Genomic DNA, 56,184 nt, shown 5'->3' on the forward strand with positions numbered 1-56,184 from the left:
ATCGTCGCTGTCGATGCGATCTTCTGTTCCGAAGAATTCGTCGGTTTCTTGTCGCTTTTCGGCGTAGCTGACGTGCGGAAGTCCGCGATGTCGTTCGACGAGTTCCGCAGCGGTTCGGCGACGCGGTCGGCCGACCGGTCGAACCTCGGCAACCTCGACTCCGTTGCGGGTTTCGCGAAACGTCTCCCCGGCCTCGACCGCATTCATGACCGCTGCTGAGTTGTTGCGGAACTCCCGCTGCGCGATCACCTTCATAGCCCCATGTAGCCCTGAGGGCTACATGGGGCTACAGCCAGGTGTCGAGGGTGGTCGTGGTAAGGAAGTGTTCCAGATCGGCACGCCAAGGAGCCGGGGTGGTCTTCTCGGGTTCGATGGCGGTGTACTGGCCGCGGTAGAACAGCAACGGCCTTCCGGTGGTAGTGGTTTCGGACAAGGTCCGCACCCGGCCGATCACGATGTAGTGGTCACCACCGTCCACAACGCTGTCGACCTCGCACTGGATGGATGCCAGCGCGTCGTCCAGAACCGGAAGCTCCAGATCGGAGGTGTGCCAGGCGGCCCCGGCGAACTTGTCGGTTTCGCGGGAGCCGAAGCGGGCGCACAGCTCGCGCTGCTGTTCGGCGAGGACGTTCACGCAGAAACGGCCGGATTTCTCGATCGCCGCCCAAGACCGGGACGCCTTGGTGGGGCAGAACAGCACCAACGGCGGTTCCAAGGAGAGGGCGGCGAAAGATTGGCAGGCGAACCCGACCGGGGTCTGCTCGTCGCCGAAGGTGGTGATCACGGTGATGCCGGTGCAGAACTGTCCCAGCACATTCCGGAACTGCCTCGGATCGATCTCGGTTCCGTCCGAGGTCATCGTTTCGCTCGCCCTCTCGGTCATTGCTGCCGCTGCCCGACGGTGAAGTCGTGGCCCCACAGGCTCACCGCGGTGGATTCCCGTGCGATCCAGTCCTTGTCGTCCACTTCCAAGCCCTCGCAGCCGAATTCGACATCGAATCCGCCCGGTGTCTTCATGTAGAAGGAGAGCATCTTGTCGTTGACGTGCCGCCCGAGCGTCGCCGACATCTTGACCTTCTTGCGCAATGCGCGGTCCAGGCACAGGCCGACATCGTCGGCGTTCGCTACTTCCAGCATCAGGTGCACGATCCCGCTCGGCGTCGGCATCGGCAGGAACGCCAGCGAGTGGTGGCGCGGATTGCAGCCGAAGAAGCGCAGCCAGGCCGGCTCGCCATCGGCTGGTCGTCCGACCATCTGCGGTGGCAGCCGCATCGAGTCACGCAGCCGGAAGCCGAGAACATCGCGGTAGAACTCCAGGGCCGCTTTGTCGTCCTTGGTGCTGAGCACCACGTGTCCGAGCCCCTGCTCTTCGGTGACGAATCGGTGTCCGTAGGGGCTGACCACCCTGCGATGCTCCAGAGCGACGCCGTGGAACGCCTCGAGTGTGTTGCCGGAGGGGTCATCGAACCGGATCAGCTCGTAGACGCGACGATCAGCCAGTTCAGCGGCGGTGCCCTCCTTGTAGGGCACGCCCGCCGCATCCAGCCGGTCGCGAATATCCCGCAGTTCTGCCGCATTGGCGGTTTCCCAGCCCGAGATCTGTAGCCGGTCCTTCTCGCCGGAGACGACCACCAGCCGGGCCGGGAATTCGTCCATGCGCAAGTACAGTGCTTCGGGATCGGCGCCCTTGCCCTCGACCATGCCGAGGACCTTCAGCCCGTACTCCCGCCAAGCGGCCATATCGGTCGCTTCGATGCGTAGATAGCCCAGTGATCGGATTCCCATCACTTCTCCCCTGTCTTGCGGGGGTTCCCGCGCCCCGTCGGTTCGATGAGTGCTTCGCGATTGTGTCTCATCGAGCCTCCTTCGTCTTGCGGGGGTTCCCGCGCCCCGTCGGTTCGATGAGTGCTTCGCGATTGTGTCTCATCGAGCCTCCTTGACGCCCGCGAGGAAGTCGATGGCCAACCGATTGAACTCGTGGAATTTCTCCAGCTGCGCCCAGTGTCCGCATCCGCCGAAAACGTGGAGCTGGACGCGGGGAATCACCTTGGTCGCCACCAGCGCGCCGTCGAGCGGGTTGACCCGATCCTCGCGGCCCCAGATCAACAGCACCGGCTGACGCAACTTATAGGCGTCGCGCCAGAGCATGCCCTTCTCGAAGTCCGCGCCTGCGAACGACTTGCCCATCGCACGGGTCGCGGCCAACGCTTCGGGGGTGCTCGCCGAGGCGAACCGTTCGTCGATCAGCTCATCGGTGATCAGCGACTGATCGAAGACCATGATGCGCAGGAACGCCTCCAGGTTCTCCCTGGTCGGCTGATAGTTGAACGTGGAGAGAAGTTTCACGCCCTCGGTCGGATCGGGCGCGAACAGATTGGTACTCAGCCCACCCGGACCCATCAGGACCAGCTTTCCGGCCAGGTCCGGATAGTCCAGCGCGAATCGGACCGCGGTGCCACCGCCGAGCGAATTGCCCAGCAGATGTACTCGCGTGGTGATCTGTAGGTGATCGAGCAGGTCCTTCAGCGCTGAGGCGCTGTGCGCGAAATACTGCGGATGCTCGGTCGGCTTGTCCGAACGACCGAATCCCGGCTGGTCCACCGCGAGCACATGGAAATGCTCTGCCAGTACCGGGATATTGCGGGCGAAGTTCGACCACGAGGAAGCGCCTGGTCCACCGCCGTGCAACAGGACGATTGTCGGTCCGTTACCTTCGCCCGCCTCGTGATAGTGCAGCCGCAGATCCGGGCGCACCTGCGCGTATCGGGAGGTCGATTCGGCGGTGAGCGCTATGGTTGATGTCACGACCGGCTCCTACACCATGCCGTCGGTGACCGGGAGCCCGAATTCGTGCGTGCCGTACATCAGATACGCGCGCTCGGGATCATTGGCCGCGTGCACCCGGCCCGCGTGTGCGTCACGCCAGAAGCGCTGTAGTGGAGTTCCATTCGCCAGCGCGGTGGCACCGGAGCTCTCGAACAGCCTGTCGATGGCCGCGATCGAACGGCCGGTAGCGCGGACCTGGTCGCGGCGGGCCCGTACGCGCAGGTCGAACGGAATCTCCTTGCCCGCTGCCAGCAGTGCGTACTCATCGGCCACATTGCCGGACAGTTGCCGCCAGGCGGCGTCGATATCGCTGGCGGCCTCGGCGATGCGCACCTTGGCGAAGGGGTCTTCCTTGGCCTTCTCACCGGCGTATGCCGCACGTATGCGCTTGCCCTGGTGTTCGACATGTGCCTGGTACGCGCCGTAGGCCATACCGACAATCGGAGTGGAGATGGTGGTGGGATGGATAGTTCCCCAAGGCATCTTGTAGACCGGATCGGTGTTCTGTTCCAGGCCAGGCGATTTCAGCTCGCTCATGGCGCGGAAACTCAGAAATCGGTGCGCGGGCACGAAGACGTCTTGCACGACGATGGTGTTGGAGCCGGTTCCGCGTAGGCCGACTACATTCCACACGTCATCGATGCGGTAGTCGGCAGACGGGATGAGGAAGCTGCCGAAGTCGACCGGTTTGCCGTCTTTGAGCACCGGGCCGCCGACGACCACCCAGGTCGCGTGATCACACCCGGATGACCAAGCCCATGCGCCGTTGACGAGGTAGCCGCCGTCGGTGACCGTGCCCGCGCCCATCGGCGCGTAGGAGGAGGAGATACGGACCTCGTCATCCTCACCCCAAACGTCTTCCTGTGCTTGTTGTGAGAACAGTGCCAGATGCCAATTGTGTACGCCCACAATGCCCGCCACCCAACCGGTGGAACCGCATGCGCTGGCGATCTTGCGCGTGGTGTCGTAGAAGGTCACTGGATCGGCGGCGTAGCCGCCCCATTGTTTGGGCTGGAGCAGCCGGAAGAAGCCGGTCTCCTGCAACGCCTTGATGCTTTCGTCGGGGATGCGCCGCAGGTCCTCGGCCTCCTGTGCGCGTTCGCGCAATGTCGGCAACAGCGCTTCGACCCGTTCGGTCACTTCTTGCGTCATCTCGGGACCTGCTCCTGCCTGGTCGATTGATAACCGATGCTTATGTGCTTCTGCGATGGGAACCGCGCTTCTGAGATTAGAACAGGTTCCTATTTATGTCGAGAACCAACGTTCACTGTTGGTCTGGCGCGCACTCATGCAGGAAGTGATGCATACCGCTGGCATTGGAGGTGGCAATTTTGTAACGTGTTCTAGTACAGAAGGAGGAGGAATCGCGATGGCAGTTACCCCACCGCCGCCGAGCGACGGGCCCGGAGGCGGCAGCGCGCGTAACCACGGAGGGACCCGCGCGGCGGCCCATTCAGCAAAGGTCCGGGAACTGGATGTCGGTGTAGCGCCGACCCGGTATGCGCGAGGATGGCATTGCCTTGGCCTGGCCAAGTCCTTCCGGGATGGTGGTCCACATGCCGTCAACGTGTTCGGCACCAAGCTCGTCGTCTGGGCCGACAGCAGTGGTGAACTGCGGGTATTGGATGCCTACTGCAGGCATATGGGCGGCGACCTGAGCATGGGTGAGGTCAAAGGCGACGACATCGCATGCCCGTTTCACGACTGGCGTTGGTCTGGGACCAGCGGCAAGTGCACTTCGATCCCGTACGCGCGGCGAGTGCCGCCCTTGGCGCGTACCAGGAAGTGGCCCACGCTGGAGCGCAATGGTCAGTTGTTCGTCTGGCACGACTATGAAGGCAGCCAGCCTCCGCCAGAAGTCACCATCCCCTACATCAAAGGCGCTTATACCGACGCCGACGGCAACCCCAGCGAGGAGCTCGACAGCGAGTGGACCGATTGGACCTGGAACTCGCTGCTGATCGAGGGTGCCAACTGTCGTGAGATCATCGACAATGTGGTCGACATGGCCCACTTCTTCTACATCCATTTCGCCTTCCCGACCTATTTCAAGAACGTCTTCGAGGGCCATATCGCCACTCAGTTCCTGGAGACCAAAGGCAGGCCGGATGTCGGCATGGCAGCCAAATACGGTGGCGATACGCTGTTGAAGTCCGAAGCCTCGTACTATGGGCCTTCGTACATGATCAACCCGCTGCTGAACATCTACAGCGGGTACGAGGTCAACAGTGTCTTGATCAACTGCCACTACCCGGTCACCCAGGACTCTTTCGTCTTGCAATGGGGTATCACGCTGCGGAAGCCGCAGGGTGTCGAAGGCGAGACTGCCGAACGGCTGGCGGAGAAGATGACCGACGGCATCAGCATCGGCTTCCAGCAGGATGTCGAGATCTGGAAGCATAAGTCCAAGGTCGAGAACCCGCTGTTGTGCGAGGAAGACGGGCCGGTCTATCAGCTACGGCGCTGGTACGACCAGTTTTATGTCGACCTTGCTGATGTCACCGAGAAGATGACCCAGCGCTTCGAATTCGAGGTGGATACCACCAAGGCCAATGAGGCATGGGAGGCCGAGGTCGCCGAGAATTTGCGCCGCAAGCGCGAGTCCGAGGAAGCCGAGGCGGGCGTGTAATGGCAGCCACCTGGGCAAAAGCGCCCGACTTCGCCGATCAACCCGATCGGCGAGCCGAAGTGCGTGCCCAGACCGTGGTGGATAAGAAGCGGTATCTGGAGGAAGGTCTGACTCCGCTGCAGTGTCACGCTTGCGGGAGCGAGGTGCTGGTGCGTAAAAGCAGTGCGCGGCAGACATCGGTGCAGTGGACCACCGATCCCGCAGCGCGCTGCCCGGTGTTCGCGGAGCTGAGTTCACACGACCAAGGGCCGGGCCGTCCGGATACTTGTCCTCAGTTGATGCGCACGATTGCCTGGGCCGAGGAAGAGGGTGTGCTCGAAATCTCCGAATAGCAGTACTCGGGACGCGATGAGAGGGAGCTTCCACGATGATGGTGTGGCACCTGGATTGCGCGACTATGTGCCCGGTCGGTGGGCGCGCGCTGTTGGGCAGCGGTGGGCTGTTGATCGGCCGGCTGGTCGGTCACTGCTTGCTCGTCGAGTCAGAAGACGGGCTGGTGTTGGTGGACACCGGGTTCGGCATGGCCGATGTGCTCGACCGGAGCAGGCTCGGCTTCGGTACCGAGTTATTGCTGCGTCCCCGATTGCGTCCGGAGCTGACCGCGCTGCACCAGCTCCGTGCACTGGGTTACCGACGCGAGGATGTCCGGCACATCGTGCTCACCCATCTCGATCTCGATCACGCAGGTGGCCTGGCCGACTTCCCTGACGCCACTGTGCATGTCTTCGCCGACGAGTTGGCTGTGGCGACTCGGCGGGCCACCATCGCCGAGAAACTGCGCTATCAGCCACGACAGTGGACGCACAAGCCCCGCTGGCGCCCCTACGAAACCGGCGGCGACTCGTGGTTCGGTTTCACCGCGCTGCCGGTGCTCGCGAACATCCTGTTGATCCCATTGATCGGGCATACCCGTGGACACAGCGGCGTCGCGGTCCGGCAGGACGATGGGTGGCTGCTGCACTGCGGCGACGCCTACTTCCACCACCGGCAGCTGGCTTCGGCGAAGGCCAGGCCACCCCTCGAACTCGCGATCTTCGAAGCGCTCGTGAGCACGTTGGACCAGGCTCGAGTGGAGAACTTGGAGCGGCTGCGGACCTTACGCGCCGAACACGGGGACCAGGTGCGGATATTCTGCGCACACGATCCGTATGAGCTGGCCGAATTCCGCACCGCGCTATCGCGCTGAGTACGGCCCCGCACTATCGCGGCACTATCGCGCTGAATGCGATCAGTCCAGCCGGAAGTCCGCAAAGTCGAATCCCGGTGAGACTACGCAACTGACCAGTACGTAATCCGCTCCCACGGGACGAGCCGCCTGGCTGACACCGCCCGGCACCATGGCCTGTGGTACTTGCCCCCGCTCCAGATCGGGGCCGAGGATCACTTCCTCGTCGCCGATGCTCAATGCCAGTGGTCCGCCGCGATGCCAGAGCCATAGCTCGTCGAAGCGGAGCGTGTGTGGAGCGGATCGTTCGCCGGGCAGCAGCAGGAAATAGGCCGCTGTCGCGCTCGCGCGCGGTCCATCGCATCCCGCTGGAGTGAGTTCGACAGGGCTGCACCAGGTCTGGCGGTACCAGCCGCCCTCGGGATGTGGCACCAGATCGAGTGCGGCGGCAAGCGGCGGTCGGCTGTCTGTCATCGTTCGATGATGCCCGCTTCTCTGGCTTTTCGCCGGGCATTCTCGATGTGCCGGAGCATTCTCTCGGGGTGGGGTACGGCCCAGAGGGCCGCACCGGTGTCGATGTCGAGCCGACCGACGTGGGTCGAGCCGACCGACGTGCTCGTTCGCGGGTGGCCGGTGTCGACGTGGCCTATGCGGATCAGCTGAACGGTGAGCGTGGCCGTTCCTGGAGTCGGCCGTCCAGGTAGATATCGACCTTCTCGTTGTAGAAGCAGATCAGCCCGGCGACCTTCTGGCTCTCGGGCAGCGGGGTGCGGTAACCCCATGCGTGGTCGGGATGCTGTTTGTCACCGATCTGAATGGTCCAGTAATCCGCGGTGCCCTTGTACGGGCAACTGGTGTGAGTGTCCGAAGGGCGGAGCAGATCCATTCGAACGTCGGTCATCGGCAGGTAGTACCGTGCGGGCAAGCCGGTTTCGAAAAGGATGTGTGGCGCGTGCGAGTCGGCGACGGTGACGCCGTCGATCTCCACGCGTATGTGTCGCGAGCTGGCCAGAATGTCGACGCGGGAGTAGGGGTCGCGCGGGTGGACATAGATCGGCTCGTCTTCCTCGAACCATTCGTCCATCGCGGTCCATTCCAGCCTGACCAGGTCACGTAACTCGGTGATCGGTGAGTCGTGGTATCGCAGCGCCGCTCCGGCTGCTGTGGTGTCGTCGGCCACGACGTCGTAGCCGGTCGCATCGCCGCGGCTGGGGGAATGCTGGATGTTTCCGTTCGGTTCGAGTTTCACGTGCAGATCCGCGACCGGCAGATAGTAGGTCGGGTAATACGGGTTCTCCCACACGAGCACTGGCCTGACCGTATCGGCCACCAGATGTCCGCCCAGATAGACCCGTACGCGCTTCTGACTGGTCTCGACACTGACGTGGCCCCGCCTCGCTTCGGTCATACCTATCGACCGTACTCTCGCTGTCCGGTTCCGGGGACGAGTTTCGCGCTAGCAGGCTCGGGGCACCGCGCCGATGCCACCGGATGCGGAATCGGCTGGTCATCGCCCTAGGTGATGGCCCTTGCTTCTTCTTCGACGCTGTGTGGTGCGGGATCGTGCTCGTCGATGTGGGCGAGGGCCGCTCGGCCGAGTAACAGGGCAATCACGGAGGCCGCGGTACATGCGGCGCCGACCCAGAACGGCAGGGCGATGGCGTGTTCGCCCAGCTTTCCGGCGAGATAGGGGGCGGCGGCGGCGCCGGAGAACCGGACGAAGCTGTAGGCCGCCGCCGCGGTGGATCGTTCCACCGGCGCCGAGATCATCACGGCCTCGGTGATCAGCGTATTGTTCACGCCGAGGAACAGGCCGGCCAGGACGGTGCCGACGATCAGCATCGGTTTGTGCTCGGCGAACACGGCCATCATCGCCAGATCCGCCGCGAACAGACTCAGGGAAAGTCCGATCATCGGCAGGGAACCGAACCGGCGCTGTAGCCGGGGAGCCAGAAACACCGAAGCGATCGCGAGCAGCACGCCCCAGCCGCAGAAGATGAAGCCGATCGCGTAGGTGCCCATGTCCAGGGGAAACGGCGTATATGCGAGCAGGGTGAAAAAGCCGAAGTTGTACAACAGGGCGGTGATGCTCACGATCAGTAGCCCGCGGTGCCGTAATGCTCGGAACGGTGAGACGATCGAGGTGCGCCGTGGGGGTCTCGGGCTTTCCGGCAGCAGGACGACAACACTGACCAGTGCGACGGTCAGCAGTACTGAGACGCCGAAAAATGGTCCACGCCAGCTGATTCCGCCCAGCATGCCGCCGACCAGCGGTCCGGTGGCGATACCGATGCCCAGTGCCGCCTCGTACAGGATGATCGCGTGGGCCACGCCGCCACTGGCCGCACTGACAATGGTGGCCAGCGCGGTGGCGATGAACAACGCGTTGCCGAGACCCCAGCCCGCGCGGAAGCCTACGATCTGCCCGACCGTATCGGACATGCCTGCCAGCGCTGCGAACACAATGATGATCGCTAATCCGGCCTGCAGTGTCGCTTTGGCGCCGAAGCGGCTGGACACTACCCCGGTGATCAGCATGGCCACACCCATCACCATCATATAGCTGGTGAACAGCAGCGATACTTCCGCCGGTGAGGCGTGTAATTGTTCGCCGATCGGTTTGAGAATGGGATCGACCAATCCGATGCCCATGAAAGCAATCACGCTGGCAAATGCCACTGCCCACACGGCCTTTGGTTGATTGGTGCTTTTCGTAACCCAAGTCGCAATGCTCATCAGTGTTTCCTCGGGTTCTGAGCACGTTGTCCCGCAGCTGCTTTCAGGGCGTCCAGCAGGTCGTGTAATTCGGAGTCCAGTCGCGTCAAGCGTTCAGTGTCGAAGTCGGGCAGTCGATTGCCGATCGCGGCAGCCAGGGCCTGGCGGTACTGGGTCAGACGGGCGTGTCCGACCGGGGTGAGTTCGATGATGACGCCCCGGGAGTCCGCGTGGTCCTTGCGCCGGGACGCGAATCCTTCCGCGACCAGCCTGCCTGCCAGCACCGTCGCCGAGGGCTGGGAGCATCGGTCGATCCTGGCGAACTCGCTGATCCGCACCGCACCGTGTTCGTCGAGCACCGCCAGTGCCCGCGCCATCGCGCGTGGCAGATCATCGCCGCTGATCACCCCGGCGAGTCGAGTGATTCTGCCTGCGGTAACGAGGAGATCGACGACGATGTCATCTCTTGCGTTCATCCGATCCCTCCGTCTAATTAACTTGTTGCATAGGTCAACTATATATTATAGTAGCGTACGTACCCTCGGTTCCGGTACTGCATCCGGCGATACCGGTCGCGTGGCCGAGGAGGAGATCCGAGGCGGGGGAGGGCTGTGCCCCCTCGGGGCTTGTGCCCTATGTGCGGTATGTGGCGATGCGACTTTCGAATTTAACGATTCCCTGACGATCAAATGCATGTTGTGCGGATAATATGAATTAAGAAGTTCGAATTTTTCTATCTGTACTTCCTCTCCTGTCGGCCTGAAAAATCTTTTCCTGCCCTATATCTCGGATAACGGGAGAATGGTATACCCGTGAGAGTTCGTATCGTTCGATGATAAAGAAAAGCGGATGATTACGAGATAAAGAATTCGAGCGAATGAAACCGGAAGGGAGGTGGCCGTATCCACATAAAATTGTTTCGCGAACCGGTCAGGAAGCCGGCCACCGCGTATTGTCCCTGAGGCCGGTATTGCCGATCAGTTCTGGGCACTGGGTATGCCGGTCTCAGGAACAAGAATCGGCACGCTGAGGATGCAGCGTGCCGTGTGTGGAACTGGGAGGACGAGGTTCTGGCGTTATCTGCCCCAGAAGCCGAGTCCATGGTGGAGGTCGGTGTTGATCTCTCAGATGTCTGGACTCAGCGTGGATAAGTCACGTCGTCCGGGACGATGCCCGCGACTAGCCCGTTAGAGACGGCGTGAGATACCCAGCTCTTGGCTTTCTGCTTTGCCTGCCGGGTTCGCCGATCTTGCCTCCGGTTCTGCGCGAGCAGCCTTTGTCGCGGCCTCATATCGACTGGGTGACCGGTCGTCGGGGGGTGCCGAATAATTGTGTGTCCGCGTGCGCGCGTTTGAAGAACAACTGTGCGTCGTGCTCCCAGGTGATCGCGATGCCCCCGTGCAACTGGACAGTCTCGGCCGCGATGGTATCGAGCGCGGCAGAGCAGTGGGCACGGGCAACCCAGACATCCTCGGCAGCCGAAGGACTATTCGTCGCTACGGCCGCAGTGGCCGCGACGGATGCGGATCGGGCTGATTCCAGCAGCACGTACATGTCCGCCATACGGTGTTTGAGCGCTTGGAAGCTACCGATAGCCCGGCCGAACTGCACCCTGGTCTTGGCGTAATCCACGGTCATCTCCAGGCAACGGTCGGCAGCGCCGACTTGTTCGGCAGCCAGAGCGGCCCACGCGATCTGGCGGAGCCTGGTGTGGGTCGCCGTTGGATCCGCAGAGCCGAGACGACGTGCAGACACTGCGGCGAAGACTACCTCGGCGAGGTGACGGGTAGGATCCATGGTCGGCGCGGAGCGCCGGGTGACGCCGATTACCGTGGGATCGACTTCGAAAAGACCGGTCGGCGTGACAACGAGGAGAGTGTCGGCAGACATCCCGTCGAGAACATAGTGCGCGGTCCCGTTGAGCACACCGTCTGTTTCTCGCACACCCGGCTCGTCCCAGCCGCTCTCGCTCGCCCAGCACACCGCTATCGTCTTGGTGCCCTCGGCTACCTCGGGCAGCAGTCGTGTGCATGCCTCGGTATCACCCGATAGCAGTACGGCTTGCCCGCCGAGTACAGCGGAGCCGAGCATCGGCACTCCGGCGAGTGTGCGGCCCAACTCACCTACTACCAGAAGCGATTCCACCAGGCTCGCATCGAAGCCACCGTATTCCGTCGGGATGGCCAGAGCACCGACACCGATTTGCTCACACAACAGCCGCCATAGCGCCGGGTCGTAGCCGAGCTCGGTGTTCATCGCCGCGCGCACTGCGGCGGAACTGGCATGTTTGGTCAGCAACGCCCGAACCGAGGCGAGGAATTCTCGGTGCTCAGCGGTGCTCATACTTTGTCTCCCTCGGGGGTCCCTGTGGCTTCGTTCCGCAGTGCGTTGGCGATCCGGGAGCGATGTAGGACTGGGGTTCCCCATGCTGAACGCAGTGCGGTCACCTTGGTCAACCACAGCGAAAGGTCGTACTCGGCGGTATAGCCGATCGCGCCGTGCACCTGAAGTGCGGTACGAGCTGCGCGATAAGCCGCGTCACCACAGGCGACCACGGCGGCCGAGACATCGCGGTCCCGCGTGGGCTCGGTCATGGTCAGTGCAGCGCGGTAGAGCAGCGGCTCGGCCAGATCCAGTGCGATGAGCACGTCGGCGAGTTTCTGTTTCACGGCCTGGAACTCGCCGATCGGTCTGCCGAATTGTTTGCGCTGTTTGGTGTATTCGGTGGATGCGTGCAGCAGGGCACGGCCCGCACCGAGTAGCTGGGCCGCGCAGGCCAGCGCGCCGGTGTCGAATCCAGTGGCCGCTGCTTCGCGTAGGTGTTCGCCCTCGGCGATGGTGTCGCCCTCGGCGATGGTGAACAACCGACGGGCGGGGTCGATCGAGAGCACCTGATCGGTACGGTGCCCGGTGTGCAGAAGCGTGCCGTCTACCAAGAGCGCCACCTCGGCGGTGTCGGCATCCAGCGCGACGCTGCTGTGGCCGGGCGCCGCGAAGGCGATCGTGCCGAGTGCGGCACCTCCCGCGAAGCCAGGCAGCCACCGTGCGGCCAAGCCGGGATCCGGAAGTGCCTGTAGCAGAGCTGGAATCGCGGCAGCAGTCTCTATCAGCGGTCCCGGAACGGCAGCCCGGCCGATTTCCTGGAAGGCTACGATCAGGTCGATCGGTTCGGCACCGATACCACCGTGTTCCTCCGCGACGGCCAGCCCGAGCACACCGGTCCCGGCCAGCTGCCGGATCAGTGCTCGCCCCGGACCAGGATCGCCCGAGGCCCACGCGCGTACGGCGGTGGGAGTGTGGTAGGCATCGAGGAGCTTGCGCAGGCTGGCGCCGAAATCGAGCTGTTCGGAGCTGAGCGCGAATCTCATCGGCTGCTTCCTCTCGGTAGTCCGAGCAGCCGCTCGGCGATGATATTGCGCTGGATCTCATTGGTACCCGCGTAGATCGGGCCGGATAGCGCGAACAGATATCCGTCGGTCCATGGCCCACAGCGTTCGGCTGTCGCGTCGAGCACATCGAGCGCGGTCTCGTGCATGGCGATGTCGAGTTCGGACCAGAACACCTTGGTGACAGAGGATTCCGCGCCGAGCTTGCCGCCCTCATCGAGCCGGGTGACTGTGCCGAGGGTATGCAACCGATACGCTTCGCTGCCAATCCAGGCATCCACCACCGCGTCGCGCTGTGTGGTGTTGTTCGGGTCGCCTACCCGCAGCCATAGATCGATCAGCCGCTGTGCGGTGGCGCTGAACCGGCCCGGGCTACGAAGCGACAGACCGCGTTCGTTGCTGGAGGTGCTCATCGCCACGCGCCAGCCCGCGCCAGGCGCGCCGATAACATCACGGTCGGGTACGAACACATCGTCGAGGAAGATCTCAGCGAAACCCGGCTCGCCGTCCAGCTGTGGAATCGGGCGCACCGATACGCCATCGGCGGTCAGCGGGAACATCACGTAGGTGAGGCCCTTGTGCCGTTCGGCCTCGGGATCGCTGCGGAACAGCCCGAACGCCCAGTCGGCGAAGGCGGCGCGCGAACTCCAGGTCTTCTGGCCGTTCAGCAGCCAGCCGCCGGTAGCGCGCCGGGCACTGGAGCGGATGCCGGCCAGATCGCTGCCCGCCTCCGGCTCCGACCATGCCTGCGCCCAGATGTCATCGCCGCGAGCCATCCGTGGCATGATCCGCGCCAACTGTTCCGGTGTGCCGTGTTCGAAGAGCGTCGGAGCCAGCAGGAAGATGCCGTTCTGGCTGACCCGCCCCGGTGCCCCTGCCGCATAGTACTCCTGCTCGAACAGCACCCATTCCAGCAGCGAGGCGTTGCGACCACCGAACTCCTCTGGCCAGGCGACCGCCGAGAGCCTGGCGTCGGCCAAAGTGTGCTCCCACGCTCGATGTGCCTCGAATCCTGCTTTCGTGTCCATCGAAGGCAACGGTCGCGCGGGTGTGTTCGCGGCGAGGAATTCGCGGACCTCCCGCTGGAATTCCTGAGTCGCCTGGTCGAGATCAAGCTCCACTACGTCGTTCCGTTCTGTCCGGTGCTGCTCGCGGAAGTCTTCATCGACTTGGCGTTCATGCCGCCCAGCGAGTCGGTGCCGACCTCCGCATTGTGCGCGTGTGCGAAGTGGTGCAGACCGAAGACCGAATCCATACCCGACCGCATGCCCATCAGGTCCTCAGCCTGGTTGACCGCTTTCTTGGTCAGGGCGAGGCCGAACTGCGGCATGGTGGCGATCTTTTCGGCGAGTGTCATGGTCTCGGTCTCGAGTTCGGCGCGCGGCACCACTCGGTTGACCATGCCCCATTCCTTGGCCTGGGCGGCACCGAACCGGTCGCCGGTGAAAAGGAATTCCTTGGCCGCGCGCGGACCGAGAACCCAGGGGTGGGCAAAATATTCGACCCCTGGAATGCCCATACGGACAACGGGATCGGAGAAGAACGCATCATCGGAGGCGATGATCAGGTCACATACCCAGGCCAGCATAAGTCCGCCCGCGATACAAGCGCCCTGCACCATGGCGATGGTGGGCTTGGGAATCTCCCGCCAGCGCCGGCACATGCCGAGGTAGACCTCCAGCTCCCTGGCGAAGCGCTGATCGCCGCCGGCCCGATCGACGTGATCCCACCACAACGTGGCCTTGTTCTGATACCGCACGTGGTGATCGCGTCCAGGGGTGCCGATGTCGTGCCCGGCACTGAAGTGTTTCCCGTTGCCCGCCAAGACGATCACACCGACCTCGGGGTCTGCCACGGCACGCTCGAAGGCGGCGTCGAGCGCGTAGGTCATCACCGAGTTCTGCGCGTTGCGATATTCCGGCCGGTTCATCGCGACGATCGCGACGCGTTCACGTCGCTCGTAGGTGACCACCTCACCCTCGGGCTCTTCCCCGACGGTGTTTGCCGGTTCCGACATCACGATTTCTCCTTACGTAGTTGACGCTTGAGCACTTTCCCGGCGGAGCTATAAGGCAGTTGATCGCGGAATTCGACGAACCGTGGCACTTTGAAGTTGGCCAGCATGGTGGTGGCATGGGAGAGTACTTGCTCTTCGGTGAGTGTCGCACCTGCCCTGCGCACTACATACGCCTTACCTACTTCGCCCATCCTGGCATCGGGCACGCCGATGACAGCCGACTCGGCCACGCCGTCCAGTCGAGCCAGCACTTGCTCGATCTCAGCTGGATAAACATTGAAGCCGCCGCAGATGTACATGTCCTTGAGCCGGTCGGTGATCTTCAGATACCCCCGTTCGTCGACCGTGCCGATGTCTCCGGTGTGTAGCCAGCCGTCGGCGTCGACAGCCTCGGCGGTGCTGTCCGGGTCGTCCAGATAGCCGAGCATCACATTCGGTCCACGGAGCAAGACCTCACCTGCCTCGCTGAGTCGCAGCTCGAAGTCCGCGATCGGTCTGCCGCAGGTGTTCGCGATGGTTTCGGCGTCGTCCTCGGCATGGCACATGGTCCCGAATCCTGCGGCTTCGGACAGGCCGTAAGCAGTGATGACGATGTCGAAAGTGAGCTCAGAGCGCATTCGCTCGATCAATACCACCGGCACAGTCGCGGCGCCGGTGACGGCCACCCGCAGGGTGCTCAGGTCGAACGCTTCACGGTCGGGGAAGTCCAGGATCGTTTGATAGATGGTCGGCGGGCCGGGTAACACCGTGATCTTTTCCGTGCCGATCCGCCGCATCGTCTCCGGTACATCGAAGGTTGCCTGTGGGATGATCGTGGCTCCGGTGACCAGGCAGGCGAGAATGCCCGCTTTGTAGCCGAAGTTATGGAAGAACGGGCTCACCACCAGATACCGGTCGTCGCCGCGCAAGGTGGCGCATTCCGCCCAAGCCCGCACCACCGCGAGTGCTTGCTGGTGTGCGATCAGGGTGCCCTTGCTGCGCCCGGTAGTGCCGGAGGTGAACAGGATGTCGGAAATGTCGCCGGGGCCTACCGCCGCGGCGCGTTCCTCGGCTTCGGCCACCGGGACCGACGCGGCGATGCTCGGGAGTTCCGACCAGTCCAGCGCAGTGGCATCGGTGTTCACCGATCCTGGTTCTACTGGAATGACCACTATCGTTTCGATGGCAAGAACAGCTGTGGCAGCGCGCAATTCGGCGAGACGATCGCGGCCGAGGAAATTTCCGGCGATGAACAGCGCCCGCGCGTGCACTCGATCGAGCACATCGACGGCCTCCTCGGCGACGTAGCGGGTGTTCAACGGCACCAGCGCGGCGCCGGCATAGTGCGCGGCGAGTGCGGCGATCACCCAATGGTGCGTATTGGGAGCCCACATGGCCACCCGGTCACCCGCGCGCACGCCGCGTGCGATGAGCGCCCGCGCTACCTCCTGGACGGCGTCGAGTAGCTGGGTCCAGTCCAGCCGGACCGCGCCGTCCGCGATCGCTGGGGCAGCGTCAAAGGTCCGAGCGGCGTGGTGCAGTGCCATCGGTGTCGTCTGAGCAGGGGTTGTCACGGTTGTCCTTACCGTCCGCGAGCCACTTATGCGCACACTCTACAAAGCAAGTGCTTGGTAGGTTATCCTACCGGCGTGGGTGCGATCCATACCTCAGAATCCGATACTGCCGAGCCGAACGGGCGGTTTTCCGCCACATCGGACGCGCGCTTCGCCGCCGAGGTGCGTGAGTGGCTGGCGGAGAACCTCAACGGGGAATTCCGTGTGCTGCGTGGTCTCGGTGGTCCAGGGCGTGAACACGAGGCATTCGACGAGCGCTTGGCCTGGGATCGGCACTTGGCCGCCGCGGGATGGACCTGCTTGGGCTGGCCCAAGGAATACGGGGGCCATGAAGCCACAGTACGCCAGCAAGTGATCTTCCATGAGGAGTACGCCAAGGCCAATGCCCCCGCGCGGGTCTCTCATGTTGGTGAGGAACTGCTGGGCCCGACCCTGCTGGCTTTCGGTACCGAGGCGCAGAAGGAGAGATTTCTACCCGGTATCCGCACCGTCTCCGAATTGTGGTGCCAGGGATACTCCGAGCCCGGCGCAGGTTCGGACCTGGCCGCCATCGCCACTGAGGCGCACCTGGATGGCGACGAGTGGTCGATCAACGGGCAGAAAATCTGGACCTCGTTGGCGCATGTGGCGGACTGGTGCTTCGCCATCGTACGCACCGAGCGCGGCTCTACCAGGCACAAAGGTCTTTCCTACCTGCTGGTTCCGATGAAACAGCCGGGAATCGACGTGCGCCCGATCATCCAGCTGACAGGTACCTCGGAGTTCAACGAGGTCTTCTTCGACAACGCCCGTACTGCGGCCGACTTGGTGGTCGGCGAACCAGGCGACGGCTGGCGCATTGCCATGGGCACGCTTACCTTCGAGCGCGGTATCTCCACCCTAGGGCAGCAGATCCAGTTCGCCCGCGAACTGGCCGATATCGAGGCGCTGGCCCGCCGCAGCGGAGCAGCCGATGATCCACTGATCGCCGAGCGGATCGACCAGGCATGGATCGGCCTGCGAGTGCTGCGTGCACACGCTATGCGCACGATGGAGGGCGCGGGAAGGAGCGATCAGACCCGGAGCGGGCAGCGAGGCGTTGACGACGGTGGCCAGGCGTCGGTGGCGAAACTGCTGTGGGCAAACTGGCATCGCGGACTCGGTGAACTGGCGATGGCGGTGCTCGGCGCTCGCGGACTGGTGGCAGGCGAAAACGATCTCACCGAATGGCAGCGGTTGTATCTGTTCACCCGTGCCGACACCATCTACGGAGGTTCAAACGAAGTGCAGCGCAATATCATCGCCGAGCGGGTGCTCGGCCTGCCACGTGAGGCACGCCCGTGACCGGGCCGTTGTCGGTTGTCCCTGAACCCGTCTCCGGGCATAGCCTGCTGGCCGGACGCACTGCGGTGATCACCGCTGCCGCGGGCACAGGTATCGGCTCCGCTACCGCGCGCAGACTGCTAGCCGAGGGCGCGGACGTGGTGGTTTCCGACTGGCATGAACGGCGTCTGACCCAGTCGGTGACCGAGCTCGCCGAAGAGTTCCCGAACCGGCGGGTTACCTCGATCCCGTGCGACGTGCAGCACACCGAGCAAGTGAACGAGCTGGTGCGCGGTGCGGCCGAGGCTCTCGGCCGGATCGATATCATGGTGAACAACGCCGGGCTCGGTGGAGAAACGCCTGTGGTCGATATGACCGATGAGCAGTGGGACCGGGTTCTGGACATCACCCTCAACGGCACCTTCCGCTGCACTAGAGCCGTGCTCAGCTACTTTCGCGAGGCGGGCCATGGTGGCGTGATTGTGAACAACGCGAGTGTGCTCGGTTGGCGAGCGCAGCACGGCCAGGCGCACTATGCCGCGGCCAAGGCCGGTGTGATGGCGCTGACCAGGTGCAGTGCCATCGAGGCTGCCGAGCTCGGGGTCCGGATCAACGCAGTGGCTCCTAGCATTGCCAGGCACGCTTTTCTGGACAAGGTCAGCTCCACCGAATTACTGGACCGGTTGTCCGAGCGAGAAGCGTTCGGCCGCGCGGCGCAGCCCTGGGAGGTCGCCGCCACGATCGCGATGCTGGCCAGTGACTACACCACTTATCTGACCGGTGAGGTGGTCTCGGTGAGTAGTCAACACGCCTGAGCCGCTGAGGATTCCGCGGTTTCGTTCGTGATCTCCCAGTGTGCTGGAGTGGCGAGCGCGTCCAGCGATAGTTGAGCATCTGCTTGTCCGGCGTCTCCGCCGCGTTCTGCGCACCGCGACGTGATCACCTGCCCATATCGGGCGTCCTGCCTGCGGTAAGGGGCTGATCAGGGAGAAAGAGCGAGCAAGAGGGTGGGGGGATATGCCATGCTGGATGAGATCTGATACGCGCTCTCCAAAGGGGGCGATGGTTATGGGTCCGGATCGCTTGCCCGTACGCGAGCAATTGGAACTCGAATTGGTGCGCGCGGTGGTGTTGGCCAGGCGGCGGTTGGACAGCCTGGCGCGCTCTGCGCTCGCACTCGGTGCCGAACTCATGGAATACACCTCTGAGCATGCTGTCGCGCGGGCTGCCACCCGCATTCTCCAGCAGTACTCCGTCGACGAGGACGAACTCGTTCGTGACCCACGCGATGCGCTGCATGCCGATCTGACGCGCGATCCTGGCGGATGCGGTGGTGAGTCCGAAAGCCCCGACAGCGAAGAGGAAAAGCGGAGACAGCGCCGGACAGCTCTGCTCTGTGAGGTCCGTACGGATTTACTCGAGGTCCTTTCGAGATGTCAAAAGCTCCAATTCGACCGATCTACCTTTGTGAGCGAGATCGCCCGTGGGCTGTGTGCCGCCACTGACAAACTGGTGATCGATGCCGATATGGACACCTATCACGCTTGGCAGCGTGGCATGTTGCTCGGGTTGAGTGAGGTGTCGGTGCCCAACGGTCCGCCGCAGGTGATGGCCACAGTGGATGCGGGGCCAGACCGAGACCCGCTCACCGTGGAATGGGATAGCTGTGAACGCCGTCTCGCGCTCGTCGCGCGGATGACCCGGGCGGGCATTTCGCCCCTGGTGATCTGTGATCGACTACTCGCCGATCTTTCGATTTCCTCCCCGCTGCGCTATTCGGTGCGGTAAGAACGCCTATCGACCAAGCAAATGCTTGGTTGTAGTATAGGGCAGGTGACCGCACTAGATGCCTCGAAGTCAGCACGTCGCAGCGAGCTGCTCGCCTTGGCGGCCGAATTATTCGCAGAGCAGGGCTTGCGCGCCACCACAGTGCGTGACATCGCCGACGCGGCAGGCATCCTCTCGGGGAGCTTGTACCACCATTTCGATTCCAAGGAGTCGATGGTCGACGAGATCCTGCGGGGCTTCCTGGACGATCTGTTCGGTCGTTATCGCGAGATCGTCGCCTCCGGCGTGAGTTCGCGAGCCACCTTGGAAGCCTTGGTGGTCGCGTCCTATGAGTCGTTCGACCGTTGGCATGCCGCGGTGGCGATCTATCAGGCCGAGGCCAAGCAGCTGCGTACCGTGGAGCGGTTCGGTTACATCGCCGACTACAACCGTGAATTCCGGGAATTCTGGCACCGGGTGTTGGCCGACGGCGTCCAGGACGGCAGTTTCCGGCCGGAACTCGATGTCGAACTGGCCTACCGGTTCCTCCGCGACACGGTGTGGGTCGCGGTGCGCTGGTACCGACCTGGCGGCCCCATCACCGTAGCCAATCTTGCCAAGCAGTACCTGACCATCGTGCTCGACGGACTCACCGTCCCAGGGCACAACACGTAGGAGTTCTTACATGTCAGCACCTTCCACGTCCCGTCGTCCGTATGCCCCGCTGCGGGACGCCTACGTGATCGATGCGGTACGCACCCCAGTCGGTAAGCGTGGCGGTGCACTGGCGGGGGTACATCCGGCCGATCTGGGTGCGACCGTACTGCGTGGACTATTGGACCGCAGCCCGATCGACCCCTGCCTCGTGGACGATGTCATCGTGGGCTGCGTCGACAATATCGGTCCGCAGGCGGGTAATATCGGCCGCACCATGTGGCTGACCGCGGGCTACCCCGAGGAGGTCCCCGGTGTCACGGTGGACCGGCAGTGTGGATCCAGCCAACAGGCCATCAATTTCGGCGCGCAGGCCATTATGAGCGGTACCGCCGAAATGATCGTCGCGGCAGGCGTGCAGAACATGAGCGCTATCCCGATCTCCGCGGCCATGCTCGCGGGCAAAGAGTACGGCTTCGACTCACCGTTTGTCGGCGCGCAGGGGTGGGACCACCGCTACGGCACCGGTGAGGTGTCGCAGTTCCGTGGCGCGCAGATAATCGCGGAGAAGTGGGGTATCAGCCGCGAGGATATGGAGCGTTGGGCGTTGCGTAGCCACGAACGGGCCCGTGATGCAGGAAAGAATGGCCGCTTCGACAACGAGATCGTGCCGGTTGGTGACTTCTGGATCGATCAGGGGCCGAGAGAGACCAGCCTGGAGAAGATGGCCGCACTACCCGCGTTAGCCGAGGGCAGTTCGCTCACCGCCGCCGTGGCCAGCCAGATCTCCGACGGGGCGAGCGCGACCCTGCTCGCTTCGGAATGGGCGGTGCAGGAGTACGGTTTGACGCCGCGCGCGCGCATTCACCATGTGAGCGCGCGTGGCGCTGATCCGATTGTCATGCTCAGTGCACCGATTCCGGCGACCAAGTGGGCTCTGGCCAAATCCGGCCTCACCATCGAGGATATCGACGTCGTCGAGATCAACGAGGCCTTCGCATCGGTGGTGCTGGCCTGGTTGAAAGAGACCGGTACCGACCCGGATCGGGTGAATGCCAACGGCGGCGCGATCGCGCTCGGCCATCCGCTCGGCGCCACCGGCGCAAAGCTTTTCGCGACATTGCTCAACGAGTTGGAGCGGGTCGAAGGACGGTACGGTTTGCTGACCATCTGCGAGGGCGGCGGCACCGCCAACGTAACCATTATCGAGCGCCTGCCGCGCTGATCCAGGCCGAATGGCGCGTCGCGACTTCGCGTCGACCGCCGTCGTTACCGGGCGGGCACCTCTGGTCCGCCTTTGGATGAGCGGAGTGACATGGCGGCACCAGAGCTCTGTTCGGCCGCCATTCGACTACCGTCGACAACCGGAGCCAGACTTCGGGTGGCCGGATTACGCTCTTGACGAGTTCGACTCCTCGGCAAGAGCGGCGAGCGAATCGATCTGCGCGACCGCTTCGGTGATCATTCGATCGATGAGTTCTTTGCAGGTGGGCAGGTCATCGATGATTCCGGTGACCTGCCCCGCGGCGAGCACACCTGCCTGGGTGTTGCCCTCGACCAGCCCGGCGCGCAGCAGCATCGGAGTATTGGCGGCCATGACTACCTGGGACCAGCTGAGGTCTTTGGTTTTTCGCATGGCGAGGCCATCGCGGATCATGGTGGACCACTTCATACCGGTCATACTTTTGAACCGGGCCGCGTTGCCTACCGCCGCGGTGAGCCCACGCCAGCGCCCAGCGTGCTCCAGGCGCTGTACCAGCTCGGTGTTCAGCACACGATGCGGCATACCGTCGACCTTGACCGACACCACCGTGTCCTGGAGCTGTCTGCGCAGGTACTCTTGCTTGACAGTATCGGGAACCGTGCTCTCTTCAGTGAGCAGGAACCGGGTGCCCATCGCGACACCTGCCGCACCGTAGGCCAGGGCTGCGGCCAAGCCGCGGCCGTCGAAGAATCCACCCGCCGCGACCACAGGGATATCCACCGCGTCCAGCACCGATGGCAGCAGCAGGGTAGTAGCTACCGGGCCGGTGTGTCCGCCGCCCTCACCACCCTGCACGATCACCGCGTCTGCGCCCCAGGACGCCACCTTGCGGGCGTGCTTGGCAGCGCCGATCGATGGAATGACTACTACACCAGCGTCTTTCAGCTTCGCGATGAGCTCCTGTTTGGGTGCGAGCGCGAAGGAGGCGACTGCTACTTTCTCCCGGATCAGCAGATCGATCCGTTCGGGAGCGTCGGCGGCATCGGCGCGGATATTCACACCGAACGGTTTTGTAGTGTGTGCCTTGGTCTTCGCGATGGCTGCCTCGAGTTCGGCGAAAGTCATCGTAGCGGAGGCGAGGATGCCGAGACCGCCGGCTTCGGCAGTGGCCGAGACCAGGCTCGGACCCGCTACCCAGCCCATGCCGGTTTGCACGATCGGATGTTCGACGCCGACCAGTTCGGTCAGTGCGGTGTGCAGGCGGGGGCTCATGCCGCGTCCGTTTCCAGTGTGAGCGGGCTCTGTGTGGTCATGCCGCACTGCCGCAGCGTGACTCGAACACTCATGATGGGACCTCGTTTTCACGAATATTCTTGGGGTCGAGTACCTCTCGAATAAGTTGCAGCTGCTCAGCGGTGGGTAGTGGTGTCTGCTCTGCCTCGGCGAGATCAGCGATTTCGAAGGAGGTGTTCTCAGCGACTTCCTCGACGGTGACGCCGGGGTGCAGACTGCGGGCGCGCATGGTGTGGTCGGGACCTTCGAAATCGAAGACGCCCAAGTTGGTCACCACGCGGTGCAGGTGCAGGAAGCGGTAGGCCGGCTCGGCAGGGTCTACTTTGTCGTAACCCACACCGGAGACGATATCGACTCGGTCGGTGAAAACGCGTCTGCTATGCCGCGCGACCCAATAACTGGTCGCGTGATTGATCGTATTGCCAGGTGCGCCACGTACCCCGAACATCTGTCGGGTCGGCTGCTGCAGTGGGCCGAACGCCGAGAGGTTCTGGTTACCGAAGCGATCGATCTGGTTGGCGCCCATCACTACGTGCCTACGACCGGAGGCCACCACGTCGAAGACCTTCCGGAACGGGATCCAACCCTCGATCGGTGCTTTGCCGCCTAACGGGGGAGTATCAGCGAGCAGCAATGCCTCGCCGTCGGACAGCAACAGGTCTGGTTCGGTGGTGAGCTTGGCCAGCCGTGCGCCGAGTAGCGCCATCGGAGACATCGGGCTGGCCATGATTTCCCCTGAGCCGTGGAAGATCTCCGCGCAGGCGACCGCGCACACTTCGGCGCGGGTAATGGTCTCGGTGCTGGTCATCACGCCTCCTGTGTTGTGCGGGGGTTCCCGCGCCCCGTCGGCGTGTTGAGTGCTTCGCGATTGTCTCTCATCACGCCTCCTGTGCGAATCGCTGTACGGCGGCCTGATACTGCTCTTCGGAGCCGGACAGGTAGGTATCGATGAATCGCTGCCACGCTTCGGGCGTCTTCGCGGATTCGGCATAGTGCCTCTGGAATTTCTCGTCCCGGTCGTAGCTGTCCGCGGCCAGAGTGAAGTGCGCGCCGTTGGGCGCCTCCACCACACCGTCGACCATCATGCGGTTGAGCAGCAGTGCTTGCAGTGGAACGGTTTTCACTAGTTCCTCGGTTTCCACCACACGTTCCACCGAGACATAGCGTCGTTGTGCGGCCAGGCAGAACAGATCGTCGAAGTACGGGTCGACGCCGGTATAGGCCGCATTGCCGTGTGAGTCGCCCAGATTCAGATGCACCAGTGCCGCGTCGAGATGCAGCGCGGGCATGGCGACCAAGGTCTCTGCCGTGCAGTCCGGCCCAGGGTAAGGGGATTCGATTGTCTTCAGCTCACCTGCCCAGAAGTTCATGACATCTGAGCCGAGCCCGGCGCGGATCGGCAGGAACGGCAGCCGCGCCGCAGCCGCCTCCAACCCGCACTTGAGCATGCCTTCGTCCATCTCGCGGGCGATCAGCGTGCCAGTGGTGCGGGCCTTGGCGAACCACGGATCGTAGAACGGAGGCGAATCGAGCGAGACGAAGCCGTAGTACGCCTTGCGCACCTTTCCTGCCGAGCACAGCAGTCCTAGGTCCGGACCTCCGTAGCCGACTATCGTCAGATCCGTGAGGTCGGAACGAAGGATGGCCCGCACCAATGCCATCGGTTTGCGTCGCGACCCCCAGCCGCCGATGCCGATGGTCATCCCACTGCGCAGTTCGCCGACAACATCGTCGAGTGACATCCGCTTGTCTCGCATGGCGTTCCTCCTTATCGACCGGACTTGCGCGCCGCGAGGTCATCGTCGAACCGGGCGCGAATCTCGTCGGCGACGCCGGCGAGGTTGAGTTCGAAGGTGAATCCTTGCTCGTACCGGTAGCTGCGTTGCACGTCCTGCGTATCGATGCCGTTGAGCGCCCGTTTCGCCGCGCGGATCACCCGTCCGTCCTTGGCTGCGATGTTCTTGGCCAGCTCCAATGCCGCCGCGTCGAGTTCGGCGCGCGGCACCACTTGGTAGACCGAGCCGTAGTGGTGTAACTGCTGTGCGGTAATGGTGCTCGCGGTGTAGAACAGCGCACGCATCAGATGCTGAGGCACTAACCGCGCAAGATGAGTCGCCGCGCCGAGCGCGCCACGGTCGACCTCGGGCAGGCCGAATGTGGCGTCATCGGAAGCGATCACGACATCCGCGTTGCCGACCAGCCCGATGCCGCCGCCTAGGCAGTAGCCATGCACTGCGGCGATCACCGGCACTTGGCACTCGTAGACTGCGCCGAATGCTTCGAAGCAGCCGTGGTTGGCGTCGATCAGGGCTTGATGGCCGGGCTTGCTCTGTATCTCTTTGATGTCTACGCCTGCGTTGAAGCCACGGTTGGCCGCACGCAGCACCACCACTCTGGTGTCCGGATCACGACCAGCTGCGCGTATCTCGTCGGCAATGGCCAACCAGCCATCGGACGGGATGGCATTGACCGGCGGGTAGTCGACCGTGATCACGGTGATGCCGCTTGATTCGGAGTGACGGTTGATCCCCATCGCAAGTCCCATCGTATGTACCGGTGTGGGTGGTTCGGCGAGCATTGGCAAAGCAAGCAGTTGCTTGGTAGATTAGCACGGTGGCACTCGAAATCGATCTGGCCGGCCGCGTCGTTTTGGTGACCGGTGGTGTGCGCGGTGTCGGCGCTGGCGTGAGCAGGGCGTTTCTTACCGCGGGTGCGACCGTTGTCGCGTGCGCGCGGCGCTCGGCTGATGTTCCGGTCGAGGTCGACGGACATGCTGTCGACTATCTGCCGTGCGATGTCAGGGATGCGGACGCGGTAGGCGCGCTGATCGCGACAATCACCGAGCGCTACGGACGGTTGGACCATCTGGTCAACAACGCGGGCGGTGCTCCTTTCGCGCTGGCCGCCGAAGCCAGCAAGAACTTCCACGCCAAGATCATCGAGCTGAACTTGCTCGCTCCCCTGCTGGTGGCGCAGGCCGCGAACGCGGTGATGCAGCGACAGGCCGAGGGGGGCTCGATTGTCAACATTTCCAGCGTCAGCGGGCACCGCCCGTCGCCGGGTACTGCCGCTTACGGTGCGGCCAAGGCCGGTGTGGACAGCCTCACCGCATCACTCGCGGTCGAGTGGGCGCCGAAGGTGCGGGTCAATTCGCTGGCGGTCGGTCCGGTCGACACCGAGCTGAGTCGACTGCATTACGGAGATCAGGCCGGTATCGACGCAGTGGGCCGGACCATTCCGCTCGGTCGGCTGGCCTGCCCGGACGACGTCGGCCGCTGCGCGGTTTTCCTGGCCTCGCCGTTGGCCGCCTATGCCAGCGGCGCGACGCTGCTGGTACACGGCGGTGGCGAGCGGCCGGCCTTTTTAGCTGCCGCCACGGCGCAACATCAGTCCTGAATAACCCGGACATACACGAGAGGGACACAGGTATGGACACCGAGCAGATCTGCGCCGGACGCGTCGTCATCGTCACCGGTGCCGGCCGGGGTATCGGACGGGCGCATGCCCTCGCCTTCGCCGCGGCGGGTGCCCGAGTGGTGGTCAATGACCTCGGTTCGGCATTGGATGGTCTGGCTACCGCGGAGACTCCGGCCGACCAGGTGGTCGCGGAGATCAGGGCGCTCGGTGGCGAGGCTGTGGCCAATGGTGCGGATGTCGCGGAATGGGCCGGGGCGCGTAGTCTCGTACGTCAGGCGGTGGATACGTTCGGCAGGCTGGATGTGCTGGTCAACAACGCGGGTTTTGTGCGTGATCGTATGCTGGTCAACCTGAGTGAAGACGAGTGGGATGCGGTGATCCGGGTGCATCTCAAAGGTCACTTCGCCATGATGCGGCACGCTATCGAGTACTGGCGTGCGGAATCCAAGGCAGGTCGTCCGGTCGACGGCAGGATCATCAACACCAGCTCTGGCGCGGGTCTGCAGGGCAGCGTAGGGCAGGGCAATTACGGTGCGGCCAAGGCGGGCATCGCAGGACTCACCCTGACCGCTGCCGCCGAATTCGCCCGCTACGGCGTTACGGTCAACGCGATCGCGCCTGCCGCGCGGACCAGGATGACCGAGACGGTATTCGCGGAGACGATGGCCAAGCCGGAGGACGGTTTCGACATAATGGCACCGGAAAACGTGTCGCCACTTGTCGTGTGGCTCGGCAGCGCGCAGTCCGCAGCGGTTACCGGACGGATGTTCGAGGTCGAGGGTGGCAAGGTCGCGGTGGCCGATGGCTGGCGGCACGGGGTCGCTGTCGACCGCGGCGCTCGCTGGAATCCGGCCGAACTCGGGCCCGTAGTGGCCGACTTGATCGCCAAAGCGACTCCGTCGGAGCCGGTCTACGGTGTTTGATCAGCGCTGTCGGCGATCCGCACCCTATAAGAATCGCATCCTATAAGGACCACACCCTACAAGGACCACACCCTACAAGGACACTGCACAGCCGCCGCGCGTGTTCGTCGGGCCGACGATGTCAGGACTCATGACCGAGTCCTGACATCCTTAGCTCGGGGTGCGTATGGCTGGGCTCATCGGGACTCGTGCGGTCTGAGCCCATTTCCTTCCGCGGCAGCGGGCTAGCCGAGCAGTGCGGACATAACACGCGGTGTTCGGCTGATGCGGACGGTGAGTAGGAAGATCTCAGCTGATACGAAGAGGTCCGGGTTGTCGCCGGGGGCATAGGGCGGAGCCGCTTCGGAGCCTTCCAGAGCTGATCGACTTCGGGTGAATGCGATCAGTATCGATAAGCAATATTGCGAGACCAGTTTCCTATTCGAATCAATCGGTTATTCAAACCAACCGGTTTGCAAGAAAACTGGTAGAGTACGAACTCTAGCCCCCGTACTCGTGCCGAAAGATGCTATGTGCGTAGATTTTCTCAACAACGCCGCATGCCGACTTAGTTGCCTCGTCATTTCTTCGGACATGCCGACCCGGTGCTGCGACCTTTGCGCTATACAGCACAGCACGGTGCGACCCGTGGGGTCGCACCGTGCTGTGCTGTATAGCGGGAGAACCTACTCGGTGCCGTCTGGAGGAATTTCTGGTAATCCTTCACTGGCCCGTAACTTCTCCGCCATGGAGGTGAGCAGGTTCTGCGATTCTTCGGATAGGTCGAATGCTCTGCTTGATAGCCTCCGTAGCCCGTAGCCCGTAGCCCTGCAACTGGGACAGTAGCTCCAGATCATGATCGATCTTGGCGGCATAGATGTCGTTGAAGAAGTAGTCCGGCTTGACCTTGAAGAACTTCGCCAACGCGGACACTGTCTCATCGGATGGGTTTGTCCGCTGTCCCGACCGCAACTGCGATAGGTACGGTTTCGAGATCGGATGCCCGGAGGCGGTCAGCGCCGCCGCCACCTCCGCGTTGGTGTGCGGCTTACGCCCAGGGGGATGCACGGTTTCGAACAGCTTGTTCAGCCGCGCCGCGAAATCAGCCATTGTGAGCCGCCCAATTCCCTTCGCTGTACTAACAGTCGTTATCTCGGATACGTATCATTGATATTAGCGGCTCAGTAACTGAAAACCTACGCTTGATTCCAGATTTCCTTGAAGCTTCTAGGTCGGATCATGGCGAAGCCGCTGGGGCGCTTGCGTTTGCGGGGTACCCCAACGGCTCTCGAGAATGAGCGATATGACTGGATTCTAGCCCGTCGTCGCGGTCTTGTAGCAGAAGATGTCGTTAGCCGCAAGGTAACTGACATCTTCCTGGTGGAGCTGTTCATGTGCGCGTGTGGCGTATGACACTTTTTTCCTTGTGGGGAATGAAACTTCAACTAACCCAGTGGGAATGGTTGAAGCATTTACAAGCGTTCGATGATAGTTCCTGTCGCAAGTGCGCCACCGGCGCACATGAGTACCATCGCGGTGCTGCGGTCGGAGCGTTCCAGTTCGTGCAAAGCTGTTGTGATCAGGCGTGATCCAGTGGAGCCTACGGGGTGTCCGAGTGCGATCGCGCCGCCGTTGACATTGACCCGATCCAGATCTGGCCGGTGTATGGAGGCCCAAGAGAGCGGAACCGAGGCGAACGCCTCGTTGATCTCGAAAAGATCGATATCGCCGACAGACATCCCGGAGCGCTCCAGTAGTCGGGTGCACGCCTGCACGGGGCCGTCGAGGTGGAACTCGGGTTCGGCGCCGACTACCGCCTGAGTAACGATTCGCGCTCTCGGTGTCAAACCAGCTCGCTGTGCCGCCTTTTCGTCCATCAGCAGGACTGCTGCGGCGCCGTCAGAGATCTGCGAGGACGACCCCGCGGTGTGTACGCCGCCCTCCAGGACCGGCTTCAGCTTGGCCAGACTTTCCACTGTAGTCGCGCGCAGCCCCTGATCCTTTGTCACATCTAGCTTTTCGCCGGTGAGATTGCCTTCCTTGTCGACTGCGGGCGCGCTGATGGTGAGCACTTCGCGATCGAAACGGCCTTCATCCCACGCCTGTGCAGCCAGGCGCTGTGAGCGTGTGCCGAACTCGTCCACATCAGCACGAGTGATACCGCGCCGCTTGGCAATTCGTTCCGCTGCCTCGAACTGGTTGGGCAGATCGATATTCCACGAGGCGGGTCTACGCGGTCCGGCGTTCTCGCCGACGTTGGCGCCCAGTGGGACTCGGCTCATCGCCTCCACGCCGCAGGCCATGCCGATCTCGATCGCGTCCGCTGCGATCAAGCCGGCGATCAGGTGGTTGGCCTGCTGTGCCGAGCCGCATTGTGTGTCGATGGTGGTAGCTCCGACCTGCCATGGCAGGCCTGCGTGCAGCCAGGCCACCCTGGTGACATTGTTGGACTGCTCGCCCGCCTGCGTGACACAGCCACCGATAACCTGCTCGACGTGCGCGGGGTCCAGATGTGCGCGTTCGAGCAGTCCGCGTTGGGTCAGGCCGAGCAATTCGGCCGCGTGCAGGCCGGACAGCCAGCCGCCCCGCTTGCCGATCGGGGTTCGCGCGGCCTCGACGATTACCGGTGTGCCCATGTCCAACCTCTCCTCGCGGGACGGAAAACTGAAACGAGTTCATGACACGAGTGGAGGTGGAATCGGATCGGTTTCTTTCCACATTCTCGCACCTGTGCTTGAATGATTATAGAACGTGTTTCAGTTTCTCGAAGGAGACATCTGGTGGTAGACACTGGGAATGCCCGGCCGAATCTGCCGGACGGATTCGACGTCACGGATCCAGACATCTACGCCGAGCGCCTTCCGGTCGAGGAGTTCGCAGAACTGCGCCGGACCGCGCCGATCTGGTGGAACCCACAGCCACCTGAAGTCGGCGGCTTCCACGATGACGGCTTCTGGGTGCTCACCAAGCATGCTGATATCAAGGAGGTGTCGCGGCGCGATGATGTGTTCTCCAGCTATGCGAACACCGCCATCCCGCGATTCAGCGACATCATCACCCGCGAGCAGATCGAGCTGCAGCGCGTCGTCCTGTTGAATATGGACGCGCCCGAGCACACCAAACTGCGCAAGATTGTCTCACGTGGGTTCACGCCACGGGCGATAAACGGGCTGCGCGCCGAGCTCTCGGCCCGCGCCGAGGGCATCGTGAAGGCGGCGGCCGAGTCGGGCTCCGGTGATTTCGTCACCCAGGTCGCGTGTGAATTACCGTTGCAGGCCATCGCCGCACTGATCGGCGTCCCCCAGGAAGACCGGATGAAGCTCTTCAACTGGTCCAACGAGATGACCGGCTATGACGACCCGGAGAACACCGCCGATCCGGTCGCAGCCTCTGCAGAGATCCTGGGTTACGCCTACCAGATGGCGGCTGATCGTAAGCAGTGCCCGGCTGACGATATCGTGACCACGCTGATCGAGGCCGATATCGACGGTGACAAGCTCACCGAAGAAGAGTTCGGCTTCTTCGTGATCATGCTCGCCGTCGCGGGCAACGAGACTACGCGCAACGCCATCACCCAAGGCATGATGGCGTTCCTGGAGAACCCCGACCAGTGGGAACTGTTCAAGAAGGAACGCCCTGCCACGGCCGCTGATGAGATCATCCGCTGGGCTACCCCGGTCACCTCGTTCCAGCGGACCGCGCTGGAGGATTTCGAACTCAGCGGCGTGCAGATCAAGAAGGGGCAGCGGGTGGTCATGCTCTACCGCTCGGCCAACTTCGACGAAGAGGTCTTCGACCATCCGGAGAAGTTCGACATCATGCGCGCGGACAACCCGCATCTGGCCTTCGGCGGCACCGGCGAGCACTACTGCATCGGGGCGAATCTGGCCAAGCTGGAAGTCGACTTGATCTTCAACGCTATCGCCGACCACTTGCCCGACATCACCAAGGTCGGCGACCCGAAGCGTCTTCGCTCGGGTTGGCTCAACGGGATCAAGGAGTTCCCGGTCGACTACAAGGCCTGTCCGGTCGCGCACTGAGACAGCGAAAAGGTCCTCGTATCGTGGGAGACGCGAGGACCTTTTCCGTGTGCGGGGATGGCGGCGGACTGTTCAGTCGGCTGGCCGTGCTGTCGCCATGGCACGATCGATCTCCCAGAACGCGCGCAGGGCGGCGATCTTGCCATTGCTGTCCACTCGGTAAGTGAACACACCGTCAGTGTCGATCCGATGACCGCCGACGGTGCTGCGGATGGTGCCGGTGAAGGCGACCTCGTCGCCGCAGGCGAACGAGTCGTCGAATAGGAACTCGATCAGATCGGTCGCGGCGATGGCTTTGTCCCAGAATGCGGCGATAGCCTCCCTGCCATGATGCCCTTTACCATCCGGGTCGAAGCCCGAGGGGCCGATAGGGTCTTCTATGCTGGCGTTTTCGGTGAACAATGCGACCCACGCCTGCTTGTCCCGCGCGCGAACCGCGGCCTGCGAGGCCAGACCAGCGGCCCTGGCCGGATGTTCGGCTGTTGTTGTCATACCCGGCTCCCTCGTCGATCAGTGGGTGGCCGTCACTGTGTGGCCGCGATGGGCTCGGCCACGTATTGCTCCGCGAATTTGCATAGAGAGTCCTGTTTGGCGGCGAGTGCACCGTCGAAGCCGATGCCGTCGGCCAGCCAGGGCACCACGATCGCGTCGGTAACGCCGGCATCGGCGAGATCCTGATATCCGGCCCGGCCGAAGCGGTCGACGCATACTGCCTGGATCTCGAATGGTTCTTCAGCCCGGCCGAGCTCGGCACGCAGCGTATCGAGCCTCCAGATGGTGCGCCGCAGCTCTTCGTAGGTCATCATGGCCGAGGTCCAGCCGTCGCCCACTCGTGCGGCGCGGCGGAGCGCCGGGTCAGTGTGCCCGCCGATATAGAACGGCACCGGTTCGCTTGGCGCCGGGCTGATCTGCAATGGTTCGAAGTCGAAGAACTCGCCGTGGTATTCGACCATTCCACCGGCCAAGACCAACTTGATGACTTCGATCATTTCGTCTACCCGAGCGCCGCGCCGGGCAAACGGCACACCGCACCACTCGAACTCTTCCGGTGCCCAGCCGATGCCGACGCCGAACCCGAAGCGGTTGCCGGACAGGTTGGCGACTGAGCCAACCTGCCGGGCTAGCAGCAGCGGGTTGCGTGACCCCAGCTTCAGCACATTCGTGTAGAAGCGGATCCGGCTGGTGACGGCCGCCATGGCGGCCGCCCCGATGAGCGGATCGACCCACGGTGTGTCCGGCCCCCAGAACCTGCTGCCGTCGGAGGTGTAGGGATATTTCGCGGTGGCCGACTTCATGTAGAACAGCGAGTCAGGCAGCGCGATCGACGAAAAACCGCACTCTTCAGCGGTTTTCGCAAGCTCCGGTAGCTGATCGAGTGGACTCAGCGCGATGCTGAGGGTGAACTTCAGCGCGGACACTGGCGTTCCGATCCGACCACCCACATCGAGAAGTACTGCGACCCGCCGCCGTAGGCGTGCCCCATCGCTTTGCGCGCGCCCTCGACCTGGTAGTCACCGGCTCGTTCCATGATTTGCTTGGCGGCCTCGGCGAATCGGATGAGCCCGGACGCGCCGATCGGGTTGGAGGACAGCACGCCGCCGGACGGATTGATCGGCAGGGCACCGCCGATCTCGGTCTCGCCCTTGTCTGTGAGCTTCCAGCCGTCGCCGGGCGGCACGAAGCCGAGGTTTTCCAGCCACATCGGTTCGAACCAGGAGAACGGCACGTAGATCTCGGCCACATCGATCTCCTCCAGCGGGTTGGTGATGCCCGCCGCCTTCCACAGTGCCGCGGCTGCGTCCTGGCCGGCTTGCGGGTTGACCTGGTCGCGTCCGGCGTAGGTGGTCGGCTCGGTGCGCATCGCGGTAGCGTGCACCCAGGCGACCTTCCGGCCGGTGGCCTCGACAGCGGCGGCCGCGTCCGCGTCGCCGAGCACGATCGCGCATGCGCCATCGGAGGATGGGCAGGTCTCGTCGAAGCGGATCGGATCCCACAGCATTTGCGAGGCGAGCACCGATTCCAAGGTGATGTCGGGCTGTCGCAGATGGGCGAGCGGATTCTTGGCTCCGTTGCGGCGGTCTTTCACCGCGACCATCGCGCCGATGTGGCTCGGCGCGTTCGAGCGTCGGATATAGGAACGCACATGGGGTGCGAAGTAGCCGCCCGCGCCCGCCCCTACCGGCATGGTGAACGGTACCGGAATCGACAACGCCCACATGGCGTTCGACTCCGACTGCTTCTCCCAGGCCACCGCGAGTACCCGTTTGTGCACGCCTGCCTGCACCAGGTTGGTCGCGACGACGCCGGTGGACCCGCCGACCGAGCCCGCGGTGTGCACGCGCAACAGCGGCTTCCCGGTAGCGCCGAGGGCGTCGGCCATGAACAACTCCGGCATCATGACGCCTTCGAAGAAGTCGGGCGCCTTGCCGACCACGACCGCATCGATATCGGCGATGGTGAGTCCGGCGTCTTCGAGCGCGCGATCGATGGCTTCGCGACACATGCCAGGCATCGACACGTCGGTGCGTTTTGTCACGTGATGGGTTTGTCCGGTGCCGAGCACCGCGGCTGGGTAGCTCCCGCCCGTCGTACTCATTGGGTCTCCGATTCCAAGACGGTCACAAGGTTTTGCTGAAGTGCGGGTCCGCTGGTGGCATGAGCCAGCGCGCGACCCGCTGAGCCGGCCATGATGGCTTCGGCCGCGAAGCCGATGCGCTCGAGGCCCGCGGCGAACATCGGGTTGCCCGCGAGCGCACCGCCGGACGGGTTCACTACGGTGCCGTTGCGCAGGCCAATGGCCTCGGCGAGGATCAGCTGTTGATGACTGAACGGCGCGTGCAGTTCCGCGATGTCGAAACCACTGGTGTCGTCGCAGCCAACTGCCGCGGCCGCGGCCGATGTCGAAGGGGAGACGGTGAGGTCGCGGGCACCGAGCACTGGAGTGTCCACCCGATGTGCCATGCCGGTGATCCAGGCGGGGCGTTCGCACAGTTCGCGGGCTCGATCACCCATCGCGAGCACCACAGCGGCCGCGCCGTCGGTGATCGGCGCGACATCGTGTGCGCGCAGCGGATCGGCGACATACGGTTCGTTCAGCAGACTGTCGATGTCATCGGAGGCGCCTGCGGCTACTGCCGCCATGTCGTATTCGGTCCAGCGACCGGCGTCGAGCCCGGATCGGGCCTGCAGCCCGGCAATGGACAGTGCGTCCGGCCACAGTGGCGTGACCAGATACGGATCCAGCTGCATGGTGAGGACTTGGCGCAGGGTGCCTGCGGAGGACTTGCCGAAGCCGTATACCAGGGCTGTCTTCGCCTGTCCCGAGCGCAGTTTCACCCATGCCTCGTACAGCGCCCAGGCGGCGTCCATCTCCACGTGTGATTCGTTGATCGGCGGCACCGCACCGATCGCGTCGACTGCGGAGATAAACGAAAACGCGCGTCCGGCAAGGAAATCAGACGATCCCGAGCACCAGAAGTCGATATCGGACTTGGTGATGCCGAGCCTGTCGTAGAGCTGCTGGAAGCAGGGCACCAGCATCTCGACACCGTTGGTGGTGCCTGAGGTCTCCGGCACGTGCGGTGCGTGGGCGAAACCCACGACCGCGATATCGGTGGCGTTGTCAGTCAACGTGCGCTTCTCTCAGAGGTGGTGTTTGTAGGTCTCGTAGTCGGCATCCGGCTCGTCGGTCGGACGGAAGTGGTCCACGTTCTCCAGGCCGTAGCCCCATTCCTCACGTGGTTTCCACACCGCCTCCACCCGCATGCCCATGCGCACTTCGCTTGCCTCGCAGCCGAGTACCAGATGCAGCACCGGGATATCCGCGCCGTCCAGCAGGACGTAGGCCGCGACATAGGGCGGTTTGATCCGCTGTCCGAGGAACGGCACGTTCACAATGCAGAAGGTGGTCACTGTTCCCCGGTCGGAAAGTTCGATGTAATCGTCGGTCGGCCTACCATCGGTGGGATTCGCTCCGCGTGGGGGGAAATACACCTTGCCCGCGGCGTCAGTGCGCGCGCCGATCAGTTTGCCCTCGGCGAGTCCGCGCAGGTAGACGGTCTCCTGTGGGGAGGCGGTGTGCTTGTAGGACAGATCGACCGGCGTGACTATCCCGGTGACAGGGTCGGCCGCGCTCTCGGTTTCGGTCGCGGTGTCTGTCTGTTCGCCCGGCTCGAAGCAGGCGATGTCATGAATGCTTCCTTCGGTCTGTTCGGCCCACCGGACAGTCACTCGCATACCGGTGTGGATGTCTTCGGGCGCTGCGACATCGACCGCGTGCAACAGTGCGGTATCCGCGCCGTCGAGCCGGATCAGCGCCCAGGCGAACGGGCGGTCGAACGGCTGGCCTGGCAGCGGTTCGCGCACCCAGGTCCATGTTTCGACCGTGCCGGTCGCGGCGACATCGACGAACTCGGTCAGTGGTGCGGCGGTGATCGGGTCGTATTCCGGCGGCGGCACGATTACTCGGCCATCCGAGCCGCGCGCGCCGATGATCTTGTGATCGCGCAGCTTGGTAAGGAAGGTCCCGATAGTGGTTCCCACGGAGCGGGTGTAGTCGAAGCGAGCCCGCAGGGGCGCGCTGAGTACCTCGGGTACGGTGTCCAATCCCGTACCGCTCCCAGCAGTGATTGCCGTGGATACAGTATTCCCCTGAGTCACGCTATCGAGTAGAACAGGTTCTAACTCTGGTGGCAAGCAATTGAGCGGAAAGGGGTCCGAAGTGAAGTTCGGATTGCAACTCGGATACTGGATGGCTCAGCCGCCGACGAACGCGGGCGAGTTGGTGGTGGCAGCTGAAGAGGCCGGGTTCGACGCTGTGTTCGCCGCCGAATCCTGGGGCTCTGATGCTTTCGGTCCGTTGACCTGGTGGGGCTCGTCGACGCGGCGGGTGCGGCTGGGCACCTCGGTAGTGCAGATGTCGGCGCGTACCCCTGCCGCGACCGCGATGCACGCGCTTACTCTCGACCATCTCAGCGGCGGTCGCGCGATCCTCGGTCTCGGCGTCTCCGGGCCGCAAGTGGTGGAGGGCTGGTACGGTCAGCCGTTCGCCAAGCCGTTGCGGCGCACCCGCGAGTACGTCGATATCGTGCGGAAGGTGCTGGCCCGTGCGGCGCCGGTCACCAGTGACGGTCCGCACTACCCCTTACCTTATACCGGACCGGGTGCGATCGGGCTCGGTAAGCCGCTCAAGCCGATCGTGCATCCGCTACGCGCGGATCTGCCGATCTGGCTTGGTGCGGAGGGGCCGAAGAACATCGCGCTGACCGCTGAGATCGCCGACGGCTGGCTGGCCATCTACTTCGCTCCTCGGCTGGCCGGGATGTACAACGAGTGGCTCGACGATGGTTTCGCGCGGGCGGGAGCCCGGCGCAGTAGGGAGGATTTCGAGATCGCCGCGACTTGTCAGGTGGTGATCACCGACGATCCGGCGAGCGAACTGGAGCGGATGCGCTGGATCATGGCGCTCTACATCGGCGGTATGGGCGCACCGGAACTGAATTTTCACGCTCAGGTGTACCGGCGAATGGGATACGACCGCGAAGTCGACGAGATCGGACGGTTGTTCCAAGCGGGTAAGAAGGCCGAGGCCGCCGCAGTGGTGCCGGACGAGCTGATCCTGGATACCGCGATCATCGGCGACGAGGAGCATGTGCGCAAGCAACTGCCGGTGTGGGAGGCCGCTGGTGTGACCATGATGCTGGTATCGGTTTCCGATATCGCGCAATTGCGTCGGCTCGCACCCCTTGTCGAATAGTAGAACACGTTCTAAATTCAATAGGGTGACGACGCAGGAGCCAGTGAAAGTTCTCGGTCTGTGGAACATCGCCGAAGCCGAGCCCGATCGGATCGCGATGGTCGATCCTTGGGGCAAGGAGGTGACATATCGCGAATTGGCCACGCTCGCCAATCGTTACGCCAACGGCCTACGTGAGCTCGGCCTGACCACCGGTGACGTGCTGGTGAGTATGGTGCACAACTGTGTGGAGGCGATTGTCGCCTACTTCGCGGCCTACCAGTCCGGTCTGTACATCGTCGCAGTGAACTGGCATCTCACCGGCCCAGAAGTCGCCTACATCTTGGGCGACAGCGAGGCCAAGGCATTCATCGCCAGTGATCGTTTCGCCGCTGCGGCGAAGGCCGCCGCCGACGAAGCGGGACTGCCTCCGCGGGCGCGTTTCGCGGTCGGCGAGATCGAGGGGTTCACGCCGGTGGCTCAGCTCGGCGCCATGGACACCGCCCGGCCTGCCGATCGCGGTACCGGTGCGCCGATGCTTTACACTTCAGGAACCACAGGGCGCCCCAAGGGGGTTCGGCGCCCGCTCACCGGCGCCGATCCGGATGTCATTCCGCCGCACACCACCGCGTTCTTCGGCCTCTTCGACCTCGGTCCCTATGACGACCACGTGCATCTGTGCGGCTCTCCGCTCTATCACACCGCAGTGCTGAACTTCGCCACTATCTCGATTCAGCTGGGACACAAGCTCGTTCTGATGGATCGCTGGGACGCCGAGGAGATGTTGCGGCTGATCGACAAACATCGGGTGACGCACAGCCACATGGTGCCCACTCAGTTCCATCGCCTGCTCGCGCTGCCGGAGGAGGTGCGCGCCACATACGATGTGTCCTCGCTGCGCAGCATGGTGCACGGTGCCGCGCCCTGTCCGCAGGAGACCAAGCGGAAGATGCTCGAGTGGTGGGGTCCGACGGTGACCGAATACTACGCGGCCACCGAGGGAGGCGGGACAGTGATCAACGGCGCCGAGTGGCTGCGCAAGCCGGGGTCGGTGGGCAAGGCGTGGCCATGGTCGGTGATCAAAGTGCTCAGCGAAGCAGACGGCTCCGAGGTGCCCGTCGGTGAGACCGGCCTGGTCTACATGCGAATGGGTGTGTCGAGTTTCGAGTACCACCACGACAAGGCCAAAACCGAGGATTCGCGTGTCGGTGACTTGTTCACCGTCGGCGACATCGGGCATCTGGACGAGGACGGCTACCTCTACCTGCACGACCGGCGCTCGGATCTGATCCTGTCCGGTGGGGTGAATATCTACCCCGCAGAGATCGAGAACGTGCTCATCACCCACCCGAAGGTTGCCGATGTCGCGGTTTTCGGTATCCCGCATCCGGATTGGGGGCAAGAAGTAAAGGCTGTCGTGCAGCCGACCGACGGCGTCGTGGGTGCTGCGGAGCTTACCGAGGAACTCATGGCCTTCGCCGCGACTCAACTGGCCAAGTACAAGATGCCCAAATCCATCGACTATCTGCCCGAACTGCCGCGTGATCCCAACGGCAAGCTCTACAAGCGCAAGCTCCGCGACCGCTATATCCCGGCGTCTTAGCCTGTCGCGGTCGGTCCGCTGGGGCTTCGTTCCGGCCGCGCGTAGACGCCGACAACCGAATGCGCCCTGCGTGCCTTGCCGCGCAGGGCGCATTCGCGTTTCCGGGTCAGGCCGGTGTGCGAAGTTCCGGTGCTGCGTGTGGCCAGGGGCGACCCGAGCTTTCGGCCGCCTACGCGTTCAGCTACCGGTGAAAGTGGGTTTACGCTTTTCCGCGAATGCCCGGGGGCCCTCTTTGGCGTCCGTTGAGCGGAACACAGCCGTGCCGAGCTCGGCATCGATCCGGAAGGCGTCGTTTTCCGGCATGGCCTCGGTCTCCCGGATAGTGCGCAGGATGGCCTGCACGGCGAGGGGGCCGTTGGCGGCGATCTGCCCGGCGAGTTCCAGCGCTTTGTCCAGTGCCGTGCCATCCGGCACCACGTGCCCGATCAGACCGATCTCCTTGGCTTCCGTCGCGGTGACGTGCCGACCGGTGAGCAGGATGTCCGCGGCGACGGTGTAGGGGATCTGGCGGACCAGCCGCACCGCTGAGCCACCCAGCGGGAACAGGCCCCATCGGGCTTCGGACACGCCGAATTTCGCGCTCTCGCCCGCTACTCGGATGTCGGTGCCTTGCAGGATTTCGGTACCGCCCGCGATAGCGGGTCCCTCGACTGCCGCGATCAACGGCTTGGTCAGTCTGCGCCCTTTGAGCAGTGCTTCGATCTTGGACAGGTCCCAGCCGCCGCCTGCGAACGAGTCGCCGGGGTGCTGGGCGGTCATCGCCTTGAGATCGGCACCCGCACAGAACGCGCCGCCCGCGCCGGTCAGGATCGCCACCCGGATATCCGGATCATTGTCCACCTGGTCCCAGGCGTCTCGCATGATCGCCATCATCTCTCCGGACAGGGCATTACGCGCCTCGGGGCGGTTCATGGTGACAATGAGGACATGGTTGCGCTTCTCCACGAGACAGTGCGGCATTGCTGATTCTCCTGACTTCGAACCTTGTCAGAAACAGTAACACGTTCTATTTTTAGAACTGTGAGCTACAACATAGCGGACCTTGTCGAACACGCCATCGACCTGATGCCCGACCGCGTCGTACTGGCCGACGACGGCCGTGAGGTCACCTACGCCCAGTTGGAGGAGCGGGCCAATAAACTCGCCCATTACCTGCGAGAGCAGGGAGTTCAGCCAGGCGACAAGGTAGGCATCTACTCACGCAACACGATCGAGGCCGTGGAGGCCATGGTCGCGATCTTCAAGGCGCGGGCCGTGATGATCAACGTGAACTATCGTTATGTCGAGAACGAGTTGCAATACATCTTCGACAATTCCGATATGGTCGCCCTGCTCCACGAGCGCCGCTACAGCGACAAAGTCGCTGCCGTTCGTCCGAAGGTCCCGCAGTTGCGTACCGTCATCGTCGTCGACGACGATACGACCGCAACAGCGGCCACCGCAGCGGATTCGGTGGAATACGAGTCCGTGCTCGCGCAGTCCTCGGGAGAGCGTGATTTCGGCGAGCGTTCCCCCGACGACCTGTACATGCTCTACACCGGCGGCACCACCGGTATGCCCAAGGGAGTGATGTGGCGCCAGGAGGACGTGTGGCGCGTGCTCGGCGGAGGTATCAACTTCGTCACCGGCGAATATGTCCAGGACGAGTGGGAGTTGGCGAAGGTCGGCGCAGGCAGCCCGGCCATGGTGCGGTTTCCGATTCCTCCGATGATCCACGGTGGCGCGCAGTGGGCCACGTTCCACAGCCTGTTCGGCGGAGGCAAGGCCGTGATGATCCCGGAGTTCTCCGGACATGGAGTGTGGCAGGCCGTCGACCGACACAAGATCAACCTGATCTTCATCACCGGCGACGCGATGGCACGTCCGATGCTCGACGCGTTGATCGAGGGCAATCCGGAAACCGGTCAACCCTATGACCTTTCGAGCCTGTATGTAATGGCCAGCAGTGCAGCGTTGTTCTCACCCGCGATCAAGGACCAGTTCCTCGAGCTGCTGCCGAACCGAATGATCTCCGACTCTATCGGCTCATCGGAGACCGGTTTCGGTGGGTTGTCCGTTGTGACCAAGGGGGAGACGCACACCGGAGGTCCCCGGGTGAAGATCGACGCCGCCACCACGGTGCTCGACGAGGCCGGCAATCCCGTGCGACCCGGCTCTGGTGTGGTCGGCATCCTGGCCAGGAGTGGGCACCTTCCGCTCGGTTACTACAAGGACGAGGCCAAGACTGCGGCGACTTTCAAGGAGTTCAACGGAATTCGCTACGCCATCCCCGGAGATTTCGCCAGGGTCGAGGAAGACGGCACGGTCACCATGCTGGGCCGCGGTTCGGTCAGCATCAACAGCGGTGGTGAGAAGATCTACCCGGAGGAGGTAGAGGGCGCGCTCAAGACGCACCCGGAGATCTTCGACGCACTGGTGGTCGGCATCGAGGACGACCGCTGGGGGCAGCGGGTGGTGGCTGTCGTGCAGTGTCGCGGCGAGAAAAGACCCACTCTAGAGGAGCTGCGTCCTGTGCTCACCAAGGAGATCGCCTCCTACAAGCTGCCTCGCAGTCTGTGGTTCGTGGACGAGATCAAGCGCTCTCCAGCGGGCAAGCCCGATTACCGCTGGGCCAAGGAACAGGTCCAGGCCCGACCCGCGGACGACCATGCCGAAGCGAGCTCCAAGTAGCGAGCTGTGACCAGGCTGCCGCGCATTTCGCGGTGGCCCTACACAATCGAGTGCCTCGGCGATCCGAAGCGCTGGCCACGATACGCTCGGCGCAGATGATGCCGAGCGGTTCGTGCTGGACGTCTGTCAGGGTGTGCTCGACGTTTCGGCGATTGCCGAGCACCTGGTGAAGTTCGAAGGTTGATGCATTGGCCGATTCGGCCAATGCGGGAATGTCGTGCCGGCCGATCGGCCGGTGTTGTGTTCAGGCGGGGGTATCGGCCAATAGGGCGCCGAGTGCGCGCAGGTGGTCGGTGCCCGCGCCGAGGGCGAACTCGTTGTGCTTGGCCGCGGTGAAGTAGTTGTGCGCGATGTGGTCGCGGTCGATGCCGACACCACCGTGCACGTGGACGACAGTGTGCGCAACGCGGTGGCCCGCATCCGCGGCCCAGAACTTCGCGGTGTGCACCGCCTCGGCGGCGGGCAGGTCCTCCGCCACTCGCCAGGCGGCTTGGGTCACTGCTAGACGCAAGCCCTGGATGTCGATATACGCATCGGCGAGCCGTTGGGCGACGGCTTGGAAGCTGCCGATTTTCTTGCCGAATTGTTCTCGCTCCCTGGCATATTCGGAAACCAAGTCGAGCGCTCGCTCCAGGGTGCCCCATTGCAGGGCGGCGAGACCGAGCCAGGCGCGGGTGAGGATCCAGTCCAGGATTGCAGAGCCTTCCGCGGTGGTGCCGATCAATTCAGCTGGCGCATCGGTGAGTTCAACCGTGAATTCCGGGCTGTGGTCGACGACTTGTTGCGCGGTCACTGTGGCCGCCGCGGGTGCGACCAGGAAGACCGCTGTGGTCCCGGAGATCGTGGCGGGGACCAGTATGCGTTCGGCTCGGTTCGCGTACGGCACGGTGGTTTTGACACCAGTCAGCCGCCAGCCTTCGGCTGTCTCGACTGCGGTAGTGGTCGGCGTGTCTGGTTCCCAGTTGCGCTCTTCGGCCAATGCCACCGTGAGGATGGCCTCGCCCGCGCCTGCCCGGGTAGCCATGTTCTGTTGCGACGCATCGCCGAAACGGGTCAGCGCACCCGCGCCGAGGATGATCGACCACAGATAGGGCACGGCTGCGAGATGCTTGCCGAGCTCACGCAGGACGGCGGTCTGCTCGATCGGGCCGAGGTCGTTGCCGCCGACTGTCTCGGGCAGGGTTGCCGCGAGCACACCGGTCTCCGCCAATGAGTTCCACAGGGGTTGATCGAAGCGCTCGGTATTCGAACCGGCTGTGCCCGCAGTGCCGAGTTCGCGTAACCGGTCGGCGGTGACCAGCTTGCCGCACACCTCGCTGATCAGCCGAGTGAGATCCGATTGGGCTTCGGTGGGGGTGAAATCCATGGTGGTTCTTTGCTTTCGATCAGCGAGCAGCGGCGGGCTGCTCGAGGGCGGTCATGGCGATAATGTCGCGCTGCACCTCGTTGGTGCCGCCGCCGAAGGTCAGGATGAGCGCGGCGCGGTGCATCCGTTCCAGTCGTCCACGCAGCTCGGCGCCGGGAGAATCCTGCCGTAGGTAAGCTTGTGGACCCAGTACTTCCATGAGCAGTCGGTAGGCCTCGGTGGCCAGCTCGGTACCGTACACCTTGCAGGTCGAGGCGTCCCATGGCCGCGGAGCCGCGTCGCCGCCCGCGTCGGCTCGGCTGGCGATCTCCCAGTTCAACAGCTTGAGGTATTCGACCTTGGCGTGCACCCTGGCCAGATTGAGCCGCACCCATTCCCGGTCGATCACGCGCGAGCCGTCGCTTGCCTTGGTGGTGCGCGCCCACTCGGTGGTTTGCCGCAGCGCCAGCGCCAGCGGCCCGGCAGAGGTGAGCGCGACGCGTTCATGATTGAGTTGGTTGGTGATCAGTGCCCAGCCGCCGTTCTCTTGGCCGACCAGCGCGCTCGCAGGCACCCGGACGTCTTGGTAGTACGTCGCGCTGGTATCCGGGCCCGCCATGGTGTGCACCGGGGTCCAGGAGAATCCCTCGGCGTTGGTCGGCACGATGAGCATGCTGATGCCTTTATGCTTCTTGGCCGCCGGGTCGGTACGCACGGCCAGCCAGATGTAGTCGGCGTAGGCGATCAGGCTGGTCCACATCTTCTGGCCGTTGATCACGTAGTCGTCACCGTCGCGCACTGCCGTGGTGCGCAGGCTTGCCAGGTCGGTGCCGGCGCTCGGCTCGGAGTAACCGATGGAGAAGTGCAGTTCACCTGCCGCGATCTTGGGCAGGAAAAAATTCTTCTGCTCCGCGCTGCCGTAGTGCATGATCGTCGGAGCGACCGAGTTGATGGTCAGGAACGGCACCGGCGCGCCTGCGATCGCGGCTTCGTCGGTGAAGATCAGCTGATCCATGATAGGGCGGTCCTGGCCGCCGTACTCCTCGGGCCAGCCGAGTGCCAGCCAGCCGTCGTGGCCCATCTGCTGGACGACTTCGCGATAGACATTGCCTTGCCCGTACTCGCCGGTTTGTGCGCTCAGTGCCTCTCTGCGCTCGGGGGTGATGAGTCGTGCGAAGTAGTCACGCAGCTCCGCGCGCAGCTGCTCCTGTTGCGGCGTGTACGCAATGCGCATGGCAGTACCTCAGGCCTTCGTTGGATCGGGTTCTCTCGATCATTGCACATAAACTGAAACATGTTCCAGTATTGATGTCGGATTCATGCGACGGCGTCCAGACGGCTGTGATGACGCCCTGATGGCATGGATTGATTGTTAGGCTTTGGTCGCAGTGGTGATAAAGGAGTTGTCATGAAGATCAGTGTCGATCCCGACTTGTGTGAAGCGAATGGAATCTGCGTCGGAATCGCTCCCGACGTGTTCGAACTCGATGACGAGGATGTGCTGCACATCGCGAACGACGAGGTGCCGCCCGAGCGGCTCACCGACGTCGAGGATGCTGTCGCGCAGTGTCCGAAGGCGGCGCTGCGCCTGCGGTAATCGACCCTTGCTGTAATCTGGAACACGTTCTAGAGTCGGCCCGTGAGCAATGATCTGAGCCTTGCCGGCCGAGTAGCGATAGTGACCGGCGGTGGCGCCGGACTGGGGAAGGCCGAAGCGCTCGCGCTAGCAGGGGCGGGCGCTTCGGTAGTGGTCAACGATCTGGCGAATTCGGATATGGTCGCCGATACACTCGCCGAAATTCGCGCGCTGGGTGCCAAGGCGGAGTTTGTGGCGGGCAATATCGCCGAGCGGGCCACCGCCGATGCCCTGATCCGCACGGCTGAGGAGTCCTTCGGGTCGGTCGATATCGTAGTCAACAATGCGGGTATAACGCGCGACCGCATGTTGTTCAACATGTCCGACGAGGATTTCGACCAAGTGGTCGCGGTACATTTGCGCGGCCATTTCCTATTGTCACGCAATGCCGCCGCGTACTGGCGAAGCAAGTCCAAGCAGTCGGGCGCCCCGGTGTACGGGAGGTTGGTCAACACCTCATCGGAGGCGGGATTGCTCGGTCCGGAGGGACAAGCCAACTACGGTGCCGCGAAAGCGGGTATCACCGCGTTGACCCTCTCCGCCGCACGGGCGCTGTCGCGTTACGGTGTGCGTGCCAACGCGCTCGCGCCCCGGGCGCGGACCGCGATGACCGCCGCGGTGTTCAGTCCCGCTCCGGAGGGGGAGGTCGACCCGCTGTCGCCCGACCATGTGGCGCGGTTGGTCGCTTACCTCGCTTCGCCTGCGGCCGATGCGGTCAATGGGCAGTTGTTCGTTGTCCATGGGGGGATGGTGGCGCTGATGGCGGCGCCGGTTGTCGAACGCCGGTTCGATGCGGCGGACGGACACTGGTCGGTGCGAGACCTGGCCGATACGCTCGGCGGTTACTTCGCGGATCGGCCTGCTGGGCAAACTTTCTCGGCGTCTTCGCTGATCGATTTGGGGTGAGCGGTGGCGTGTGCCGCCGATGTTACGGATCAACTGTTGATCATGAGATCCCCGCTTGGTAGACATAGGGGCGGGTTATGTTGCATCTCACAAAGGCGAGATGCATTGCCTACTGAAACCTGTTCTAGTTTATAGCGCTGACAATTCAATGAATGGCACGTGAAAAGTGTGTAAATACTTCCAGTGACGCACTGAACATGTTCTAATCGTTGCGGCGGTGCGGTCACGGCGGAGTTTCGCGCCGAGGATCGTACGCGCCAGTTGAGTAAGGAGGATCGCGGATGAACGAGGTCCTCGCCACGCCATTGCGGGCCGTCGGTGGATTCTTCGAACTCACTGTCGACGTCGCGCGGTCCAGCGTGCGCAGGCCTTTCCAGCGGCGCGAGTTCATCGACCAGTCCTGGTTCATCGCGCGCGTATCCATCGTGCCGACATTGCTGGTCGCTATTCCATTCACAGTTCTGGTCAGCTTCACGCTGAACATTCTGTTGCGCGAGATCGGCGCGGCAGATCTCAGCGGTGCGGGCGCGGCATTCGGTTCGGTCACTCAAGTCGGGCCGATCGTCACCGTGCTCATCGTCGCAGGCGCCGGTGCCACCGCGATCTGTGCCGACCTCGGCGCACGCACTATTCGCGAGGAAATCGACGCGATGCGGGTGCTCGGCATCGATCCGGTGCACCGCCTCGTGGTGCCGCGCGTGCTCGCGTCCATGTTCGTCGCATTGATGCTCAACAGCTTGGTATGCACGATCGGCATCGTCGGGGGGTTCATGTTCTCGGTGTTTTTGCAGGATGTGAATCCTGGGGCTTTCGTCAATGGCATCACGCTGCTCACTCATCTGCCCGAGCTGATCATTTCCGAGGTGAAAGCGGGATTGTTCGGGCTGATCGCAGGGTTGGTCGCCTGCTATCTGGGACTGAATGTCAGGGGGGGACCCAAAAGTGTCGGTGATGCGGTGAACCAGACCGTGGTCTTTGCCTTCATGGCCTTGTTCGTGGTGAATGTTGTGGTCACCGCGGTCGGCATCAAGTTCACGGCGCGGTGACGCGATGGCTTTCGTCATCGAGTCCCGTTTCCCCCGCACCATTCGACGCCTGCGCCGGATATCGGACTCGCTCGATGCAGTGGGTAAGCAGGCGGTATTCTACGCCAACGCGCTCGGCTCTCTTCCCCGCGCGCTGTTGCATTATCGGACCGAGACGATCCGACTGATCGCGGAAATCAGCATGGGCACCGGCGCTTTGGCGGTCATCGGCGGCACGGTAGTGATCGTCGGGTTCCTCACCTTGTTCGCGGGCGGCACCATCGCGGTACAGGGCTACAGCTCGCTGGGCAATATCGGCGTCGAGGCACTCACCGGCTTTTTCGCGGCGTTCATCAACGTTCGCATCGCGGCGCCGGTGATCTCCGGCATCGGTTTGGCCGCGACTATCGGGGCGGGATCGACCGCGCAGCTAGGCGCGATGCGGGTGGCCGAGGAGATCGACGCGTTGGAGTCGATGGCGATCCGCCCGGTGCCGTACTTGATCGGCACCAGAGTGCTGGCCGGGATGATCGCGATCATCCCGCTCTACGCGCTCGCGGTGATCGCCTCATTCCTGGCGAGTCGGTTCGCCACGGTGGTGATCTACGGGCAGTCGGCAGGCGTCTACGACCACTACTTCTCCACTTTCCTCATTCCGAGTGACATCCTCTGGTCATTCGCCCAGGCGATCTTCATGGCTCTGGCGATCATGATGATCCACACCTACTACGGCTATAACGCTGTGGGCGGGCCGGTCGGCGTGGGGGTCGCGGTGGGTAACGCGGTGCGGACCTCGCTGGTCGCGGTGGTCTCGGTGACCCTGCTCATCTCGTTGGCCATCTACGGCACTTCGGGTAACTTCCATCTCTCCGGATAAGCGACATGGCGGAATCGAAGCAAACGGAAAGCCGTCTGGTGCGGGTACTGCGCGGCGGGTTCGGCCTGAAACTGGCTGGGGCGGCGATGGTGCTCCTCCTGGTCATGGTCGTGGCTGTCGCGCTGATCATGTTCGTCGGTGGATTCACCCCGACAGCTGCTGTGCTGGTGGAGGCGCCGCGTAGCGGCCTGGTCCTCGATCCGGACGCCAAGGTGAAGATGCGTGGTGTGGATATCGGCCGTGTCGCATCGGTCGACTACCGTAACGACGGCGCCGAGCTGACCTTGGCTCTCGACCCGCGGCAGCTGAAGCTGGTGCCGTCCAATGTGCACGTCGACATCAGGTCGACCACCATATTCGGTGCGAAGTACGTCAACTTCATTGTTCCCGAGAATCCTTCGCCCACTTCGTTGCGGGCCGGTGCGACCGTCACCGCGAATCGGGTGACCGTCGAGTTCAACACACTGTTCCAGCATCTTTCCGACCTGCTCTCGAAGATCGAACCGGAGAAGCTGAACGCGACGCTCTCCGCGCTGAGCACCGCATTGCAGGACCGTGGGCAGAAGCTGGGTAACCTGCTGGAGCAGGGCGATGCGTATCTGCGCGATATCAACCCGTATCTGCCTACCCTGCAAAAGGATCTGGGGAAGACCAGCGAAGTCACCAACCTCTACGCGGACACGGTCGGCGATTTATTGCACACCGTGGACAACGTTTTGGTTACCGGCAACACCTTGGTCGAAGAACAGGGCAAACTTGACAACCTGCTGATGGATCTCACCGGGCTGGCCGACACCACCGGTTCGGTGTTGCGTGAGAACGAGAGTCAGCTCGTCACAGCACTGGAACTGCTGCGTCCGACCACCGGATTGCTCGACGAGTACTCGCCCGCGCTCTTCTGCTTGATAACAGGTCTCGGCAGAGCGCTACCGATGGGTGAGGCGATATTCGGCGGTCTACAGGAAGGGGTCGCGCTGAACGCCGGATTTATGTACGGCGCCGAACCGTATACCTATCCGAGAGATCTGCCGAAGGTCAACGCGACCGGTGGCCCACGGTGCGAGGGCCTGCTGGACCGAAAGCCAGGCAGCCATGCGGATTATGTCGTCACCGATACCACGGAAGGTCGCGTATACACCCCTTCGACGACGTTGAGCATCAACGCGCCGAAGATTTTCCAGATCTTGTTCGCCGGAATGCCAGGAGTGCCACGCCCGTGAGGAACACCGCGACCACTGTCAAACTGGCCATCTTCGCTCTGGTGATGACCTTGATCTTCGCCGGCCTCGTCGTTGTCTTCGGCCAGATTCGGTTCGCTAGAGAGAACGGCTACCACGCCGTGTTCTCCAGTTCTTCTGGCATGCTGCCCGGCGCCAAGGTGCGCATCGCGGGCGTACCGGTGGGTTCGGTCACCTCGGTGAAGGTAGGCAAGGACTATCGGGCGCATGTCGAGTTCGACGTCGACCGAAAATACAAGCTGCTGAACAGCACACGCGCGGCGATCAAGTACGAGAACCTGGTCGGCGACCGTTATCTCGAACTGTTGGAGGGGCCGGGTTCGAATCAGGTACTGCCCGCGGGCGGCACCATCGGCATAGAGCAGACCGCTCCAGCACTGGATCTGGACATGCTGCTCGGCGGGTTCCGGCCATTGCTGCGTGGCTTGGACCCAGCTCAGGTGAACGATCTGACCAATGCGCTACTGCAGATTTTCCAAGGGCAGGGCGGCACACTGGTGTCGCTGCTCAACAGCGGCGGCTCGTTCGCCGAGACACTGGCGAATCGAGATGCGTTGATCGGGAGCGTGATCGAGAATCTCAACACCGTTTTGGGCACCATCGACCAGCGTGGTGACCAGTTCGCCACGACGATCGCCGAACTACAGCGCCTGATCAGCGGGCTGGCCGCGGATAAGGACCAGATCGGCGCCGCCATTCCGCGGATCGCGGGGGCCACCGGCGAGTTGACCGACCTCCTCGCTCAGGCACGACCCGATCTGCGCGGCACTATCGAACAGACCGGACGTTTGGCTACCAACCTCGACGCCGGGTCTGACACCGTTCAATGGGTGCTGGATCAGCTGCCCTCGACCTATCGCAAACTGATCCGGATCGGTTCCTACGGTTCTTTCCTCCAGTTGTATATCTGCTCGACGAACATACTGGTGGACGGCCCGGACGGGCAGACTTTGAAAGTCAACTTGCCTGGTGGACAGACCACCGGAAGGTGCGCGGACGACCGATGAACGAACAGCGATCATCCACGACCACTATCGGCATCGTCGGCCTCGTGCTCTCGGTGGCCATATCGTTGTCGGCACTGCAGTTCAGTCGGCTTCCGTTCATCCACTCCGGCGCGACATTCACCGCCTACTTCGCCGACGCGGGCGGTTTGTTGCCCGGCGACCCGGTCCAGGTCGCCGGGGTGCGGTCCGGGCAGGTCGCCAAGGTCGGTCTCGATGGCGCGAAAGTACTCGTCCGGTTCACCCTGGACGAGGCGATCGTGCTGGGCGAGCAGACCTCGGCGGCGATCAAGACCAACACGGTGCTCGGGCGCAAGTCACTGGAGGTGGCTCCGGCCGGCGCGGGCGCGCTGCGTGTCGACGACACCATTCCACTGGAGCGCACTACTTCGCCGTACTCGCTCAATGACGCATTGAGCGAGCTGACGAGCACAGTGGCGGGCCTGGACCTGGACCAGGTCGATCGGACGCTCGACACGCTCTCGGCCGCGTTCGCCGATACCCCTGCTCCGCTGCGCTCCGCGCTCGATGGCGTTACCGCGCTTTCGCGCAGTATCAACGCCCGCGATCAGGCATTGTCAGAGCTACTGAAGCGAGCGCAGAACGTCACGAAAATCCTCGCCGACCGGGGTAACCAGATCAATGCGCTGTTGCTGGACGGCAACGAGTTGCTCGGTGAGCTGGACCGTCGGCGTACCGCACTGGGGCAGCTGATCGTCCATGTCAACGGCCTCGCCAAGCAACTGTCCGGCCTGGTCGCCGACAACGAGGCGCAGTTGAAACCTGCGCTGGACAAGCTGAATGCGGTGTTGGCCCTGCTGCAGAGGAACAAGCAGAACCTCTCCGAGGCGCTGGACGGGCTCGGTCCGTTCGCCGCCGCGCTCGGCGAGCAGGTCGGCAGCGGCCCGTACTTCCAGGCATACGTGGTCAATGCGGCTAGCAAGTTACTGCAACCACTGGTGGATGCCATGGTGTGGCCGCAGCATCTGCCCGACGATCTGCGCAGCTACCTCACGCCACCCCCGTCGGTCGAACCCGCGATCCAGGAGCCGCCACGATGAGCGCGCGCGACGCTGTACGAAAACTCCCCCGCTGGGCGCTGGTGGCAGCCGGTGTGCTGGTCGTCGCGCTTGTGCTCGCCGGCGTGTGGAATGGCCTCACTCGACTCGGGACCACTACAGTCACCGCCTACTTTCCGTCCACCATCGGCGTGTACGCCGGCGACGACGTACGGGTACTCGGAGTAAAGGTCGGCAGGATCGACTCGATCGAGCCGAACAGCGACCGGGTAGAGGTGCGGATGACGATCGACCGCGGGGTCGACGTCCCCGCCGACCCGCGGGCAGTGCTCCTCGCGCCCTCGCTGGTTTCGGCCCGCTTCATCCAGCTCGCGCCCGCCTACACCGGTGGCCCGAAGCTGGTAGGCGGCGACGTGATCCCGCTCGAGCACACCGCCGTGCCGGTGGAGTGGGACGACATCAAAGCGGAACTGTCCAAGCTGTCTACCGCGCTCGGTCCGGTCGGCGACGACAAGCAGGGCTCATTCGGCCGTTTCGTCGATACCGCCGCCGACAATCTGGACGGCAACGGGCAGCGGTTCCGAGACACGCTGCGAGAGTTGTCGGCCACCCTGAGCACACTGTCGGATGGCCGTACCGACTTGTTCGGCACCGTGCGCAACCTGCAGAAGTTCGTCGAAGTGCTCTCGGCGAGCAATGAGCAGATCGTGCAGTTCGGCGGACGGCTCGCGTCAGTGTCCTCGGTGCTGGCCGATGTCTCCACTGATCTCGGCGCGGGACTGGACAATCTGGATACGGCGGTGGCCGATGTGCGTCGGTTCCTCGACAGCAGCGGCGCGGAACTGACCGAAGGCGTGCAGCGGTTGGCCGATGCCACTCAGGTGCTGGCCGATAAGCGACCGGAGTTGGAACGGGTGTTGCACGCCGGGCCGACCGCGCTGGTGAACTTCTATCAGCTCTACAAGCCCGCTCAAGGTAGCCTGACCGGCGCCATCGCGCTGAATAATTTCGCCGATCCGCTCAGTTTCCTCTGCGGTTCGGTGCAGGCGCTGGAAACCAACGACTCCAAACGCAGCGCCGATCTCTGCGCGCAGTATCTGGCCCCCGTGATCAGCTCTCTGAGTATGAATTATGTGCCGATCCTGACGAATCCGGTCAGCGGCGTGCACGCATTCCCCGATCAGCTGGTGTACACCGATCCCAGACTTGCTGGGCGGGTGGCGAGCCAGACGGCGGCGGAGTCCGGCTATGTGCCGGTGGTCGTGCCGAAAAGCCTGGCAGAACTGGCTATTCCGGAAGGAGCACGATGATGCCGACGCAGCGGATGCGCCGCACCGTCGCCGTCGCGATGGGATCGGCGCTGGTGCTAGGGGCTTCCGGTTGTCAGTGGGACGGGCTGAACTCGCTACCTCTGCCCGGCACCGAGGGCACCGCGCCGGGTTCCTACCAGGTGCGTATCCAGATGCCCAATGTGACCACGCTGACCAGGAATTCGCCGGTGCGAGTGCACGATGTGGCGGTGGGCACGGTCTCGAACATCGAGGTGGAGGACTGGCATGCGCTGGTCACCGTCACGCTGAACCCCGATGTAGAGCTGCCCGCCAACGCGGTCGCCGAGATCGGCCAGACCAGTCTGCTCGGATCCAATCATCTCGAGTTGTCCGCGCCGACCGATCAGCCTCCCGAAGGCAGGTTACGCCCCGGTGACGTCATACCGCTCGGGCGCGCCGGGGCCTACCCGACTACGGAGCAGGTGCTGTCCTCCTTGTCGGTAGTGCTCAATGGAGGCGGTATCGCCCAGTTGGAAACCATTACCCGTGAGTTGAATTCCGCGCTTACCGGGCGGGAGGACGCCATCAGGGACCTGTTGCCACAGCTGAACGACCTGACCACGAACCTGGACCGGCAGACCGGCGATATCATCAGCGCGTTGAACGGGCTGGACCGCCTGAGCGGGCAGCTGGCCCAGCAGCGCGACCTGGTAGCTGCCGCCATCGAACAGATCCATCCGGCCTTGACCGTATTGGCCGATCGTAGAGCGAACATCACGCGGGCGATCACTGCGCTCGGCGAGCTGAGTGATGTCACACAGCGGATCATCGATACCAGTGGCGCCGACTTGAAGGCCAACCTGCACAGCCTTGTCCCGGTTCTGCGGTCGCTGTCGGACACCGGCGACAACCTGACCGAGGCGCTGAAGATCGCGCTCACCTTCCCGTTCCCGCTGAAGAATCTGGATCACGCGATCAAAGGCGACTACCTGAATCTGTTCATGACAGTTGATCTCACCGGACGGCGGCTGGACTCGAACTTCCTCACCGGGACACCGCTGGGCGGACGATTCGGTGGCGTGGAGGGTGCGCTCGGTACCGTCGCACCAGAAGCCGCTGTACAGAGCGACGAGCCGGTTACCGGGCCGTTGCTGGCGCCGCCCGCGGAGAATGATCCTGTTCCTTCTATTCCCGGTCTGCCACCGATCCCCGGCCTGCCTGTCATTCCGGGATTGACCGTGCCCATACCGGACGGTACCGCGCCACAAGGGGGGCCAGGACAGTGAAACTCACTCGGTTCGTTCGTATCCAGCTGATCATTTTCTCTGTGCTGACGGTGATCGGCCTGGTGGTCATGGGCGGGGTGTATGTGAAGCTGCCCGCGATGTTCGGCATCGGGCGCTACGAAGTCACGGTGCGGCTGGCCGCGACCGGTGGTCTCTATCCGACGGCCAATGTCGCCTACCGTGGCACGAATGTCGGCGTGGTCGAGGAAGTCCGGCTCACGCCCGTCGGGGTGGATGCCAAGCTGTCGATCAACAGCGACTACAAGATCCCCTCCGATGTCGATGCCTGGGTGCGTAGCGTCTCCGCGATCGGCGAGCAGTACATCGACCTGGTGCCCGAGCAGAACCGCACTGGTGGAAACCTGTACGACGGCAGTGTGATCCCGGTAGAACGCACCAAGTTACCGCAGGACGTCGGCACGTTGCTCGATCAAGCCGACCGTTTGCTGTCCAGCGTCGCGGACACTCGGCTGCGTCAGGTCATCGACGAGGCGTTCCTGGCGTTCAATGGCGCAGGACCAGATCTGCAGCGATTCATCGATTCGGCCACGTTGCTGGTACAGGAAGCCCAGGCCAACGCCGAACCGACCAAGCAGCTGCTCGATCAGATCGGGCCACTGCTGGACACCCAGGTCCGCTCGGATGCCGCGATTCGTTCCTGGACCGCGGATCTGGCGACAGTCACCGATCAGCTGCGCGAACACGATCCGGCGCTGCGCGGCCTGCTGAGCGAAGGGCCTGCTGCCGCGCGACGGGTGACCACGCTATTCAATGAGCTGCAACCGACGTTACCGCTGCTGCTGGCGAATCTGGTCAGCGTCGGTCAGGTGGGAGTCACGTACCATGCCGGACTCGAGCAGACCTTGGTGGTCTACCCGCCGCTGGTCGCCGCGCTGCTCACCGCGATCCGAGGTCCGCTCGAGTACGGTGCCATCACCGACTTCATGACGTTGACCAACGATCCGCCCGCGTGCACCACCGGCTTTCTCCCACCAGACCAGCGCCGCTCGCCCGCCGAGACCAATCCCATGGCCACGCCGCCCGGGCTGTACTGCAAAGTGCCCCAGAACGCGCCCGAGGCGGTGCGCGGTATCCGTAACACTCCGTGTGCCGAAGTGCCTGGTATGCGCGCCCCGACGCCGGAACTGTGCCGGAGCGGGTATGTTCCGGTAGGCGACAATCCACCGTTCGGCCCGCCGCGGCCGGCCTCCGCACGGGCATACGACCCGATCACCGGTGTGTACATCGGACCAGATGGACGTACATACCGACAGGGAGATATCGGACCGGATGGTTCGGGTACGGTACCACCGAGCTGGCAGGCGATGCTCGAGGAGCAGCCATGATGAGTGACAGTGAGAAAACGGGTCGTTCCGGGCGGAGACGCGCGGTCCGCTCGGCCGGGCCCCCTGTTGGGAGTGTCGAGGCTCCGACCACCGATGACACGAAGACCGTGATCCCTCCGGATTCCTCGGCCCGCGCTGTAGCCGGTGATGTCGAAATCGACGGTGCTGTCGGGAATCCGGCAGCTGCGAAGGTGACCCTGGAGAAGAAGATTGCCGAGAAGACGACTCTCGGGAAGGAGATCGTCGAAGAACGGAGTCGAGGTCTCTCGCATGTTTTCGTCCTGGTCTCCTGCGCGTTGCTCGCTATCGTATTGGTGTGTGGGGCCGCCCTCTCGGTATTCGTGATGCGGTCGACGCATCTGCGCGATGAGCGCCGCGCCGAATATGTGCAGACTGCTCGGCAGGCGGTCATCAACCTCACCACCATCAGTGCCGATTCGGCCAAGGAAGACATCGACCGTGTCCTTTCCTTGGCATCGGGAGATTTCAAGTCTCAGTTCGGCAGTCTGGCCGACCCGTTCGCCAATGTCGTGCAGGTGGCCAAGGTGAACTCCACCGGCCAGATTACGGAGACCGCGTTGGAGAGTGACGACGACCATTCCGGGCGTGTGCTCGTCGCCGCCAGACAGTCGCTCACCAATGCGGGCATGGAAGGGCAGCAGACGAGGCTTTTCCGGTTTCGGGTCACCGTCTCCCGCGGCGATTCCGGTATGACCGTGACCAACATGGAGTTCGTGCCATGACCGGAATCCGAGGCAGGATCACGTTCATGATCCTCGGCGTCGTGCTCGTCGTTACAGCGATCATCGGCGGTGTCAACGGCTACCGATACTGGGAAGACCGACAGACCGAGCAGGCGCGTATAGACGCGGTCGCGGCGGCAGGTCGCACTGTCGCGGCCCTGTTCACCTACAGTCCCAAGACTGTCGACACCACGCTGCGGAAGGAGGCCGACAACCTCACCAGCGACTATCGCCAGAGTTATCTGGAGGTGATCGACAAGCAAGTCGCGCCATCGGTCAAAGAGAAGCAGTTCTCCGTCACCGCTACTACGCAAGCGGGCGGCGTTATCTCCGCCGACCGCTCGCACGCTGTGGTCCTGCTGTTCCTTGATAGGGTGTTCATCAGCAAGGACACCCCGAAAGGCAAAACCACCGGCACCCGGTTGCGAGTGACCATGTCGAAAGAGGACTCGCGCTGGTTGGTCGCATCGATCGGCACGGTCTGAGCGTCGCTGGGCACCGCGGTCGAGGCTAGGCAGAATCCGCAGGCATGCGCCGTGGCAACCGGACGGTGAACGCCGTTCCTGTCTCGGGCATGCTCCGTACTTCGACTTCGCCGCCGTGCGCATGCACCAAGGCCTGCACGATGGACAGGCCGAGGCCGGTACCACCGCTGGCACGGGCACGGGAAGTGTCGGTTCGGTAGAAGCGTTCGAAGACGCGTTCGGCCTCTTCCGGTGGCAGGCCGGGCCCGGTATCGGCCACCTCGAGCAGAACGTGCTCGGGGGCGGGAGTCACCGACACTGTTACCGCGGCGCCGGGTGCGGTGTGGGTGACGGCGTTATTCAACAGATTGGTCAGAACCTGTCGCAGCCGCGCCTCGTCGCCGACCACCTCCAGTGTTCCCTCGCCTGCCGCGATCTTCAGTTCGATGGTGCGTATCGGCCCGTCGGTGTGCCTGGCGGCGACTACCGTGCGCGCGTTGTGCACTGCTTCGCTGGCGACCGTGAGCAGATCTACCGGACCTGATTCCAATGGGCGCTGGGCATCCAATCGTGCGAGCATCAGCAGATCTTCGACCAGTAGGCCCATCCGCCGGGATTCGTGCTCGATGCGGTCCATGAACATGCCCGGATCGGTGGTGGCGCCTTGCCGGTACAGCTCGGCGAACCCACGGATCGCTGTCAGCGGGGTACGTAGTTCGTGACTGGCGTCGGCGACGAATCGCCGCATCCGCTCCTCGGATCGCCGGGCAGCTTCTTCGGACGCCGCGGTTGCGGTGAACGCGCGCTGGATTTGGGTCAGCATGCCGTTCAGGGACCGCGACAGTCGATCGACCTCGGTATCGGTGCCATGGAACGGCACTCGGCGGTACAGATCGCCTCGAGCGATCGCCGCGGCGGTGTTCTCGACCCGGCGCAGCGGTCGTAGGCTACGCCGCACCACGAAGTACGCGATCACTGCCAGCGCGGCGAGGATGAGCCCCCCGACGACCAGTTGCAGCAGCACTAGCCGGTGTATGGTGTCGATGTTCTGCGTGAGCGGCAGCGCCACGGTGATTACGCCGCCTGGGGTATCTGCCGCGAGAACCCGCCACTGGGTGGGTGCCTCGTTCACCGATCCGACAGTGAA

Annotated in this window: 54 protein-coding genes and 1 pseudogene (1 of these 55 only partly in view); 27 read left to right on the plus strand and 28 right to left on the minus strand. The window is 63.4% G+C overall.

The window, feature by feature from the left end:
• Positions 1–219 (plus strand): hypothetical protein (locus tag ACX4ZE_RS14175; protein WP_480273876.1); only part of this gene is annotated, 219 nt, incomplete at its 5' end.
• Positions 220–286: 67 nt separating this feature from the next.
• On the opposite strand, the gene hsaB is transcribed toward ACX4ZE_RS14175, so the two are convergent.
• The 4 genes from hsaB to hsaA all read right to left on the minus strand — a co-directional run bounded on the left by hsaB (position 287) and on the right by hsaA (position 3,978).
• Positions 287–859: a 3-hydroxy-9,10-secoandrosta-1,3,5(10)-triene-9,17-dione monooxygenase reductase subunit gene (gene hsaB, locus ACX4ZE_RS14180; protein ID WP_480273877.1), complete on the minus strand. Its 573-nt coding sequence runs from the start codon at positions 857–859 to the stop codon at positions 287–289.
• Positions 860–879: 20 nt separating this feature from the next.
• Positions 880–1,785, minus strand: coding sequence for an iron-dependent extradiol dioxygenase HsaC (hsaC, locus tag ACX4ZE_RS14185; RefSeq protein ID WP_480273878.1), 906 nt, complete (start codon positions 1,783–1,785; stop codon positions 880–882).
• A 138-nt stretch (positions 1,786–1,923) separates the two neighbouring features.
• Complete coding sequence (gene hsaD, locus ACX4ZE_RS14190) at positions 1,924–2,805, minus strand: 4,5:9,10-diseco-3-hydroxy-5,9,17-trioxoandrosta-1(10),2-diene-4-oate hydrolase (RefSeq protein ID WP_480273879.1); 882 nt, start codon at positions 2,803–2,805, stop codon at positions 1,924–1,926.
• 9 nt (positions 2,806–2,814) lie between these two features.
• A complete protein-coding gene (hsaA, locus tag ACX4ZE_RS14195; RefSeq protein WP_480273880.1) occupies positions 2,815–3,978 on the minus strand; it encodes a 3-hydroxy-9,10-secoandrosta-1,3,5(10)-triene-9,17-dione monooxygenase oxygenase subunit in 1,164 nt (387 codons plus the stop codon).
• 217 nt (positions 3,979–4,195) lie between these two features.
• Between hsaA and ACX4ZE_RS14200 the strand changes: the two genes are divergently transcribed.
• Genes ACX4ZE_RS14200 through ACX4ZE_RS14210 form a run of 3 tightly spaced genes read left to right on the plus strand, consistent with a single transcriptional unit; the run spans position 4,196 to position 6,641 of the window.
• Positions 4,196–5,455 carry a 3-ketosteroid-9-alpha-monooxygenase, oxygenase component gene (locus ACX4ZE_RS14200; RefSeq protein WP_480273881.1) on the plus strand — a complete coding sequence of 420 codons (1,260 nt, stop codon included), beginning with the start codon at positions 4,196–4,198 and terminating at the stop codon, positions 5,453–5,455.
• Complete coding sequence (locus ACX4ZE_RS14205) at positions 5,455–5,787, plus strand: hypothetical protein (protein ID WP_480273882.1); 333 nt, start codon at positions 5,455–5,457, stop codon at positions 5,785–5,787. Before ACX4ZE_RS14200 ends, ACX4ZE_RS14205 begins: the two co-directional genes overlap by 1 nt.
• 35 nt (positions 5,788–5,822) lie before the next feature.
• A complete protein-coding gene (locus ACX4ZE_RS14210) occupies positions 5,823–6,641 on the plus strand; it encodes an MBL fold metallo-hydrolase (RefSeq protein WP_480273883.1) in 819 nt (272 codons plus the stop codon).
• A 42-nt stretch (positions 6,642–6,683) separates the two neighbouring features.
• On the opposite strand, the gene ACX4ZE_RS14215 is transcribed toward ACX4ZE_RS14210, so the two are convergent.
• The 9 genes from ACX4ZE_RS14215 to ACX4ZE_RS14255 all read right to left on the minus strand — a co-directional run bounded on the left by ACX4ZE_RS14215 (position 6,684) and on the right by ACX4ZE_RS14255 (position 16,291).
• On the minus strand, positions 6,684–7,094 hold the full coding sequence (locus ACX4ZE_RS14215) for a cupin domain-containing protein (protein WP_480273884.1): 411 nt from the start codon (positions 7,092–7,094) through the stop codon (positions 6,684–6,686).
• A gap of 181 nt (positions 7,095–7,275) precedes the next feature.
• Positions 7,276–8,028: a DUF427 domain-containing protein gene (locus ACX4ZE_RS14220; RefSeq protein WP_480273885.1), complete on the minus strand. Its 753-nt coding sequence runs from the start codon at positions 8,026–8,028 to the stop codon at positions 7,276–7,278.
• Between the two features lie 107 nt (positions 8,029–8,135).
• Positions 8,136–9,356 (minus strand): MFS transporter, encoded by a 1,221-nt coding sequence (locus tag ACX4ZE_RS14225; protein WP_480273886.1) that lies wholly within the window; start codon positions 9,354–9,356, stop codon positions 8,136–8,138.
• On the minus strand, positions 9,356–9,811 hold the full coding sequence (locus ACX4ZE_RS14230; RefSeq protein WP_480273887.1) for a MarR family winged helix-turn-helix transcriptional regulator: 456 nt from the start codon (positions 9,809–9,811) through the stop codon (positions 9,356–9,358). The genes ACX4ZE_RS14225 and ACX4ZE_RS14230 overlap by 1 nt, the downstream gene beginning before the upstream one ends.
• An 811-nt stretch (positions 9,812–10,622) precedes the next feature.
• On the minus strand, positions 10,623–11,678 hold the full coding sequence (locus ACX4ZE_RS14235; protein WP_480273888.1) for an acyl-CoA dehydrogenase family protein: 1,056 nt from the start codon (positions 11,676–11,678) through the stop codon (positions 10,623–10,625).
• Positions 11,675–12,703 (minus strand): acyl-CoA dehydrogenase family protein, encoded by a 1,029-nt coding sequence (locus tag ACX4ZE_RS14240; RefSeq protein WP_480273889.1) that lies wholly within the window; start codon positions 12,701–12,703, stop codon positions 11,675–11,677. The genes ACX4ZE_RS14235 and ACX4ZE_RS14240 overlap by 4 nt, the downstream gene beginning before the upstream one ends.
• Positions 12,700–13,842 carry an acyl-CoA dehydrogenase family protein gene (locus ACX4ZE_RS14245; protein WP_480273890.1) on the minus strand — a complete coding sequence of 381 codons (1,143 nt, stop codon included), beginning with the start codon at positions 13,840–13,842 and terminating at the stop codon, positions 12,700–12,702. The genes ACX4ZE_RS14240 and ACX4ZE_RS14245 overlap by 4 nt, the downstream gene beginning before the upstream one ends.
• The gene (locus tag ACX4ZE_RS14250; RefSeq protein WP_480273891.1) at positions 13,842–14,738 is read right to left on the minus strand and encodes an enoyl-CoA hydratase; all 897 of its coding nucleotides are present in this window, start codon (positions 14,736–14,738) and stop codon (positions 13,842–13,844) included. The genes ACX4ZE_RS14245 and ACX4ZE_RS14250 overlap by 1 nt, the downstream gene beginning before the upstream one ends.
• Positions 14,738–16,291, minus strand: coding sequence for a FadD3 family acyl-CoA ligase (locus ACX4ZE_RS14255; RefSeq protein ID WP_480273892.1), 1,554 nt, complete (start codon positions 16,289–16,291; stop codon positions 14,738–14,740). Before ACX4ZE_RS14255 ends, ACX4ZE_RS14250 begins: the two co-directional genes overlap by 1 nt.
• A gap of 84 nt (positions 16,292–16,375) precedes the next feature.
• Between ACX4ZE_RS14255 and ACX4ZE_RS14260 the strand changes: the two genes are divergently transcribed.
• The 5 genes from ACX4ZE_RS14260 (at position 16,376) to ACX4ZE_RS14280 (ending at position 21,239) form a co-directional block, all read left to right on the plus strand.
• On the plus strand, positions 16,376–17,614 hold the full coding sequence (locus ACX4ZE_RS14260) for an acyl-CoA dehydrogenase family protein (RefSeq protein WP_480273970.1): 1,239 nt from the start codon (positions 16,376–16,378) through the stop codon (positions 17,612–17,614).
• Positions 17,611–18,408: an SDR family oxidoreductase gene (locus tag ACX4ZE_RS14265; RefSeq protein ID WP_480273893.1), complete on the plus strand. Its 798-nt coding sequence runs from the start codon at positions 17,611–17,613 to the stop codon at positions 18,406–18,408. Before ACX4ZE_RS14260 ends, ACX4ZE_RS14265 begins: the two co-directional genes overlap by 4 nt.
• A gap of 214 nt (positions 18,409–18,622) precedes the next feature.
• A complete protein-coding gene (locus ACX4ZE_RS14270; RefSeq protein WP_480273894.1) occupies positions 18,623–19,381 on the plus strand; it encodes a hypothetical protein in 759 nt (252 codons plus the stop codon).
• Positions 19,382–19,402: 21 nt separating this feature from the next.
• Entirely contained in the window at positions 19,403–20,035 is a 633-nt protein-coding gene (locus ACX4ZE_RS14275; protein ID WP_480273895.1) for a TetR/AcrR family transcriptional regulator, read from the plus strand.
• A 10-nt stretch (positions 20,036–20,045) separates the two neighbouring features.
• Positions 20,046–21,239, plus strand: a complete 1,194-nt coding sequence (locus ACX4ZE_RS14280) for an acetyl-CoA C-acetyltransferase (RefSeq protein ID WP_480273896.1) — start codon at positions 20,046–20,048, stop codon at positions 21,237–21,239.
• A 165-nt stretch (positions 21,240–21,404) separates the two neighbouring features.
• Here the strand turns inward: ACX4ZE_RS14280 and ACX4ZE_RS14285 are convergent, their stop codons facing one another.
• From ACX4ZE_RS14285 to ACX4ZE_RS14300, 4 genes are all read right to left on the minus strand, one after another.
• Positions 21,405–22,490: an NAD(P)H-dependent flavin oxidoreductase gene (locus tag ACX4ZE_RS14285; RefSeq protein WP_480273897.1), complete on the minus strand. Its 1,086-nt coding sequence runs from the start codon at positions 22,488–22,490 to the stop codon at positions 21,405–21,407.
• Positions 22,491–22,560: 70 nt separating this feature from the next.
• Entirely contained in the window at positions 22,561–23,319 is a 759-nt protein-coding gene (locus ACX4ZE_RS14290; RefSeq protein WP_480273898.1) for a CoA-transferase subunit beta, read from the minus strand.
• Positions 23,320–23,389: 70 nt separating this feature from the next.
• Positions 23,390–24,268 carry a CoA transferase subunit A gene (locus tag ACX4ZE_RS14295; protein ID WP_480273899.1) on the minus strand — a complete coding sequence of 293 codons (879 nt, stop codon included), beginning with the start codon at positions 24,266–24,268 and terminating at the stop codon, positions 23,390–23,392.
• A gap of 11 nt (positions 24,269–24,279) precedes the next feature.
• Complete coding sequence (locus tag ACX4ZE_RS14300; protein WP_480273900.1) at positions 24,280–25,044, minus strand: enoyl-CoA hydratase family protein; 765 nt, start codon at positions 25,042–25,044, stop codon at positions 24,280–24,282.
• An 80-nt stretch (positions 25,045–25,124) separates the two neighbouring features.
• Here ACX4ZE_RS14300 and ACX4ZE_RS14305 point away from each other — a divergent pair, with 80 nt between their 5' ends.
• Together ACX4ZE_RS14305 and ACX4ZE_RS14310 are read left to right on the plus strand one after the other, a co-directional pair.
• The gene (locus ACX4ZE_RS14305) at positions 25,125–25,907 is read left to right on the plus strand and encodes an SDR family oxidoreductase (RefSeq protein ID WP_480273901.1); all 783 of its coding nucleotides are present in this window, start codon (positions 25,125–25,127) and stop codon (positions 25,905–25,907) included.
• A 32-nt stretch (positions 25,908–25,939) separates the two neighbouring features.
• Positions 25,940–26,851, plus strand: coding sequence for an SDR family oxidoreductase (locus tag ACX4ZE_RS14310; protein WP_480273902.1), 912 nt, complete (start codon positions 25,940–25,942; stop codon positions 26,849–26,851).
• A gap of 665 nt (positions 26,852–27,516) precedes the next feature.
• On the opposite strand, the pseudogene ACX4ZE_RS14315 reads toward ACX4ZE_RS14310, so the two are convergent.
• A pseudogene (locus ACX4ZE_RS14315) lies at positions 27,517–27,940 on the minus strand (helix-turn-helix domain-containing protein).
• A gap of 362 nt (positions 27,941–28,302) precedes the next feature.
• Positions 28,303–29,466: a steroid 3-ketoacyl-CoA thiolase gene (locus ACX4ZE_RS14320; RefSeq protein WP_480273903.1), complete on the minus strand. Its 1,164-nt coding sequence runs from the start codon at positions 29,464–29,466 to the stop codon at positions 28,303–28,305.
• Positions 29,467–29,568: 102 nt separating this feature from the next.
• On the opposite strand from ACX4ZE_RS14320, the gene ACX4ZE_RS14325 reads away from it, so the two are divergent.
• Entirely contained in the window at positions 29,569–30,870 is a 1,302-nt protein-coding gene (locus ACX4ZE_RS14325) for a cytochrome P450 (protein ID WP_480273904.1), read from the plus strand.
• Between the two features lie 72 nt (positions 30,871–30,942).
• Here the strand turns inward: ACX4ZE_RS14325 and ACX4ZE_RS14330 are convergent, their stop codons facing one another.
• Genes ACX4ZE_RS14330 through ACX4ZE_RS14350 form a run of 5 tightly spaced genes read right to left on the minus strand, consistent with a single transcriptional unit; the run spans position 30,943 to position 35,475 of the window.
• Positions 30,943–31,362 (minus strand): nuclear transport factor 2 family protein, encoded by a 420-nt coding sequence (locus ACX4ZE_RS14330; protein ID WP_480273905.1) that lies wholly within the window; start codon positions 31,360–31,362, stop codon positions 30,943–30,945.
• Positions 31,363–31,394: 32 nt separating this feature from the next.
• Positions 31,395–32,279: a TIGR03619 family F420-dependent LLM class oxidoreductase gene (locus ACX4ZE_RS14335; RefSeq protein ID WP_480273971.1), complete on the minus strand. Its 885-nt coding sequence runs from the start codon at positions 32,277–32,279 to the stop codon at positions 31,395–31,397.
• Positions 32,276–33,466: a thiolase domain-containing protein gene (locus ACX4ZE_RS14340; protein WP_480273906.1), complete on the minus strand. Its 1,191-nt coding sequence runs from the start codon at positions 33,464–33,466 to the stop codon at positions 32,276–32,278. The genes ACX4ZE_RS14335 and ACX4ZE_RS14340 overlap by 4 nt, the downstream gene beginning before the upstream one ends.
• On the minus strand, positions 33,463–34,500 hold the full coding sequence (locus tag ACX4ZE_RS14345; protein ID WP_480273907.1) for a thiolase domain-containing protein: 1,038 nt from the start codon (positions 34,498–34,500) through the stop codon (positions 33,463–33,465). Before ACX4ZE_RS14345 ends, ACX4ZE_RS14340 begins: the two co-directional genes overlap by 4 nt.
• A gap of 12 nt (positions 34,501–34,512) precedes the next feature.
• Positions 34,513–35,475, minus strand: a complete 963-nt coding sequence (locus ACX4ZE_RS14350; protein ID WP_480273972.1) for a Zn-ribbon domain-containing OB-fold protein — start codon at positions 35,473–35,475, stop codon at positions 34,513–34,515.
• 115 nt (positions 35,476–35,590) lie between these two features.
• Between ACX4ZE_RS14350 and ACX4ZE_RS14355 the strand changes: the two genes are divergently transcribed.
• The gene (locus ACX4ZE_RS14355) at positions 35,591–36,625 is read left to right on the plus strand and encodes an LLM class F420-dependent oxidoreductase (protein ID WP_480273908.1); all 1,035 of its coding nucleotides are present in this window, start codon (positions 35,591–35,593) and stop codon (positions 36,623–36,625) included.
• A gap of 25 nt (positions 36,626–36,650) precedes the next feature.
• Positions 36,651–38,207 carry an acyl-CoA synthetase gene (locus ACX4ZE_RS14360; protein WP_480273909.1) on the plus strand — a complete coding sequence of 519 codons (1,557 nt, stop codon included), beginning with the start codon at positions 36,651–36,653 and terminating at the stop codon, positions 38,205–38,207.
• A 177-nt stretch (positions 38,208–38,384) separates the two neighbouring features.
• Here ACX4ZE_RS14360 and ACX4ZE_RS14365 read toward each other — a convergent pair whose 3' ends face one another.
• Positions 38,385–39,167 (minus strand): crotonase/enoyl-CoA hydratase family protein, encoded by a 783-nt coding sequence (locus tag ACX4ZE_RS14365; protein ID WP_480273910.1) that lies wholly within the window; start codon positions 39,165–39,167, stop codon positions 38,385–38,387.
• A 60-nt stretch (positions 39,168–39,227) separates the two neighbouring features.
• On the opposite strand from ACX4ZE_RS14365, the gene ACX4ZE_RS14370 reads away from it, so the two are divergent.
• Positions 39,228–40,877: an acyl-CoA synthetase gene (locus tag ACX4ZE_RS14370; protein WP_480273911.1), complete on the plus strand. Its 1,650-nt coding sequence runs from the start codon at positions 39,228–39,230 to the stop codon at positions 40,875–40,877.
• A 244-nt stretch (positions 40,878–41,121) separates the two neighbouring features.
• Here ACX4ZE_RS14370 and ACX4ZE_RS14375 read toward each other — a convergent pair whose 3' ends face one another.
• Positions 41,122–42,243: an acyl-CoA dehydrogenase family protein gene (locus ACX4ZE_RS14375; RefSeq protein WP_480273912.1), complete on the minus strand. Its 1,122-nt coding sequence runs from the start codon at positions 42,241–42,243 to the stop codon at positions 41,122–41,124.
• A 19-nt stretch (positions 42,244–42,262) separates the two neighbouring features.
• Positions 42,263–43,456 carry an acyl-CoA dehydrogenase family protein gene (locus ACX4ZE_RS14380; RefSeq protein ID WP_480273913.1) on the minus strand — a complete coding sequence of 398 codons (1,194 nt, stop codon included), beginning with the start codon at positions 43,454–43,456 and terminating at the stop codon, positions 42,263–42,265.
• A 174-nt stretch (positions 43,457–43,630) separates the two neighbouring features.
• Here ACX4ZE_RS14380 and ACX4ZE_RS14385 point away from each other — a divergent pair, with 174 nt between their 5' ends.
• From ACX4ZE_RS14385 to ACX4ZE_RS14440, 12 genes are all read left to right on the plus strand, one after another.
• The gene (locus ACX4ZE_RS14385; protein WP_480273914.1) at positions 43,631–43,819 is read left to right on the plus strand and encodes a ferredoxin; all 189 of its coding nucleotides are present in this window, start codon (positions 43,631–43,633) and stop codon (positions 43,817–43,819) included.
• 42 nt (positions 43,820–43,861) lie between these two features.
• The gene (locus tag ACX4ZE_RS14390) at positions 43,862–44,764 is read left to right on the plus strand and encodes a 3-oxoacyl-ACP reductase (RefSeq protein WP_480273915.1); all 903 of its coding nucleotides are present in this window, start codon (positions 43,862–43,864) and stop codon (positions 44,762–44,764) included.
• Between the two features lie 281 nt (positions 44,765–45,045).
• The gene (locus ACX4ZE_RS14395) at positions 45,046–45,810 is read left to right on the plus strand and encodes an MlaE family ABC transporter permease (RefSeq protein WP_480273916.1); all 765 of its coding nucleotides are present in this window, start codon (positions 45,046–45,048) and stop codon (positions 45,808–45,810) included.
• Between the two features lie 4 nt (positions 45,811–45,814).
• A complete protein-coding gene (locus tag ACX4ZE_RS14400) occupies positions 45,815–46,666 on the plus strand; it encodes an MlaE family ABC transporter permease (protein WP_480273917.1) in 852 nt (283 codons plus the stop codon).
• Positions 46,667–46,671: 5 nt separating this feature from the next.
• Positions 46,672–47,886 carry an MCE family protein gene (locus tag ACX4ZE_RS14405; protein WP_480273918.1) on the plus strand — a complete coding sequence of 405 codons (1,215 nt, stop codon included), beginning with the start codon at positions 46,672–46,674 and terminating at the stop codon, positions 47,884–47,886.
• Positions 47,883–48,911 (plus strand): MCE family protein, encoded by a 1,029-nt coding sequence (locus tag ACX4ZE_RS14410; protein ID WP_480273919.1) that lies wholly within the window; start codon positions 47,883–47,885, stop codon positions 48,909–48,911. The genes ACX4ZE_RS14405 and ACX4ZE_RS14410 overlap by 4 nt, the downstream gene beginning before the upstream one ends.
• Entirely contained in the window at positions 48,908–49,969 is a 1,062-nt protein-coding gene (locus tag ACX4ZE_RS14415; protein ID WP_480273920.1) for an MCE family protein, read from the plus strand. Before ACX4ZE_RS14410 ends, ACX4ZE_RS14415 begins: the two co-directional genes overlap by 4 nt.
• A complete protein-coding gene (locus ACX4ZE_RS14420; RefSeq protein WP_480273921.1) occupies positions 49,966–51,237 on the plus strand; it encodes an MCE family protein in 1,272 nt (423 codons plus the stop codon). The genes ACX4ZE_RS14415 and ACX4ZE_RS14420 overlap by 4 nt, the downstream gene beginning before the upstream one ends.
• Positions 51,234–52,484: an MCE family protein gene (locus tag ACX4ZE_RS14425; RefSeq protein WP_480273922.1), complete on the plus strand. Its 1,251-nt coding sequence runs from the start codon at positions 51,234–51,236 to the stop codon at positions 52,482–52,484. The genes ACX4ZE_RS14420 and ACX4ZE_RS14425 overlap by 4 nt, the downstream gene beginning before the upstream one ends.
• Positions 52,481–53,830, plus strand: coding sequence for an MCE family protein (locus ACX4ZE_RS14430; RefSeq protein WP_480273923.1), 1,350 nt, complete (start codon positions 52,481–52,483; stop codon positions 53,828–53,830). The genes ACX4ZE_RS14425 and ACX4ZE_RS14430 overlap by 4 nt, the downstream gene beginning before the upstream one ends.
• A complete protein-coding gene (locus ACX4ZE_RS14435) occupies positions 53,827–54,573 on the plus strand; it encodes a hypothetical protein (protein ID WP_480273924.1) in 747 nt (248 codons plus the stop codon). Before ACX4ZE_RS14430 ends, ACX4ZE_RS14435 begins: the two co-directional genes overlap by 4 nt.
• Positions 54,570–55,058, plus strand: coding sequence for a h domain protein (locus ACX4ZE_RS14440; RefSeq protein WP_480273925.1), 489 nt, complete (start codon positions 54,570–54,572; stop codon positions 55,056–55,058). Before ACX4ZE_RS14435 ends, ACX4ZE_RS14440 begins: the two co-directional genes overlap by 4 nt.
• Before the next feature lie 25 nt (positions 55,059–55,083).
• Here the strand turns inward: ACX4ZE_RS14440 and ACX4ZE_RS14445 are convergent, their stop codons facing one another.
• Positions 55,084–56,184: the 3' portion of a sensor histidine kinase gene (locus ACX4ZE_RS14445; protein ID WP_480273973.1), read on the minus strand. 288 nt of this gene lie beyond the right edge of the window; the window shows 1,101 of its 1,389 coding nt (coding positions 289–1,389); the start codon falls outside the window, past its right edge; its stop codon occupies positions 55,084–55,086.

It is taken from the genome of Nocardia sp. TBRC8007 (assembly GCF_056629435.1).

Excerpts from the sequence above, each read along its gene's own strand:
- ACX4ZE_RS14270 (WP_480273894.1), top strand. The coding sequence starts at position 18,623 with ATGAGATCTGATACGCGCTCTCCAAAGGGGGCGATGGTTATGGGTCCG.
- ACX4ZE_RS14435 (WP_480273924.1), top strand. The coding sequence starts at position 53,827 with ATGATGAGTGACAGTGAGAAAACGGGTCGTTCCGGGCGGAGACGCGCG.
- ACX4ZE_RS14220 (WP_480273885.1), bottom strand. The coding sequence starts at position 8,028 with ATGACCGAAGCGAGGCGGGGCCACGTCAGTGTCGAGACCAGTCAGAAG.
- ACX4ZE_RS14250 (WP_480273891.1), bottom strand. The coding sequence starts at position 14,738 with ATGTCGGAACCGGCAAACACCGTCGGGGAAGAGCCCGAGGGTGAGGTG.
- ACX4ZE_RS14230 (WP_480273887.1), bottom strand. The coding sequence starts at position 9,811 with ATGAACGCAAGAGATGACATCGTCGTCGATCTCCTCGTTACCGCAGGC.
- ACX4ZE_RS14275 (WP_480273895.1), top strand. The coding sequence starts at position 19,403 with ATGCTTGGTTGTAGTATAGGGCAGGTGACCGCACTAGATGCCTCGAAG.
- ACX4ZE_RS14395 (WP_480273916.1), top strand. The coding sequence starts at position 45,046 with ATGAACGAGGTCCTCGCCACGCCATTGCGGGCCGTCGGTGGATTCTTC.
- ACX4ZE_RS14375 (WP_480273912.1), bottom strand. The coding sequence starts at position 42,243 with ATGGATTTCACCCCCACCGAAGCCCAATCGGATCTCACTCGGCTGATC.
- ACX4ZE_RS14330 (WP_480273905.1), bottom strand. The coding sequence starts at position 31,362 with ATGACAACAACAGCCGAACATCCGGCCAGGGCCGCTGGTCTGGCCTCG.
- ACX4ZE_RS14405 (WP_480273918.1), top strand. The coding sequence starts at position 46,672 with ATGGCGGAATCGAAGCAAACGGAAAGCCGTCTGGTGCGGGTACTGCGC.
- ACX4ZE_RS14440 (WP_480273925.1), top strand. The coding sequence starts at position 54,570 with ATGACCGGAATCCGAGGCAGGATCACGTTCATGATCCTCGGCGTCGTG.
- hsaA (WP_480273880.1), bottom strand. The coding sequence starts at position 3,978 with ATGACGCAAGAAGTGACCGAACGGGTCGAAGCGCTGTTGCCGACATTG.
- ACX4ZE_RS14285 (WP_480273897.1), bottom strand. The coding sequence starts at position 22,490 with ATGAGCCCCCGCCTGCACACCGCACTGACCGAACTGGTCGGCGTCGAA.
- ACX4ZE_RS14425 (WP_480273922.1), top strand. The coding sequence starts at position 51,234 with ATGATGCCGACGCAGCGGATGCGCCGCACCGTCGCCGTCGCGATGGGA.
- ACX4ZE_RS14365 (WP_480273910.1), bottom strand. The coding sequence starts at position 39,167 with ATGCCGCACTGTCTCGTGGAGAAGCGCAACCATGTCCTCATTGTCACC.
- ACX4ZE_RS14290 (WP_480273898.1), bottom strand. The coding sequence starts at position 23,319 with ATGACCAGCACCGAGACCATTACCCGCGCCGAAGTGTGCGCGGTCGCC.
- ACX4ZE_RS14385 (WP_480273914.1), top strand. The coding sequence starts at position 43,631 with ATGAAGATCAGTGTCGATCCCGACTTGTGTGAAGCGAATGGAATCTGC.
- ACX4ZE_RS14380 (WP_480273913.1), bottom strand. The coding sequence starts at position 43,456 with ATGCGCATTGCGTACACGCCGCAACAGGAGCAGCTGCGCGCGGAGCTG.
- ACX4ZE_RS14300 (WP_480273900.1), bottom strand. The coding sequence starts at position 25,044 with ATGGGGATCAACCGTCACTCCGAATCAAGCGGCATCACCGTGATCACG.
- hsaC (WP_480273878.1), bottom strand. The coding sequence starts at position 1,785 with ATGGGAATCCGATCACTGGGCTATCTACGCATCGAAGCGACCGATATG.
- ACX4ZE_RS14205 (WP_480273882.1), top strand. The coding sequence starts at position 5,455 with ATGGCAGCCACCTGGGCAAAAGCGCCCGACTTCGCCGATCAACCCGAT.
- ACX4ZE_RS14240 (WP_480273889.1), bottom strand. The coding sequence starts at position 12,703 with ATGAGATTCGCGCTCAGCTCCGAACAGCTCGATTTCGGCGCCAGCCTG.
- ACX4ZE_RS14320 (WP_480273903.1), bottom strand. The coding sequence starts at position 29,466 with ATGGGCACACCGGTAATCGTCGAGGCCGCGCGAACCCCGATCGGCAAG.
- ACX4ZE_RS14420 (WP_480273921.1), top strand. The coding sequence starts at position 49,966 with ATGAGCGCGCGCGACGCTGTACGAAAACTCCCCCGCTGGGCGCTGGTG.
- ACX4ZE_RS14310 (WP_480273902.1), top strand. The coding sequence starts at position 25,940 with ATGGACACCGAGCAGATCTGCGCCGGACGCGTCGTCATCGTCACCGGT.
- ACX4ZE_RS14280 (WP_480273896.1), top strand. The coding sequence starts at position 20,046 with ATGTCAGCACCTTCCACGTCCCGTCGTCCGTATGCCCCGCTGCGGGAC.
- ACX4ZE_RS14340 (WP_480273906.1), bottom strand. The coding sequence starts at position 33,466 with ATGAGTACGACGGGCGGGAGCTACCCAGCCGCGGTGCTCGGCACCGGA.
- ACX4ZE_RS14235 (WP_480273888.1), bottom strand. The coding sequence starts at position 11,678 with ATGAGCACCGCTGAGCACCGAGAATTCCTCGCCTCGGTTCGGGCGTTG.
- ACX4ZE_RS14210 (WP_480273883.1), top strand. The coding sequence starts at position 5,823 with ATGATGGTGTGGCACCTGGATTGCGCGACTATGTGCCCGGTCGGTGGG.
- ACX4ZE_RS14215 (WP_480273884.1), bottom strand. The coding sequence starts at position 7,094 with ATGACAGACAGCCGACCGCCGCTTGCCGCCGCACTCGATCTGGTGCCA.
- ACX4ZE_RS14295 (WP_480273899.1), bottom strand. The coding sequence starts at position 24,268 with ATGCGAGACAAGCGGATGTCACTCGACGATGTTGTCGGCGAACTGCGC.
- hsaB (WP_480273877.1), bottom strand. The coding sequence starts at position 859 with ATGACCTCGGACGGAACCGAGATCGATCCGAGGCAGTTCCGGAATGTG.
- ACX4ZE_RS14415 (WP_480273920.1), top strand. The coding sequence starts at position 48,908 with ATGAACGAACAGCGATCATCCACGACCACTATCGGCATCGTCGGCCTC.
- ACX4ZE_RS14400 (WP_480273917.1), top strand. The coding sequence starts at position 45,815 with ATGGCTTTCGTCATCGAGTCCCGTTTCCCCCGCACCATTCGACGCCTG.
- ACX4ZE_RS14325 (WP_480273904.1), top strand. The coding sequence starts at position 29,569 with ATGATTATAGAACGTGTTTCAGTTTCTCGAAGGAGACATCTGGTGGTA.
- ACX4ZE_RS14225 (WP_480273886.1), bottom strand. The coding sequence starts at position 9,356 with ATGAGCATTGCGACTTGGGTTACGAAAAGCACCAATCAACCAAAGGCC.
- ACX4ZE_RS14200 (WP_480273881.1), top strand. The coding sequence starts at position 4,196 with ATGGCAGTTACCCCACCGCCGCCGAGCGACGGGCCCGGAGGCGGCAGC.